The following is a 57,032-nucleotide window of genomic DNA, read 5'->3' as shown; positions in this document are numbered from 1 at the left end:
AACCCCCGCGCCGAGCGGCAGGCCCAGCTGGCTGCGCAGGCCGCCGCCGGCGAGACCGCGCAGGGCGAGGCCATCCAGACCGAGTAGGCAGCCGGGCAGGCAGCGCCCTCCTGAAGACACCACCCCTGGCAGGTCTGGCGGGTGGTGTCTTCACGTCTGGTGCCGGACGGCCCGGCGGGGGTGTACACTTCCTCACAACAGCATTCACCATCAGCGTCAGAAACTTAATGAACGTGGGTGTGGGCGGGGGAAGGTGACTTTCCTCAACCACAGCGGCGTGAATTTCCTTACACTGTACGGCGATGAAGTACTGGGTGGCAGGGATAACGGCAGTCGCACTCCTCGGAGGGGCGCTGGCCATGGGCGTGGCAACGCAGGCAGACGGCAAGATCGCGCCGGGCCTGCGGATCGCGGGCGTGGACGTGGGCGGCATGAACCGCGAGCAGGCTCTCGCCGCGCTGGGCAACCGGGTGGCCGACGCGCCGCAGGTGACGGTCAGCGCCGGTAAGAACACCTGGACGGTCAGCGCCGCGAAGCTCGGCTGGCACGCCGACGCCGAAACCAGCGTGCAGGCCGCGCAGAAGATCACCGCCGAGCGGGGCGTGCTGGAACGCCTGCAGGGCATGATCGGAGCGGCGCAGGTGCAGGACATCCCCCTGACGGCCGCCGTGGACGCCGCGCAGGCCAGGGCCACCCTGACCAGATTGACCGCCGGACTGAACACCGCGCCCCGGAACGCCAGCGTGTACTTCGACAAGGCCAGCAAGCGGTACGCCGTGAAACCCGGCGTGACCGGCGTGAAGGTCGACGTGACCGGCGCCGTGAACACCTACGTCGCCAGTCCCGCCCTGACCACCCTGACGGTCACGGTGGCTGAACAGCCACCCCAGTACACCACCGAGGCGCTGAACGCCTACGTGAAACAGGGCAACGCGCTGGCCCGCCCGTTCACGGTGACGCTCGGCACGACCGGCCGCACCGGCACCCTGACCGCCCTGCAGGTCGCGGACCTGTACTGGGTGCGTGAAACCGGGATCGTGCCCGACGAGACGACCCTGAAAGCTGCGTTCGGCCGCCTGACCGGTTTCGTCGATCAGCCCGCCAAGAACGCCCGTTACGCCCTGAAAGGCACGCAGCTCGTGAAGGTCAAGGAGAGCGCTGGGGTGGTCACGGACCGCGCCGCCGCGTACGCCATCTTCCGCAAGAGCGTGCTGGACGCCACGCAGAAGTCGGCGGTGTTCCCCAGCCGCGTGGATAAACCCACCCTGACCCTGGCGAGCCTCCCGGACGCCGGGAAACTGGAGTTGATCGCCACGGGCCGCAGCACCTACTACCACTCCAGCGCCGCGCGCCGCACGAACGTCGCCAACGCCGCCGCGAAGATCAACGGCGCGGTCGTGCCTGCCGGAGAGGTCTTCTCGTTCCTGAAGTCCCTGGGCGGCATCGACGCCTCGAACGGATTTGTGGGCGGCCTGATCATCAGCGGGGGCCGCACCGTGGACGGCCTGGGCGGCGGCGTGTGCCAGGTCAGCACCACCGCCTTCCGCGCGCTGTACCAGGCGGGCCTGCCGGTCGTGGAACGCAATCAGCACTCGTACCGCGTCGGGTACTACGAACCGCAGGTGGGGTTCGAGGCGGCCGTGTACGATCCTGGCCTGGACCTGAAGATGAAGAACGATACGGGCGCGCCCATCCTGATCAAGACCATCAACAACAACGAGACCAGCACGCTGGACGTGCAGGTATGGGGCGTGAAACCCAAACGGACCGTGACCATCAACCCGGCCGTCATCACGGCCCGCGTGCCGCACCCGGCGCCCAAGTACGTGGTGAACCCCAACCTGCGCCCCGGTCAGGTGAACCAGGTGGACTGGGCCGCCGACGGGTACAGCCTGTACATCAGCCGCACCATCAAGGACGCCAGTGGCGTGCGCACCGACCGGGTCAGCACCGTGTACAAACCCTGGCAGGCGGTGTACGAGACCGGACCCAGGGGTTGATGGATGAAGGTTGATGGTTGATGGAATCGAACTCCATCAACCATCAACTTTTGACCTTCAACCCCACGCACGAACGTCCGTTTGTTCCCGGCGCCGGAACGCCCGGCAGTCTAGACGCTGCTTGCACCGGGTTCAGGCAGCGGCCTATGGTGTAGGCATGAGTGCGCAGATCGTGGTGGTACTTCTTAGCATCGGGGGTTTCCGAGGCTAGGCGTCCGCGCCACTTCGCACACCCCCGCCCACCAGCGGGGGTTTTTCATTCTCAGCAGGGCACGGCAGTTCAGCAGGTTCAGCAGGCAGGTCCAGCAGGCAGTAAGGAGGAGTCATGAGTTCAGACAGCGCGCACGACCAGACGAAGCAGGAGCCCGGCCAACCCGGGCGGGGCGACATGAACGGCGCCAAGGCCCTGTGGGCCACGCTGGCCAGCCACGGCATCAGCACCGTGTTCGGCTACCCCGGCGGGGCGATCATGCCCGTGTACGACGCCCTGACCTACTACCCGGAAGTCCGGCACGTCCTGGCCCGCCACGAGCAGGGCGCCGCGCACGCCGCAGAAGGGTGGGCCAAGGCGACGGGCGAGATCGGCGTGTGCATGGCCACCAGCGGTCCCGGCGCCACGAACCTCGTGACCGGACTGGCCGACGCCATGCTCGACAGCGTGCCGCTGCTGGCCATCACCGGAAACGTCGCCTCGCACCTGATGGGCACCGACGCCTTCCAGGAGGCCGACATCACCGGCATCACGCTGCCCATCACCAAGCACAACTACGTGGTCCGCGACGTGCAGGACCTGCCGCGCATCGTGGCCGAGGCGATCCGCATCGCCCGTTCGGGCCGCCCGGGGCCCGTGCTGGTGGACATTCCCAAGGACATCCAGCTGGCCCCGTACCACGGCGAGATTCCCGCGCCGCACGCCCGCCCGGAAATCCCGGCCCCCAGCCAGGACGCCGTCGACCGCGCCCTGGAACTGATCCGCGCGGCGCAGCGGCCCGTGATCATGGTGGGCGGCGGCAGCCTGGACGCCGCCGCCGAGGTCACCGCCCTGGCCCGCGCGTGGGACATCCCGGTGATCACGACCCTGATGGGCCTGGGCGCCTTCCCCAGCAGCGATCCCCTGTGGCTGGGCATGCCCGGCATGCACGGCAGCGTCGCCGCGAACCGCGCGATCAGCGAGGCGGACGTGCTGATCGGCATCGGCCTGCGTTTCGATGACCGCGTGACGGGCCGCGTGAACGGCTTTGCGCCGAAAGCCAGCATCATTCACGTGGAACTCGACGCGGCCGAGATCGGCAAGATCATCCGCACGCACGTCCCGGTGCGCGGCGACGCGAAGGTGGCCGCGCAGATGCTGATGCAGGGCGCCCAGCCCCTGGACCGCCCCGAGTGGAAAGCGCAGCTTGAGGAGTGGAAGTCCCGCACCCAGATGCCCGAACACTGGGGCGCCGGGTACGCCGTGAAAGCCGTCGTGGACCGCCTGGGTCCGGACGACATCCTGAGTTCCGACGTGGGTCAGCACCAGATGCTCGCCGCGCAACTCGCCCGCTTCGAGAAACCGCGCCGCTGGATCAACTCCGGCGGGCTGGGCACCATGGGCTTCGGGTTCCCCGCCGCGATCGGCGCCGGCATGGCCGAACCCGGCGTGCGCAGCGTCGTCATCGCCGGGGACGGCGGGTTCCAGATGACCGCGCAGGAACTCGCGACCCTCAAGATGTACGACGTGCGGAACGTCAAGATCTGCATCATCAACAACTCGTTCCTGGGCATGGTCCGCCAGTGGCAGGAGATGTTCCACGGCAAACGCTACTCCGAGGTCTGGCTGGGCGACAGCAACCCGGACTTCATCAAACTCGCCGACGCGTACGGCGTGCCCGGCTACCGCGCCAGCAGCGCCGAGGAACTCCCGGCCGCCATCGACGCGTGGCTGGCCGACCCGAACAGCGCCCTGCTGGAAGTCGTCGTGCCGCACGAGCACGCCGTGTTCCCCATGGTCCCGGCCGGCGCGGCGCTGTACGAGATGCTGGAAACCGAACCCGCCCGCACCCCCGGCCCCGACATGGCCGAGGTGGCCGAGGAGGCCCGCAACGCATGACACAGGCAACCACCCCCCCCCAGCGCGAACCCAACCCCGAGCAACTGCTGTCCATCCTGGTCCGCGACGAACCCCGCGTCCTGACCCGCATCACGGCCCTGTTCGGCCGGCGCGGCTACAACATCAAGAGCCTGTCGGTCGGCAGCACCGAGCACCCCGGCGTGTCCCGCATGACCATCGTCGTCAGCGGTGACCGGGGCGTGGTCGAGCAGGCCATCCGGCAACTGGAGAAACTGCACGACGTGGTCCGCATCATCGACCACAGCCTCGAGAAGTACGTGGACCGCGAACTGGTGCTCGTGAAGGTCGCCATCACGCCCGAGAACCGCGTCGAGGTCCGCCAGATCGCCGAGGACTTCCGTAGCCGCATCGTGGACGTCGGCCGCCACGCCCTGACCTTCGAGGTCACGGGCGACGAGGGCAAACTGACCGCCTTCATTGAGCAGATGCGCCCCTTCGGCATCCTGGAAACCATGCGCACCGGCCGCATCGCCCTGACGCGCGGCAGCAACGCCGACATTCCCGGCCACGTGTACCACGGCGAGACGCAGGCCCTCAAGCCCGCCGTGCAGATCGAACAGCCCCGCGAGGAACGCGCCCGCGAAGTCCCCAATCTGTTCTAGGTCGATGGTTGAAGATTGATGGTCGAAAGAAAACCCATCAACCTTCAACTATCAACCATCAACTTTCGACCATCCACCCCCTGAACCCGCCTAGCCCACACTCTGCCCCCACTCACTTTCTGTAGGAGAATCCCCATCATGGCTGCAAAAATGTACTACGACCGCGACGTGAGCACCGCCCCCATCGAGAACAAGCTGATCGCCATCATCGGTTACGGCAGCCAGGCGCACGCGCACGCGCAGAACCTCCGCGACAGCGGCTTCAACGTCGTGGTGGGCCTGCGTGAAGGCAGCGCCAGCCGCGCCAAGGCCGAGCAGGCCGGACTGCGCGTCGCCAGCATCGAGGACGCCACGAAGGAAGCGGACGTGGTCATGCTCCTGATCCCCGACGAGCAGCAGCCCGCCGTGTACGAGCAGAGCATCGCCCCGAACCTCGCCGACGGCAAGGCCCTGGCGTTCGGTCACGGCTTCAACGTGCACTTCGGCCGCATCACGCCGTCCGCTGGCGTGGACGTGTTCCTCGTGGCGCCCAAGGGCCCCGGCCACATGCTGCGCCGCGTCTACGCCGACGGGGCGGGCATGCCCGGCATCTTCGCCGTGCAGCAGGACGCCACCGGCAAGGCCCGCGACATCGCCCTGGCGTACGCCAGTGGCATCGGCTGCACCCGCGCCGGCGTGCTGGAAACCACCTTCAAGGAAGAAACCGAGACCGACCTGTTCGGCGAGCAGGCCGTGCTGTGCGGCGGCGTGACCCACCTGATTCAGGCGGGCTTCGAGACGCTGGTCGAGGCCGGCTACCAGCCCGAGATCGCGTACTTCGAGACGCTGCACGAGGTGAAACTGATCGTGGACCTGATCTACGAGAAGGGCTTCGAGGGCATGCGCCACTCCATCAGCAACACCGCCGAGTTCGGTGACTACGTGACCGGGCCGCGCGTCGTGACCGCCGAGACGAAAGCCGAGATGGGCCGCGTCCTGAGCGACATCCAGACCGGCAAGTTCGCCGAGCGTTTCATCGCGGACGCCGAGGCTGGCTTCCCGTTCATGGAGGAGCAGCGCGGCAAGATGCGCGGCCACACCCTGGAAGTCGTCGGGAAGGAACTGCGCGACCAGATGCCCTTCATCACCAAGAAAGCACTCGAAGTTTAAGCACCCGGAGTTCAGGGGCCGGGCATTCCGTGAAGGGAGGCCCGGCCCCTTCTGCTGTACCTCAGCGCCCCCAGTGGGGGGACGGCAGATGTGCGGAAATCGACATGCCGGACCCGGTACTGTGAGAAGCATTATGCGCGCACCGCTCCATCTGCTGACTTCGCTGGGCCCGCTGCTCGCGGCGCTGGTCCTGCTGGCCCTGCTGGGGAGCGCGTCGGCGCAGCAGGCCTTCGGGACCCGCTACGCGAACACCGCCACGAACGGCGACATCGTCCTGATCGGGAACATGAACTTTCACTGCCTGACGGTCGCTCCCGCCACCGCCGCGCAGATCACGGCCTGCAACACCGCCCGGTCTGGTGGGACCGCCACCAACAACAACGTGTACATGCAGGCCGTGGATACCGACACGGACCCCCTGACCACCAATTCCAGTTCCGCCACCCTGACCCTGGGCAGCGGCAGCAGCGTCCTGTTCGCCGGACTGTACTGGTCGGGCATCAGTACCAGCGCCGCCAACCGCGCCGCCGTGCGTCTGGCCACGCCCGCCAGCGCCAGCGTCGCCCTGACCGCCACGCGCACCAGCGTCATCGGCAGCAACTACCAGTCGTTCGTGGACGTCACCACGCTCGTGCAGGCTGGCGGCAGCGGCACGTACACCGCCGGGAACGTCGCCAGCACGGCCGGCGGCGGCAGCTGGGCCGGCTGGACGCTGGTCGTCGCTTACCGCAACCCGGCCCAGCCGACCCGCAACCTCGCCGTGTTCGACGGATTCCTGCAGGCCAGTGACCCCGCCGTGCCAGTCGACATTTCCGTGAGCGGATTCATTACCCCCAGCGTCGGCACGGTCAGAAGTACCATCGGTGTCGTCGCGTACGACGGTGACCGCGGCTCTCAGGAAGGGGTGTCCGCGACCCCGCAGGGCAGCCTGCGGTTCGGGCCGAACACCGCGGCCCTGAACACCGTGTCGAACACGGTCAACCCGGTCAACGACGTGTTCAACTCCACCATCTCTACCACCACGGGCGCGGCAGGTGGCGGCACGGACGTCACGGGCGGCCGCACGCCGGCCTTCACGAACACCCTGGGCCTCGACATCGATACCTTCACGCCCAACACGCCCCTCCCGAACGGCAGCACCTCCGCCGTGGTCCGCGTGATCGGCACGAGCAACGACGTGATCTTCCCCGGCGTGATCACCCTCGCCACCGAGATCTTCGTTCCGAACATCAAGGACGCCCTGACCAAGACCGTCACCGACCTGAACGGCGGCGTGCTGCTGCCCGGCGACACCCTGGAGTACGAACTGGTCATCCGCAACCAGGGGAACGACGGCGCCCTGAACGTCATCCTGACCGACCCCATCCCGGCGCGCACCACCTACCTGCCGGGCTCCATGACCGTGACCGGCGCGAACGCCGGAGCGAAAACGGACCTGGTGGGCGACGACCAGGCCGAATTCGACGCAGCCGGGAACCGCGTGGTGTTCCGCCTGGGCAGCGGCGCGAATGCCGCCACGGGCGGCGCGGTCCTCCCGAACGAGGAAACCCGCGTGCGTTTCCGGGTCACCGTGAACGCCGGAACGCCCGGCGGCACCACCATCGACAACACCGGCACCGTCAACTACCGCCAGCAGACCCTCGGCACCAGCGTGTCGGACACCAGCGACAGCGACCCCGTCACCGCCGGAGATCAACCGGCCCGCGTCACCGTCGCCAGCCCCGACCTCAGCGTCACGAAAACCCACACCGGCACCTTCAGCACGGGCGTGCCCGGCACGTTCACGCTGCGCGTCTCGAACGCCGGACCCGCCCCCACCACGGGCACCATCACCCTGACCGACACCCTGCCCGCCGGGATGACCGCCCAGAGCATCGCCGGCAGCGGCTGGACCTGCACCGTGTCGCCGCTGCGCTGCACCCGCACCGACCCCCTGAACCCCGGCGGCAGCTACCCGGACGTGACCCTGACCGTCCTGGTCAGCCCGGACGGCACGTACACCAACACCGCCAGCGTGAGCGGAGGCGGCGAGGCCCCCGCGCAGACCGGCAACAACGCCGCCAGCGACACCGTCACCGTGACCGCCCAGCCGCCCGTCGTGGTCCTCACCAAGAGCGTGCGGAACGTCACGCGCAGCGGCGCGGCCAGCACCTCGTCCGGCGCGCTGCCCGGCGAGATCCTCGAGTACTGCATTGCGTACCGGGTCAGTGGCGGGGACGCCGCGAACTTCGTGCTGCGCGACACCTCCCCCCCGCAGACCCTCCCGCAGCCCGGCGCGTACGGCGCGGGCCTGGGCCTGCTCGTCACGCGCCCCGCCGGGACCGTGAGCCTCACCTCGGCCGCCGACGCCGACCCCGGCAGCATCAGCGGGCAGGACATCAGCGTGCGGCTGGGCACCGTTACCAGCGGCGAAACCGGCAGCGTCTGCTTCCGCGCCAGCGTCCGCTGAGCATGAACTGCGCGGCGTGATACGGACTGCCGTTTATTTCGTTGACAGATCGGAACACCACCGATCTGCCAACTCCACGTCCGGAATCCGTTTCTCTCCTACTCGCATCCGCTCGGACCCAACGGGCTTTGCAGCCCATTCAATCGGAGTCCGTATGACACCGGTGAGCCGCTCAGTCGCTACGCTGGGCAGGTGACCGGATTCACCTTTCAGAAGGCAGCGGCCCTCTCCTACGCCGGAGAGCGCGAGTGGCGTAAGGGCCAGCCGTACGTGTCGTCTCTCACGGGCCTGAGTGCCCAGCCGGACGGCACGGTGACCATGTTGCGCGGCTCCGCGTACGGGCAGGAGCGGTACAGCGTCAGCGCCACCCTCGAACGGGGTCAGGTGCAGGGCGCCGCGTGTTCCTGCCCGGTCGGGGAAGACGGCCGCTGCAAGCACGTGGCGGCGCTGCTGGCCCGCGCGGTTACCTCCCCGGCCGACTTCCGGGAACTTCCGCCGCTGGACGCCGCGCTGGACGCACTGGACGCACCGGCCCTGCGCGCCGTCATCCGCCACATGCTGTCACGCGAACCGGACCTGCTGAGCGTGCTCCTGACCCAGTCGAGTACCCAGTCCAGTGCCCAGCCGAACACCGGGCAGGTTCAACCGGACAGCGCGGACCCCGCCAGCGACCTGCCCGGACGAATCCGGGTGGCTTTCGACCTCATGGACCTCCCGGACGAGGATCACTGGCACTGGAAGAACGACTGGGACGGCCCGGACTTCAGCGAACTGACGCCGCTGCTGAAAGAACTCCAGAAACTGGTCGCGGCGGCCCTCGCCGGAGATCACGCCGCGCAACGCAGCGCCCTGGCGGCCATTCAGGCGACACTGGACGGCTGTCACGACCTGAACACCCAGCAGCCCGACCTGGACGACCTGTCCACCCTGATCGAACCTGCCCGCGAGGCCCTGCTGTCCCTGCTGGCCCGGCCCCTGCCTGCCGCGCTGCAGGGCGCGGCCCTGGACACCCTGCACGCATCCGTGGCGAACCTCGGCTGGCCGGACCATGAAATCGACGGGCAACTGGATCTGTTCACCGAGCTGCCCGCAGAGGACCGCGCGCAGACCGTGGCGTTCGTGCGCGGCCTGCACGACAGCGAGGCCGGAACGTATGACCGCCAGCGACGGGCGCGGACGCTGTACGCCCTGGCCTCGACCGGCGACCTGAGTGTTCACGAGAACCTCGCGCTGGCCCGCGCCACGGGCGATTCCTTCATGATCACGGCGGCCCTGCTGGACAGCGGCCAGCCCGAAGAGGCGACCGCGCTGCTCGCGGAACACCCGGAACTCAGCCTCAGTGTGGTGGCCGGACTGTTTCAGGACAGCGGAGCGCTCGCCCACCTGGAAGCGTTCGCGCGGACCCGTCCGGACCCCTGGGCGCGCCGCTGGCTGTTCACGCACCTGTACGAACAGTACCGACGCGCCGAGGCGCACGCCGTTGCCCGCGACGCCCTGATGCAACTCCCACCCGCCCACGCTGACACCCCGTTCTGGATCACGCAACTGAAGACCGTCAGCTCCGACTGGCCCGCCGACCGCGAAACCCTGATCACGCACTGGACCGCGCGGCCGGACGGTCCGCACCTGCCGCCCCTGGTCCGCCTGCTGCTGCGCGAACACCAGCCGGAACGCGCCGCGCAACTCCTGCATGGCGTGCCAGACCCCGTCGGCGTCCTCGGCCTGGACCTCACCCGGGAACTCGCGCTGCAACTCCCGGCAGAGCAGGCGCTGGCACTGATCATTCAGGTCGCGGCCGCCCACGTCGCAGGACGCAGCCGCACGCACTACCAGTCGGCCGCCCGGACCCTGCGGGACGCAGCGCCCATCATCGGCCGGGCCGAGGCTCAGTCCGCCGCGCGACTGCTGACCCAGGAATACCCGACCCTGCGCGCCCTGAAAGAAGAACTTCAGGCCTCAGGGCTGCTGTAAGCCGCACCCGGACGGCCTGCATTCCAGACAACTCTTGCACGCGGCCCTGATCTGCGCTTACACTCCGGGTCATGAACGCGTTCGGCCTGCTTCTTCTTACCCGTCCTCCGGTGGAGTGAACGGCAGCGAAGCGCATGCCTGGAACGCCCCCGGAGGAACGCCTCCGGGGTTTTTTCATGCCCGGCCGGAACGCCTCACCCGCCCCCTCAATCCACCTGCACAGGAGCCACGCCATGACCCAGATCACCGACCCGAACCGCATCCGTATCTTCGACACCACCCTGCGTGACGGCGAGCAGAGCCCCGGCGTGGCCCTGAACCACTCGCAGAAACTGGAGATCGCGCACCAGCTGGCCCGCCTGGGCGTGGACGTCATCGAGGCCGGGTTCCCCATCGCCAGCCCCGGCGACCTGGAAGGCGTGAGCCGCATCGCGCGCGAGGTGCGCGGCCCCGTTATCACCGGACTGGCCCGCGCCGCCCGCCCCGACATCGAGGCCGCCGCGAAGGCCGTCGAGGCCGCCGAGAAGCCCCGCATTCACACGTTCATCGCGACCAGTCCCATTCACATGCAGAAGAAACTGCAACTGGAACCCGACGCGGTCGTGGAGCGTGCCGTGCAGGCCGTGACCTACGCCCGGACCTTCGTGGACGACGTGGAATTCAGCGCCGAGGACGCCACCCGCAGCGACATTCCCTTCCTGATCCGCATCTTCAGGGCGGCCGTGGAGGCCGGGGCGACCACCCTGAACATCCCCGACACGGTCGGGTACACCACGCCCGAGGAGATCCGCGCGATGTTCAGCGAGATCCGCGCCGCCATTCCCGCGCACATCATCCTGAGCGCCCACTGCCACGACGACCTGGGCATGGCCGTCGCGAACTCCATCGCCGCGGCCGAGGGCGGCGCCCGGCAGATCGAGTGCACCATCAACGGCATCGGTGAACGCGCCGGGAACGCCAGCCTGGAAGAACTGGTCATGGCCTTCCACACCCGCCGCGACCATTACGGCCTGGAAACCGGCATCCGCACCCGCGAACTGTACCGCGCCAGCCGACTGGTCAGCCGCCTGAGCGGCATGCCCGTGCAGCCCAACAAGGCCATCGTCGGGGACAACGCGTTCGCGCACGAGAGCGGCATCCACCAGGACGGCGTGATCAAGGCCCGCGAGACGTACGAGATCATGAACGCCGAACTGGTCGGACGCGAGGCCGCCGTGCTGGTCATGGGCAAGCACTCGGGCCGCGCCGCGTTCCGCAAGGCCCTGAACGACCTGGGCTACGCGGACCTGCCGGACGACAAGGTCCAGCACCTGTTCACCCGCTTCAAGGACCTGGCCGACCGCAAGGGACAGATCTTCGCCGACGACCTGCGCGCCCTGGTCGATGCCCGCACCGACGTGCCGCAGACGTTCACGCTGGAAGCCTTCCAGATCACCAGCGGCATGAACATGACGCCCGTCGCCTTCGTCCGCCTGACCACCCCCGACGGGTCCGTGGAGGCCACCGCGCACGGCGACGGCCCGGTCGAGGCGGCCGTGCAGGCCATCAACCGCATCACGGGCATCGCGCCCACCATGGAAAGCTACCGGATCCAGGCGGTCACGGGCGGCGGTGACGCGCTGGGCGAGGTCAGCATCAGCGCCCGCCACGGCGAGACCCTGCTGCACGGCAGCGGCGTCGCCACCGACGTGGTCGAATCCAGCGCCCGCGCCTGGATCCGCATTCAGAACATGATCGTCGCCGGCATGGGCGCCGAACGCCGACAGGGCGAATTCGCGCCCGGCCGCATCTGATACGGACTCCGATTGAATGGACTGCAAAGACCGTTCAATCCGAGCGGATGCGAGTGGGAGAGAAACGGGTTCCGGACGTGGAGCTGGCAATCCGGTGAAGTTCCGGATTGTCAGCGAAACAAACGGAATCCGTATGAGGTGATGGTAAAAGGGTGATCGGTCCGCCGCTGCGCGGCTGATGGACGGGGAGGCTGGGCACACCGGCCTCCCCGTGGTATGCAGGAGGGCAGATGATTCTGGAAATCGCCACACTTCAGGTCCGGCCCGGCCAGACCACCGCGTTCGAGGTGGCGTTCGCGCAGGCGCAGCGCATCATTGCGGGCATGGGCGGGTACGTCCGGCACGAGCTTCAGCGTTGCGTGGAGGACAGTCACCGGTACGCGCTGCTGGTCTGGTGGGAAACGCTGGAGGACCACACGGTCGGCTTCCGGGGCAGCCCCGAGTACCAGGAGTGGCGGGCGCTGCTGCATCACTTCTACGACCCGTTCCCGACCGTTGAACATTTCGTGCGGGTCGCCCTGTGACCGGGGCACCGGGGCCGACCACAATCCGGCCGCTGCGCGTGCTGTTCGTCTGCGCGCAGAACAGGCTGCGCAGTCCCACGGCCGAGAGCATCTTCCGGGGTGTGGACGGCTGGGAGGTCGCGTCAGCCGGCACGAACCGAGACGCGGAGGTGCCGCTGAGCCGCGACCTGCTGGAGTGGGCGGATGTGGCCGTGTGCATGGAGAAACGCCACCGGGATGTCCTGCGCCAACGGTTCCGGGGTGCGCTGCCGGACAACCGGATTCTGATCCTGGGTATTCCGGACGAGTTCGAGTTCATGGACGCGGAGCTGATCCGGCAGTTGCGCCGACTGGTGCCGTGGCGACTGGAGGGGGTCCGGCCTCGCCCGGCGGGTGGCGGTGAGGGCACGGGCTGATTCAGGTGTCTTCATGCGGGCGGGTCGTTTGAATGGGGTGTTCGTGGCAGCATGGGGGCGTGACGAACCCGTTTCTGAGAACTGCCCTGATTACCGGCGCTGTGATTGCCGCCGTGAATATCGTGTTTGCCTCGCTGGAGTACGGACTGCAGAGCCTGCCGTGGTGGTTCTACGCCGCGCAGTTGCTGTTGCTGCCGGCCATGCTGCTGCCCATGCGGTACTTTCCGCAGGCGAGCGTCACCCCGGATTACCTGCGGCGCGCGGGTCTGTTCGCGCTTGGGTGGGCGGTGCCGTACGCCATCTACAAGTTCGCGCATGACGTGCTGAGCCCGGTGTTCAGTCCCGGTGCGTCCCTGGTGGGGTACGTGGTGACGGTGGCGCTGTTCTCACTGATTTTCGCGGCGGTGCGGCGTCCTGGCGCGGGTGGTCGTCGGTGAGGATCGCGGTCCTGTCGGACGTGCACGGGAACGCGTTCGCGTTGCGTGCGGTACTGGACGACATCCGCGCGGCCGCCCCGGACCTGATCCTGAACCTGGGGGATGCGGTGTGGGGGGCGGCCGATCCCGGCGCGGCCTGGGCGTTGCAGGCGGAGTTCGCGCCGCCCAGCGTTCGCGGGAACACCGACGAGCGCGTGGCGGGCCTGCGGGACGGCAGGGAGGAGATGCGCGCCTGGGTGCGTGCGCAGGTGCCGGACTCGCTGCCCGCGCAGCTGGCGTCCCTGCCTGTACGGCTGGACGTGGCGGACGGTGAGGTGCGCGCCGCGCACGGCAGTCCCCGCAGCGCCTGGGAGGACCTGATGCTGACCGAGTCGCCCGCAGGCCGCACCCGCCCGGCACGCTTCGCCGAGCTGCGGGAGCGACTGGACGGCTTCACGGCGGACAGGGGAGGGCAGGTGTGCGTGGTGGGTCACACGCACCGCGAGATGCTGGCCGTCGTGGATGGGGTGACGGTCATGAATGTCGGTCCGGTGTCCCGCCAGAAGGACGGGTTGCCGCTGGCCCGCTGGGGACTGCTGACCCGCCGGGCCGGGCACTGGACGCCCGAGTTCCGCCGCACGCCCTACGACGCGGGGGCTGCGGCCGACTGGGCGCGGGCGCACGCGCCGCAGCCGGTGGGCGCGTTCGAGGCGGCGTGGCTGACGGCGGGCCGGGAACCCTGAACCCTGCCTGACCGGCGTTCAGGGAGTCTGGATGGTCATGCGGCGGATGTTCAGCATGCCGCTTCCGGTGTCCAGGGTCAGGCTGTCGTTCAGGCGGGTGGCGGTCAGGGTCTTGCCGGACAGGGCGTTCAGGAACACCTGTTCCTGCGCGGTCACGGCGGGCGTGCAGGCCATGCGGGTGGTGGCGAGGGCACTGAAGGTGACGCTGTCGCCCCGGATGCTGACCGTGCCGTTGACGCGGTTGCAACCGGCGGTGCCGGTCACGCGGTTCCCCGTGAAGGTCAGGCGTGGCAGGTTGTTCTTGACGGGCACGCCGTCCGGGAGGGTCCAGCCGACGATCTTCCAGCTGCCTTCCAGATCTACGTTCAGGGCCACCTGGGCGTGAGTGGTGGGCAGACCGAGCAGCAGCAGTGCCCCGGCGAGTGTCGCAACTGTGAACTTCTTCATAATCCCATTTGGGGCGTTCCCGACCCCCAGGATTGTAATCAGGAATCCATTCTGGGGATGTGGTGAGGAACTGCCCTCCCGTGCGGCGGACGAAACAAACGGAACCCGTTTTGCTCCCACTCGCTCCGCACGGATTGAGCAGCTTTGCAAGCCATTCAATCCGAATCCGTATCGGCACAGAGAGGGGCGTTCCGACCATCTGATCGGAACGCCCCTCTCTGTGTTCTGTCTGCTCACCGGGAGCCGGAGCTCCGGTCAGTGCAGATCAGCGACCGGCAGGAACGAATTCACGGTCCGCGAAGTCCTCGCGGGGACGGCCGCCACGGTCGTCACGGCTCCAACGACCCTGGCCGCCTCCGCCACCCTGACCGCCACGGTTGCCGCCGCCCTGGTACCCGCCACGGCCGCCGCCCTGACCCTGGTACCCGCCGCGACCGCCGCCACGGTAGCCGCCCTCATCACGGCCACTGCGGCCGCCGCCCTGGTATCCGCCTTCGCGGCGTTCACGGGTGGGCTGCTCGAACAGTTCCGGCAGTTCCTGCGCGACCTCGACGGTCACTTCGCCTTCGAGCGGGCTGGCGCTCAGCAGTTTCTGCACCAGTTCGCTGGGAATGTCGGCCACGGCCCCACCGCGCCACTGGCGGATCTTGCCCAGGCGGCGGGTGTCGATGTCACCGTTGCGGGCCAGGACGGCCACGGCGCGCGCCACGCTCATGCGCTCGGCGTGCAGGATGATGGTCGTCTGACCTTCCTCACCGCTCAGCAGGCTGGCGGCCTTCACGGGCTCGGTCACGCCGCTGATCTTGGCCAGCGCGCGGGCCAGGGCTTCAAGGCCCATCTCGCTGAACAGACGCTCGGCTTCCGCCTGGAAGGTCTGCGCGACGCCGCTGTCGACCTTGCGGACCATCTCGGCGCTGCTGCGGGCGCTCGCACCCTGCACTTCCTTGGGGGTGGGCAGCGGACGCTCGATGAAGCGCACGCCGGTCACGCGTTCCAGACCCATCACTTCACGCTGCTCGCGGTCGCCGTACATGATGATGGCGGTGCCGGTGCGGCCTGCGCGGCCCGTCCGGCCGGAACGGTGCACGTAGCTCTCGGGGTCCTGCGGCAGGTGGTACTGGACTACCAGGTCGACTTCCGGGATGTCCAGGCCGCGGGCGGCCACGTCGGTGGCGACCAGCACGCCAGCGCGGCCGTTGCGGAAGGCACCCAGAGCGCGTTCACGCTGGCTCTGCGCGAGGTCGCCGTGCAGCGCCTCGGACTCGATACCGCGGTGAATCAGTTCGTTCGCCAGCTCGTCGGCCTCGCGCTTGGTGCGCGTGAACACGATGGCCTTCTCCGGGTTGTAGATGGTCAGCAGGTCGGCCAGCACGCGGGTGCGGGCGCGGCCCACGCGGATCTTCAGGTGCTCGACGGTCTGCGCGGCCTGACTCTTGCCCTCGCCGACCATGTCGATCACGATGGGGTTGTTCAGGTACTTCTTCGACAGGCGGTGAATGTCGTTGGTCAGCGTGGCGCTGAACAGCAGCGTCTGGCGGCCCTCGGGCGTGCGCTGGAGGATCGTCTCGATGGCGTCGGCGAAGCCCACGCTGAGCATCTCGTCGGCCTCGTCCAGCACCGCGAACTCCACGGCGGTCAGGTCGATGTTGCCGCGCTCGATGTGGTCGATCAGGCGGCCGGGCGTGCCGACGATCACGTCGACGCCGCGGCGCAGGGCGTTCTCCTGCGGGGCGTAGGCGGCGCCGCCGTACACGGTGACGGTCGTCAGGCCCTGGCCGCTCTTGCTGAACTCCTCGGCGACCTGCTTGGCCAGTTCGCGGGTCGGTGCGACCACGATGGCGCGGGGCAGACGGCCGCGTTCACGGCTGGGTTCCAGCTTGGTGATGATGGGCAGCGCGAACGCCAGCGTCTTGCCGGTCCCGGTGCGGGCGCGGCCGATCATGTCGCGGCCCTGCAGGGTATGAGGCAGGCTCTCGGCCTGGATGGGGCTGGCTTCGGTGATACCGCGCTCGGCGAGACGCGCCGCGAGTTCGGGCGCAATCAGTTGGTCAAAGTTCATTTGTGGTCCTTTCGGGAAAGCACAGCCCCAGTGACCAGCAAACGCCTTGAATCCCGGCATCACGCATGTCCTGAAAGTGGGGGCACTCTCCAGCCGCCCGGGTATCTCCCGCTGCGGCGCACGAATTGAAAGATTACACCAACTTCGCCCGGAATGCAAGTGCGCGGCAGCAGAAAACCTGGAAGCGGGCCAGGCACCCGTCCAGTCTGATTCGCGTCCATCCGACGCCCCCGGCTTTCACTGCCCGGCAGTCTAGCGCACGCCCGCCCGCCCGGAAAGCACCCGCACGACCGGGCAGGGGCAAACCCGCAGTCGGCCGTGACCCCACCCGCACGCCCCACCCGCACGCAGGGCGGGGCAGGCGGGGTCCAGCGGCGCGGCGGCTGGCCAGATCAGCGGCAGGTCCGATCAGCGGCCAGTCCGGTCAGCGGCTGGCGAGCGCCCGGCTGACGTTGATCACGCTGACCGACCCGGCCGGATCGACGCTGCCGTCGTCGTTCGGTTCGCCCTCGTTCGCGACCAGCAGCACCTTCCCGTCGGGCGTGAAGGTCAGCATGTCCGGCAAGGCACCCACCGTCACGGGCGCGGCCAGCGGCGCGCCGTCACGGTCGAGCAGCAGCACCCGGCCCGGATCGGTCTTCACGGCCGCCTCGACCGCCACGGCCAGCACGCCGCCGCTGACCGCCACGCTGTTCGCGCCGCGCCCGTAGGCACTCAGGGGAATGTCCCTGACGTACCTGGGCGCGGCCGGATCGCGGATGTCCAGGACGGTCACGCTGGACTGCGCGCCGTTCACCACGAACAGGCGCCCGCTGGCCGGATCGAAGGCCGGAATCTCGGCGGCCCCCTGATCGAACGCGAACGGCGTCACCTGATACCGCGCCGCCTGCGTCAGCGTGCCGTTCCCTGCCACGCGGTACAGGGTGGTGCTGCCGCTGACCTCGTTCGCCACGACCAGCAGCGCCTGCCCGCCGGGCGCGCTGGCCGCCGGAATGAACAGCAGGCCCTCGGGTCCCAGGTCGCCCGCCGCGCCGCTGGCCGGGTCGGCCGTCTCGTTCACGGGGTTCATGTACTGCACCAGCGCCGGTTTCGCGGGATCGCTGACGTTCAGGACCATCACGCCGCCCGTGCGTTCCAGGCCCACGAACGCGAACGTCTGCCCGCCCAGCACGCCGGTCGTGACGCCCTCGGGTTCCGGGCCCTTGTTGTCGCTGCGGGTGTCGAAGGAGTCGGCCGTGCCGTTCGAGTTGAAGTTCGCGCGGCCCGCCGTCTGCCGCTCGAACAGGTCGCCGGTATCGGCCAGCAGCGTCAGGTCGGACGTCCAGACGCTCAGGGACCGCGCGCCGAACGACACCAGCCGGTCGGCGTCCCCGTCGCCGTCCGTGTCGGCGTCCAGCGTGCTGACCGTCAGGCGGCCCAGCGCGCCTTTCGCCTGCAGGGCCGCCGCGTCCGGGAACTTCAGCGGATCGAGTTTCAGGTCGGCCACGCGGGCGTTGTCGCTGAAACTGGCGTAGTCGCGCGTGTCGCCCTCGTTCGCGCTCAGCAGGTACGTCTTCCCGCCCACACTGAACGACGCGACCGAGTCCGGCATGAATGCCCCCAGCACCGGCCACGAGCGGATGTTCACGCCGCCGTCCCGGTCGCTGGCGTCCAGTCCGTTGCCCGGCAGCGCGTGATCCTTGAAGCCCAGCGGGGTCAGGGCCGTGATCTTCCCGGAGGTCAGGTCCAGCGTGGCGACGGCGTTACTTTCCTGCACGCTGATCCACGCCGTGCGGCCGTCCGGGCTGACCGTGATGTACTCCGGTTCGGCGTCCAGCGACACCTGCGCGCTGGCCCCGTCCCGCAGTCCCGCCGCTTTCAGGGCGCTGCGCTGGGCGTCGAAGGCCGTGAAGTCGGCCGTGGTGACCAGGGGCCGTTCGGGCGTGTCCGTGCGGGGGCAGGCGGTCAGCAGCGCCGTCAGGCCCGCCATCAGCAACGTCAGTTTTCTCATCGCCGCCCAGCGTAGGAGGCACGGATCAAGCCAGTGTCAGCAAGCCAGTGTCAGGCAGAAGGACCGTCGGCGCGCCCGGCCGTCACCCGCCGCGCGCCGCGACTTCCAGATCGTCCGGCACGCCGCCGCCCACGCCCACCCAGGCGCTCAGCATGTCGTCCGGGACCGGCGCGTGCAGGTGCAGGTCCCGTCCCGTCGCCGGGTGCGGGATGGTCAGGAACTGCGCGTGCAGCGCGTGCCGGGGCATGATTGCACTCTCGCGGCCGTACACGCCGTCCCCCAGGATCGGGCTGCCCAGGTGCGCCAGATGCACCCGGATCTGATGCGTGCGGCCCGTGCGCGGCTGCGCCCGTACCAGCGCCAGCGTGCGCCCGTGCCCGTCCGGCACGCTGCCCAGCGGCGTGAACAGCGTCTGCGCGTCACGCGGCTGCGCACCCCCGACCGTCATGCGTTGCCGCTGCACCGGATGGCGACCCACCGGGGCGTCCACCTGCACGGCCTCCAGCGCCTTCCACTGCCCGGCCGCGATCGCCAGGTACGTCTTGCGGGTCCGGCGGTCCTTGAACGCCGCCGCCAGGGCCGCGTGCGCCGCGACCGTCTTGGCGACCACGATCACGCCACTGGTATCGCGGTCCAGTCGGTGCACGATGCCGGGCCGGTAGCCGTCCGGGCCGTCATGACCGTCCTGCTGCGGCAGGTTCATGCGGCCCAGCAGGGCGTTCACCAGCGTGCCGGTACTCACGCCCGGCGCGGGGTGCGTGATCATGCCCGCCGGTTTGTTCACGGCGATCAGGTGCTCGTCCTCGAACAGTACCTCCAGTGGCACGTCCTCGGCGGCCACCGTCGCGTCCGGCGGGGGCGGCACGCGGACCAGCAGGACCTCGCCGCCCCGCAACTTCAGCGCGGGCTTCAGGGCCACCTGCCCGGCCACCTGCACGAACCCGCCCGTGATCCAGGCGGCCACCTGCGAGCGGCTCGCGCCGGTCAGGGCCGACAGCACGGCGTCCAGCCGTCCGGGCGTGGCGCTCAGCGTGCGGGTATCGGGGTGGGGCGCGTCATTCACGGCGCGCAGTGTACCGCCCGCCACGGCGCCCGCCGGACTCTTCATGCGGCCTTCACCGTGCGGCAGGCCCGTGATCCGATCCGGCAGGCCCCGCATATGGCTGTTCGAGCGAGGAAGAGGGTCAGGCGCACACCGCCCCCCGACGCCAGATCAGGAACCCACCCAGGAGGGAAGGACCGGGCAAGTGCACACCGCTCAAGGGAGGCTTCAATGCCGGAGGACACCCAGATCACATCTGCCGCCAACAGCACCTCACGCCGTCAGTTCATGGGATACGCCGCACTGTTCGGCGGAGGCATGGCCCTCGTTTCCTGCTCTGTCACCCTGCCCCCCAAAACGGCAGCCGAGCAGCAGGACATCGACATCCTGAACTACGCCCTGACCCTGGAGTACCTGGAAGCCGAGTTCTACAGCGCCTTCACCGGCAGCGGGCCCTACGCCAGCAAGCTGACCGATCCCCGCGTCATCGAGTACGCTAAGGAAATCGCGGCGCACGAGATCTCGCACGTCGAGGCGCTCAAGAAGACCATCGACAGCCTGGGCGGCAAGTACGTCACCAAGCCCACCTTCGACTTCAGCCCCCTGATCGGCAACGCCACCGTGAACGATCAGCTGTTCCTGCAGCTGGCCGCCACCTTTGAACCGGTCGGTGTGCGCGCCTACCTGGGTCAGGTGGCCCGCCTGAGCAACCCCGAACTGATCGCCGCCGCCGCCGCGATTCACGCCGTGGAAGCCAACCACGTTTCCGCCGTGCAGGAACTGCGCGTCAAGCTGGGCTACAACGCTGCGCCCACCCGCCAGACGGACATCGCCCCCCAGAGCGCCGCGAAGCCCACCAGCACCGCCGCCGCCGACTTCGACGCGAACTACTCCCCGACGCCCACCGCGTTCTGGAAGGCCCTGACGATGGCAGAAGTCCTGGCCATCGTTAAACCCGTCATCAAGTAAGCGGCACCGCACGGAAAGGAGATCACACCATGACCACACCCAACCGCCGTTCCTTCCTGAAATTCGCCGGTGTCAGCGCCGGAGCCATGACCCTGGGCGGCCTGAACCTCTCGGCCCTGGCAGCCACCAGCGTCAGCACCAAGAGCGCCGCGCAGGACCTCGTGATCCTGAACTACGCCCTGACCCTCGAGTACCTGGAAGCCGAGTTCTACAACGCCTTCACCGGCAGCGGCGCCTATGCCAGCAACCTCTCGAACCCCCGTGTCCGTGAGTATGCCCGCGAACTGGCCCTGCACGAGAACGCCCACGTGACGGCCCTTCAGGACACCATCCGGAAACTGGGCGGCACGCCCGTCGCCAAGCCCAACATCGACTTCAGCCCCCTGCTGAAGAACAGTGACGGCAGCGCCAAGACCGTGAACGACGAACTGTTCCTGGCGCTGGCGAACACCTTCGAACCCATCGGCGTGCGCGCCTACCTGGGTCAGGCCGACAAGGTCATGAACGGCGACGTGCTGACGGCCGCCGCCAGCATCCTGGCCGTCGAGGCGAACCACGCCAGCGGCATTCAGGAACTGCGCACCCAGCTGGGCTTCAACAAGAAACCCACCCGCCAGACCAGCCGCGCTCCCCAGAGCGACGCCAAACCCACCAGCACCAACGTCGCGGACTTCGACGGTGATTTCTCGCCCACGCCCACCGACTTCTGGTCGCCGCTGAGCATGGACGATGTGCTGGCCATCGTGAAACCGCTCATCAAGAGCTGAGATCCGGAACGCCAGTCCTGCATCATCCGGGGGGATGAGGAGGTCGCCGCCGGCGGCCCCCGTCCCCCCACCCATTCCCCCCTGAACCTCCACACTCAGTCAGATCAAGGAGATCCCCATGCCCAACATCGGCGCCCCAGAACTGCTCGTGATCCTGCTCGTCGCCCTGGTCGTGTTCGGCCCCCGCAAACTGCCGGAACTGGGCAAGAGCCTCGGCAACGGCCTGCGCGAATTCCGCAAGAGCACCCAGGGTCTCAAGGACAGCATCAGCCTCGAAGAACCCGCCGCCCAGACGGCGCCCGCTCAGGCCGTGCCTGCCCAGGCCGCTGCCGTCAGCCCGGCCGCCGTCATGCCCACGGCTGTCACGCCCGCCGCCGTGACCCCCGCGGCCGTGACCCCCGTCGCGCTGAACAAGGTCCAGGCCTGAGGCCCGCACCCCGCGCCAGACACATCACCCCGAACGGACGGCTGAACATTCAGATCACTGAGCATGCAGATCACTGAGCATTAAGGCAACGGCGGGTCAGGCCCCCACAACAGCCCTGACACACTGATAGGCTGCTCCGTGAACCCATGAGTCTTCCTTCCCTTCACCCCGACCTGCCCGACGAGGCCCTGCTCCAGGCCATGGCGACCGGCCAGCAGGACGCCCTGCAGGAACTGCACCGCCGGTACGCGCGGCTCCTGTACTCCCTCGGGCACCGCATGCTCCGGCAGACCGACGACGTGGAAAGCTGCGTGCAGGACGCCTTCATGAACGCCTGGAAGCACTGCGCCCGCTTCGACCCGGCCCGCGCCAGCGCCAAGACCTGGCTGGTCAGCATTGCCCACCACCGCTTCCTGCAGGAACTGCGCGACCGTCCCGACACCCCACTGGAAATCGAGGACTGGGACGCCCCCACCGCCGCCGCCGACCCCGCCGACCGCATCATGGCCGAACAGGCCGTCCAGGGACTCGAACCGCAGCAGCGTGAACTGGTGGAACTCGCGTACTACCGTGGGTACTCGCACAGTGAACTGGCGATCATCACCGGCCTGCCCGTCGGTACAGTAAAATCCCGGCTGCGGACTGCCATCGACCGCATGCGGACCCACCTGGGCAGCGGCAATGCCCACTGAGCCGACCCCCACCCGAACTCCGCCCGAACCCACTCCGCCCCTCTCTCAGCTCCGTACCCGCACAAGAGGCAGGTGAAGACACGTGACGATCAACCGAGATGACCTCCTGGCCCTGGCACTTGGCCTGCTGAACCCAGAAGAGGAAGCGCGTGTCCAGGCTGCCCTGGACGCCGACCCGGCCCTGATGGCCGAGTACCGCGCGGACCTGGACGCCCTGCACCGCCTGCCCGACGACCTGCCCCCCGCAGAGGTACCCGCCGGAGCCGAGGAGCGCCTGATGGCCCGCCTGAACAGCGCAGTACTGAACAGCGCAGTGGCCTCCACGAGCGCCGCAGCTGCCGGACCTGCACCAGCTTCCGTGCCGCTGTTCCCGGATGCCCCAGGTCTGGACGCTGGGCGGGCGGATCGCAGCGAGCGCCGCTCCCCGTGGCTGAACTGGCGCGGAGGGCTGCTGGCCCTCGTGGCCGCCGTGGCTGTGGGCGTCCTGCTGATCCGCCCCCCGCAATCCACCGATCCGCTCAGCGAGTTCGCCCGCGCGCCCGGCTCGGTCACGCAGGAACTCGCCACGGCCGGGCAGCCGCTGGGTCAACTGATCCGCCTGCCGGACGGCCGCGCGTACCTGCACCTGACCGCCGCCGCACCCGAAAAGAGCGTGTACCAGCTGTGGCGCATCGAGAACGAAACGCCCGTCTCCGCCGGCGTGTTCGACGGGCAGGGCATCGTGATCCCAGCACTGAAGGACGGGCAGACCATCGCCGTCAGCGTGGAACCGCCGGGCGGCAGCCGGCAGCCGACCACGCAGCCCATCCTGGTGCAGTCGCTGTAACGCGCGGGGCGTAGAGCGCAGGGTGCGGGAAGGCGGGCCGGGAGCATGATCTCCCCGCCCGCCTTCCCCTGTGTCGTTCAGTGCAGCCAGTCCTCGCCGATCTCCTCGACCTTCCGGCCCTGCAGGTCGTCCACCTCGTCCAGGCGGGTGGCCCAGGCGGGGAAGGGGTAGTTGACCAGCACCGGGTTGGGCACGTCCGGCTGGCTGACCAGCATGGTGCCGGGTTGCAGGATCCCGGCGCGCGCGCGGAAGCTCTGCGGCAGGAAACGGTACTCGGGCCGCTCGGCCTCCGCGAGGTCCAGGCGGCCGACCACGCGGATCGCGGCGTTCGACACGATGCGCCGCTCGACCTCGCTGGCCGTCTGCTGCGCCCCGATCAGGATGATGCCCAGGCTGCGGCCACGCTCGGCGATGTCCAGCAGCACGTCCTTGATGGGACTGTCCCCGTCGCGGGGGGCGTACTTGTTCAGCTCGTCGAGGACCACGAACACCGTGTCCTGCCGTCCCACGCGTTCCTTGTGCTCGAACAGGTCGCGCAGCAGCACGCCCACGATGAACATCTGCGCCGTGGCGGACAGCGTGTGGATGTCAACCACGGTCGTCTGCACGCCGGGCTTCAGGGGGTCCGGGCGGAAGCGGGCGGCCTGGTCGGCGCTCACGTCGCCGCGCACCAGCGGCGTCAGGTGCTTCTGCACGCCGCGCAGGCGGCGGATGAAGGCCTGGAGGGTAGCCGGGGACTGCTTGCCGACCCATTTGCGGTCGCCCTCGCCGTCGTTCGCGTCCAGCAGTTTGTACTCCAGGTACGCGACCAGCTGCGCGAAGGTGCCGATGCGCACGCTGCCCATCTCGTCGAAGCGCACGTCCTCGTCCAGCACCTGCTCGGTGTCCGGCTGCCAGTCGTCCACGGTCAGGTACGGCGTTTCAGCGCCCTGCGCCATGCGGTACAGGCGCTCCTCGATACTGCCGATCACGAAGCCCAGGTTCACGCTGGCGTCCCGGTCCACGAACACGTACGGCAGCATGCGGCGCGCGCAGAACTCCCGCAGCGAGTACAGGAACGGCGTCACGCCCTCTGCGCGCTGCTCGACGTGCGGCACGATGGCGGCGCCCGCACTGCCCGGCCGGGGCGGCGCGAGGAACTGCACGTCCCGGAACGCCTCGACCGGCAGCCCCATCAGCGCGTAGCGGTGGTCCGGCAGGCCCTTCTGCGCCTGCGCCTGCGCCTCGCGGGACTCGACCTCGCGGTTGCGCTTGTCGAGGAACAGCAGGTCCTCGCCCTTCACGTTGAAGATCAGCGCCCGCCCGGCCGACGCGCCCGTGCCCATCACGCCGCTGCGGAAGATGGAATGCAGCAGGAACAGCGCGTAACTGGTCTTGGTCGCCACGCCCGAGATGCCGCTGATGTTGATGTGCCCGCCGTTCTCGCCGTTCACGAAGCGGTAGTTGATGGGCAGCACCTGCCCGTCGGCCAGCAGCCCGCCTGGGAAGGCCTTCTCGCCCATCTTGTCGGCACTCAGGGCCATGCGCAGGTCGTCGCCCCGCGCGTGCCGCACCCCGTCGCCCGGCTGCGGCGGAATGAAATTCTCGGGGTTCACGCGCGTCACCAGTACTCGCGCCGCGTAACTCACGCTGGCCGGCAACAGGCCCGCCGCGACGTCCTGCACGTCACTGTCGAAGGTCACGCCCTCATGACGGGTGCGCACATGATCCACGATCCCGTAAAAATTGACGAACGACCCGTCCGGTTTGCGCGTCTGCACCGCCACCAGATCATCGAGTTGCACGCTCGCGCCGGGCAGCACCGCGAACCAGAAACTCACGGGCGTCACGTCCTGCGTGCCCAGCACCATGCCCACCTGCGCGCCCGTCACGTCCGGGCCGCCAAACTTCAGATTCGTCACGCGACCCCCTGCAGGCCCGCGATGTGAGCCCGGATGCGCCGCGTCACGAGGTCCGCGCTGCCCATGCTGCGGCCCATCGCCTGCTCCAGCGCCGCCGTGGGAATCAGGTTCTGCGGCGCACGCGGGTCCTTGTGCGCGTGACTGCCCAGCCGCCGCAGCAGCGTGCCGCTGAGGTTCGCGACCTGCCGGACGATGGGCGGCAGGAAGCTGGGATCGTCCGGCGCGAACATCTCCAGGCGCATGACGCCCGCCATGGGATGCTGGTAGAACGCGGCCTCGCACAGCCGCACGTACCAGATCAGGCGCGTGAACTGCCCGTTGCTGTACGTCATGCGCATGACCGGGGTGCGCTCGCCGGGTTTCAGTTCGCTCAGCAGCGAGGCCCGGTCGGCCGGGAGGTACATGGTCTCCATGGTCTTCACGCAGCCGACGACCGCGCCGTTCAGATTCCGTCCGCGCAGCGTGCCGTCCTGCACGGTCAGCGCGCTCAGCCACTCGCGGTCATCCTGATCGTCCGCCGGGACCCTGGACGCCAGGTCGTGCGAGAGGTTCTGCTCGGCGGCCAGCATGTGCTGTTGCAGTACGTTCAGGGCGGCCAGGGCGTCCGTGCCGGTCATGGGGACGGGCGTGTACTCCAGCTGCCCGGTGTGGGGGTGGCGCGGCGAGAGGGTCATGGGGTCGATCCGCAGGTCCGGGGCGTGCGCCAGGATGCGGGCGGCCTTCACGGCCCGCAGTTCCGCCTGCCGGGTGCCGTGCGGGCACAGTTCGACGGCGCCCACCACGTACGCGCCGAAGCCGCCCAGCCCGCTCTGGCCGTGGTCGTCCTCGATGAACAGGCGGGATTCCATGCGGCGTTTGCCGTCCACGACGAACACCTGCCGCAGCCGTTCCGGGATGGGGCGTGCGGGAATGGCCGCCCAGCGCGGCGTTTCGACGTCTTGAATCTCACCGTTGAAGTCCTTGAGGGTCAGTTGCCCGCCCTCGATGTCCACGGGCCAGGGGTCCAGGCGAATACGCATGCCCGCAATTCTACGCGCTGGACAGAATGTTTGGCCGTTGCTCTGGTGCGCCGTGGCTCTGGTGACACGAAAACGCCGCCGGTCCTCACTCGGACGGGCGGCGCTGGTGGGGTGGTGCGGTCTTCAGCCGTGGTAGCCGCTCAGGAGGCGCAGGCCGTCCTCGTCGGTCAGGGTCAGGCAGCGGTAGGCGGGGCTCAGCAGGCCGTCGTCGCGCATCTCGCCGATCAGTTTGCTGACGCTCTCGCGGGTGGCGCCGGTGCCCTCGGCGATCAGTTCGTGCGTGGCCCGCACGAAGCGGGTGCCGTCGCTGTGCGCGCCGCCCAGGGTGCTGTCGGCGAGGTTCAGCAGGTAGCGGGCGATGCGTTCGCGCAGGTCGCCGTCCTGAATGTGCACGCCGTCGGTCATCATGCGCTGCAGCTGGGCGCTGAGGCTGCGGGTCAGGTCCCACAGCTCGGCGGCACTCAGGTGCTGCGGGTGGATGGGCACCAGGACCGTGTCGGTCAGGGCGACGACCTGATGGCCGCGCGTCTGGCCGTGCAGGCATTCCTCGCCGAAGATGTCGCCGGGGCGGATGTGCCGGACGGTCAGGTTGCGGCCCTGGGGGGTGAGGCGCACGGCGCGCATCAGGCCGCTTTCGAGGCGGTAGAGGCTGGGTGCGCTGTCTCCGGCGTAGTACAGGGTCTGGCCGCGGCGCACCGTGCGGTTCAGGTCGTGCGTCTGGGGCAGGGTGGTGGGGGCGAGGTACGTCATGGTGACTCCTGTCTTGTGCGCCGGTGCGCTGGAGGGATGCGGTGCGTCGGGTTGCGGCCTTCTCTTGTGGAATGAAGTGTACAACCCTTGTACAACCTTGAAACGTTCACGGCTCACAGTGTGAAAAGTAAATCAATGGGTTCCGGATGGTGCCGCCCAACGACGTGCCAGCGCCCGGAAAACGACTCAGGGAGCCCTCACCCGGTCCCGGGTACGCGGGCCAGGACCCCCACACCCACCCGACCTGTCGGGGGTCATCCCCCCCCAATCGCCCATTCCGCTGAAGCCCCTGAGAAGGGTTCTTCAGACGTTTACAGGAGCCGTGTACAGGGTTGTACAACCCTCCTCCCCACGCTCCTGTGCCCGTCACGCTGGCATGGCAGGGGCGCGGCCCCGGCCTCTACCCCAGCACGTCCAGGCCGTCCAGTACCACACTCGCGTGCGCCTCGACCGTCAGCGCATGATCGTGGTTGTACCCGCCCGCCATCATGGTCACCACCGGCACGCCCGCCGCCCGCGCCCAGCCCAGCACCGCGCGGTTACGTTCGCGCACGCCGTCCAGCGTCAGCGCGAAGCGCCCGAAGCGGTCCCCGGCCAGCACATCCGCCCCCGCGAGGTACAGCAGCAGGTCCGGCCGGAACGCCTCCAGCGGCGGCAGTACCCGATCCCGCACCACCGACAGGTACTCGGCGTCCGTCACGCCGTCCCCCAGCCCGATGTCCAGCGAACTGACCTCCTTGCGGAACGGGTAATTGCGCTCGCCATGCACGCTCAGCGTGAAGGCCCGCGCCTCGGTGCCCAGCAGCGCCGCCGTGCCGTTCCCCTGATGCACGTCCAGATCCACGACCGCCACGCGCCGCGCCAGCCCGTCATCCAGCGCGATGCGGGTCAGGATCGCTGCGTCGTTCACCAGACAGAAGCCCTCGGCGCGGTCCCGGAAGGCGTGGTGCGTGCCACCCGCCAGATTCGCGCCCCACCCGACCCGTAGCGCGTCGTGCAGCGCCGCCAGCGATCCCCCGGCCGCGCGGCGGGCCCGCTCGACCACGCCCGGCGACCACGGCAGCCCGAAGGCGCGTTCCTCGTGCCGGTCCACCTCGCCGCGCCGCCAGCGCCTCAGCCAGTGCGGATCATGCACGCGCGCCGCGTCCGCCCAGCGCAGCGCCGGGGTGTCCAGCACCGGCAGCAGCGGGAGCAGGCGCCGCCGCACCCCCTCGTACTTGTAGTACGGAAAGCGGTGCCCGTCCGGCAACGGAAACCCGTAATCCGCCGGAGAGTACGCCCGGAACGCGTGCCGGAATGCTGGCCCTGCCGGGAGAAGTTCTGCGGCCTCAGTCACGCTCCGCAGTCTGCCGCAGCCCGCCGCGCCGTACGGCAAGCAAAGCCACAGCCCAGGCCCCGGAGCGGAATGCCGGTGCCCGTCAGTGCTGCCCGCGCAGGCCGCGCAGCACCCGGAACCCCAGGACGTCCACCACGATCAGCGTCACCAGCGATCCCAGCCCGGCCAGCCACTCGCCGCGCCCGACTTGCAGGATCACGCTCGTCAGGCCGCCCAGATTGATGCTGACCAGCATCAGCACGACCAGCCCGATCAGCACGCCCGGCCCTCATGTCCGTCCCGGACCCCTTCTGTCCCTCTCATACCTGCGCGGTTCACCCCGGCAGTCTAGGGCGCCCGCGCAGACTGGACACTGCCCGGCCCGCGCCCGCGTGGGCGTGTTAGCGTCGGGGGCGTGATTGACCGTTACCTGACCCCGGAAATGAAGGCCCTGTGGAGCGAGGCCAGCAAGTACCGCGCGTGGCTGCGCGTGGAACTGGCCGCCATGCACGCCCAGGCGAACCACGGCGAGGTGCCTGCCGAGGCGCACGCCGCCCTGACCGCCCGCAGCGAGGCCGACCCGCTGGACGACGCGTTTGCGCAGAAGGTCGCGGAGATCGAGGCCGTCACCCGCCACGACATCGTCGCCTTCACGCGCGCCCTGACCGAACGGTACGGCGAGGAAGCCCGCTTCGTGCACCACGGCCTGACGAGTACCGACGTGGTCGACACCGCCCAGAACCTGCTGCTGGACGAGGCGCTGGGCATCATCATCACGGACGCCGAGGCGCTGCGCGAGGTGTGCCGCACGCAGGCCGTGGCGTTCAAGCACACGCCCACCGTGGGCCGCACGCACGGCATTCACGCCGAACCCATGACCTTCGGCCTGAAATTCCTGAACTGGATGGCCACCCTGGACCGCGACCTCGAACGCCTGCACGCCGCCCGGAAGCGCGTGCAGGTCGTCATGCTGTCCGGCAGCGTGGGCACGTACGCGCACGTCTCCCCGAAAGTCGAGGAGGAAGTCGCCGCCGCGTGGGGCTGGCAGGCCGCGCCCGTCACCAACCAGACCCTCGCCCGCGACCGTCACGCCGAGGTGCTCTCGGCCCTGGCGATCTTCGGCACGACCCTGGAACGCATCAGCGTGGAGATCCGGCACCTGCAACGCAGCGAGGTCCGCGAGGCGATGGAACCCTTCGGGAAGGGCCAGACCGGCAGTTCCTCCATGCCGCACAAGAAAAACCCCATCCTGACCGAGAACGTCACGGGCTTCGCGCGGCTGCTGCGCGGCTTCCTGACCACCGGCCTGGAGAACGTGGCGCTGTGGCACGAACGTGACATCAGCCACTCCAGCGCCGAACGCGTCATCCTGCCCGACGCCACGAGCGCCGCCAGTTACGCCGCGCGCCGCCTGACCGGCGTGCTGCGCGACCTCGTGGTGTTCCCGGACCGCATGCTGAAAAACCTGAACGACCTGGGCGGACTGGTGTTCAGTCAGCGCGTCCTGCACGCCCTGATCGACGAGAAAGGCATGATGCGCGAGGCCGCGTACACCCTGGTGCAGCGCAGCGCCCTGAAATCCTGGGAGACCGGCGAGGGCCTGCGCGACCTGCTCAGGGCCGACCCGGAAAACCCCCTGAACGACGCGGAACTGGACGCCGCCTTCGATCTGGCGTGGTACCTGCGGCACGTGGACGACATCTACGCCCGCTTCGGGCTGTAACCCCGGCCCCACTCCGTCCGGCGCGCAGGGAAACGGGGGAGAGGCCCCCTTCCTGCGCGCGTTCCCATTCCGGCGCGGCGCATCCCGTATCCTGCGGGCATGGGTTTCATTCTTCGGTTGCTGGTGAATGCACTGGCCCTGTACCTGCTGGCCCGCGTGTACGGCGGCGTGAGTTTCGAGCCGGGCGCGGACCTCGTGTACGGCGGCGTGAGTTTCGAGCCGGGCGCGGACCTCGTGAGCGTCCTGATCGCGGCGGTGGTCATGGGCATCGTGAACGCCCTGATCCGCCCGGTGCTGCTGCTGCTGTCGCTGCCCGTGAACATCCTGACGCTGGGCCTGTTCACGCTGGTCGTGAACGGCGTGGTGCTGTACCTCGTGGCGGCCGCCACCGCCCTGAACGTCGCGGGCTTCGGCGCGGCGATCATCGGGGCGATCATCCTGGCCGTGATCTCGTGGGTGCTGGACGCCGCAGCGGGCGCCCTGAAACTGGACGGTGGACGGAATTAACGCCGTGACCCTCCCGCCCGAACCGGAGGTCGGTCAGCCTCTGCCTGCGCTGGTCACGGACCCCACCGACCTGCGCGCCGCACTGCGCGGGCAGACGGTGGCGTTCGTGCCGACCATGGGCGCCCTGCACGAGGGGCACGCGGCCCTGATCCGCGCGGCGCGCGCCGCCGTGCCCGGTGGGCGCGTGGTCGTCAGCGTGTTCGTGAACCCCCTGCAATTCGGCCCGAACGAGGACCTCAGCCGCTACCCCCGCGACCTGGAAGGCGACCGGCGCGTGGCGGGCGGGGCGGGCGCGGACCTGCTGTTCCACCCGGACGTGCCCACCATGTACCCGGACGGCTTCAGCACCAGCGTCAGCGTGTCCGGCGTCAGCGAACCGCTGGACGGCGCGGCGCGGCCCGGCCACTTCACGGGCGTGGCGACGGTCGTGCTGAAACTCCTGAACCTCGTGCGGCCGGACGTGGCGCTGTTCGGTGAGAAGGACTGGCAGCAACTGGCTGTCGTGCGCCGCATGGTCCGCGACCTGAACCTGAACGTGGACGTGCGCGGCGTGCCCACCGTCCGGGGGGACAGCGGGCTGGCCCTCAGCAGCCGCAACGCCTACCTGTCGGCCGAGCAGCGCGCCCAGGCGGCCGTGCTGTCGCGGGCACTGCGGGCCGTGCAGACCGCGTACGCGGGCGGGGAACGCCGCGGCGACGCGCTACGGCAGGCGGGGCTGGACGTCCTGAACACTGACCCGGACCTGACCCTGGATTACCTGAGTGTCGTGGGGAGTGACATGCATGAAAGGGAAATCATGGACAATGACCCCATGAACCGCGTCCTCGTGGCCGCCCGCCTGTTCGGGGTGCGGCTGATCGACAACATGCCCCTCGCCTCCCACGTTGCGGCAGGCCAGTCCACGGTGAGCCTGTCCACGGTGAGCCCCGAGTGACCCTCGACGAACTGCTGCGCGAGATGGTCACCCGCCGCGCCTCGGACGTGCACCTCCAGGCCGGCAGTCCCCCCATGGGCCGCATCGACGGGCAACTCGTGCCGTTCGGCACGCAGCCGCTCATGCCGCCCGACACGCAGATGCTCGCGCAGGCCCTGATGACCGCCGACCAGTGGGACGACTTCACGTACCGCAACGAACTGGACCTCGCGTACAGCGTCTCCGGGCTGGGCCGTTTCCGCTGCAACGTGTTCCGGCAGCGCGGCGCGGTCGGCATGGTCATGCGCATCGTCTCGGACGCCATTCCCGGCTTCGACGCGCTGGGCCTCCCGGCCGACGTGCTGCGGCAACTGGCCGACGCCCCGCGCGGCCTGATCCTCGTGACCGGCCCCACCGGCAGCGGCAAGACCACCACCCTGGCCAGCCTGATCGACCACATCAACCGCTCGTTCGCGTACAACATCATCACGGTCGAGGACCCCATCGAGATCCTGCACAAGAACAAGAAGAGCATCGTCGTGCAGCGCGAGATCGGCAGCGACACCCGCGACTTCCGCACCGCCCTGAAGTACGCCATGCGCCAGGACCCGGACGTGATCATGATCGGCGAGATGCGTGACAAGGAAACCGTCGAGGCCGCCCTGAGCGCCGCGCAGACCGGCCACCTCGTCCTGAGCACGCTGCACACCCAGGACGCCGTGCGCAGCGTGAACCGTATCATCGACTTCTTCCCGCCGTACGAGCGCGATCAGGTGCGCCTGCAACTGGCCGAGTCGCTGGTCGGCATCATCAGCCAGCGCCTGCTGCGCCGCGCGGACGGCGTGGGCCGCGTGCTGGGCCTGGAAATCATGATGAACACGCCCTTGATCCAGGAGTACGTGAAAGACGAGGACAAGACCCACCTGATCAAGGACGCCCTGATCGAGGACAACATCCGCGGCATGCACACCTTCGACCAGCACCTGTCGCAGCTGTACCGCAACACCCTGATCACCATGGACGAGGCGCTGGCCGCCGCGACCAGCCCGCACGAACTGAAACTGATGCTCACCCGCAGCGGCGTGTCGTACTGATACGGACTCCGATTGAATGGGCTGCAAAGACCATTCAATCCGAGCGGATGCGAGAAGGAGAGAAAGCGGGCTGCCGGACGTGGAGTTGGCAACCCGGCGCCCTTCCGGGTTGTCAACGGAACAGACGGAGTCCGTATGACCTGACCGGTGTTCCGGAACCGTCGTCCCTGACCCGCTCCCAACCGTCCGTCCGGCCACGCCGCTCGGGCCTGGGGGCGGGTCACTGTCTGTACTTCCCCCGGACCGGGAGTGGCAACGCCAGGACGGCGTGGTAAACTGCAAGCTGTCAGCAAGGCGTCAGCGTAAACCCCGGGCATTCTCGTTCATGCACCCCGGTTACCCGATCTCCAACCCCGAGTTCACGGGCGTTGGGCCACTCGCGGGTAAGAGTAGGGGCAAAGGTAGGCACACCATGGCAGAAGTCATCCTCGAGCACATCAACAAGCGTTACGGCAGCAAGCACCACGCGGTGAAGGACTTCAACCTGCACATCCAGGACCGTGAATTCATGGTCTTCGTCGGGCCGTCCGGCTGCGGGAAGTCCACCACGCTGCGCATGATCGCCGGCCTCGAAGACATCAGTGACGGCATCCTGAAGATCGGCGACCGCGTCGTGAACGACGTGCCGCCCAAGGACCGCGACATCGCCATGGTGTTCCAGAACTACGCCCTGTACCCGCACATGAACGTGTACGACAACATGGCGTTCGGCCTGAAGCTCCGTAAGACGCCCAAGGACGAGATCGACAAGCGCGTGCGTGAAGCCGCCAAGATCCTCCAGATGGAGCACCTGCTGGGCCGCAAACCCAAGGAACTGTCCGGCGGTCAGCGTCAGCGCGTCGCGATGGGCCGCGCCATCGTCCGTGAGCCGAAAGTCTTCCTGATGGACGAGCCGCTCTCCAACCTGGACGCCAAACTGCGCGTCGAGATGCGCTCGCAGATCAGCCAGCTGCACCGCCGCCTGGGCGCCACCATCGTCTACGTGACGCACGATCAGGTCGAGGCCATGACGCTCGGCAACCGCATCGTCGTCATGCGCGACGGCGTGATCATGCAGGTGGACACGCCCATGAACCTGTACGACTTCCCGCAGAACAAGTTCGTGGCCGGCTTCATCGGCAGCCCCAGCATGAACTTCGTGACCGCCAAGATCCAGAACGGCGAGTTCGTGATCGGCCAGAACCGCGTGGCCCCGATGGGCCGCCTCGCGCAGAGCGTCAAGGCGCACGAGGGCAAGGACGTGTTCATGGGCATCCGCCCCGAGCACGTCGGTGTGGTCGGCATGACCGACCTGCCGCACGGCACCAACGTCCTGAAAGGGCAGGTCGTGGTCGTCGAGCCGCTGGGCGCGCAGACCGACCTGATCGTCGACGTGAACGGCCAGCACCTGACCGTGAAGGTCGAGGGACAGGCCACCGTGCTGCCCGGCGATCCCATCGAACTGCTGATCGACCAGACCCGCATGCACGCCTTCGACACCACCAGCGAGGCCGCCATCGACCGTGGCACGCCCGCCGGTACGCGCGGTCAGGCCGACACCCCCGGCCTCGGCTACGAGTACGCCCACGCCGTCAGCGCCGACTGACCCCACCCCGCTCTGCTGAGCACGCGCCGTCCGGTCATGTACCGGCGGCGCGTTCTTCCGTCTGCCGCTGCTGCCCTGCGCGGCACCTGCACCCGGCCTGCCGCGTTGGTCCTGCCCGCAACACCTTCATGATCTGAACCTGACGGGCAGGCATCCCCACGGCAGGTGTTTACCTGACCTTCATGCGGCGCTAGACTCAGGCACCCACCACTGGACGCACTCGACTGCCCTGCCTGCCCCAGGCCGACAGTCCCAGTACCGGACAAGGAGTTCCCATGAAAAAAGCACTGCTGACCCTGACCGCCCTGGCCCTGCTCGCCACGACCGCACAGGCCCGCTCCTGGGAAGACATCAAGAAATCCGGCACCATCAAGATCGCCACCGAGGGCGCCTTCCCGCCCTTCAACCTCCTGAAAGGCAAGGAACTGACCGGCTTCGAGGTTGACCTCGCCAACCAGCTCGCCAAGCAGCTGGGCCTGAAAGTCCAGTGGGTCACGCAGCCCTTCGACAGCCTGCTGATCGGGTTGCAGCAGGACCGCTACGACTTCGTGATCGCCAGCCACGGCATCACGCCCGAACGGGCCAAGGCCGTGGACTTCAGCAACCCGCACTACTGCACGGGCGGCGCGATCGTCAGCCGCGTCGGTGGCCCCAAGACGGCCGCCGACCTGAAAGGCAAGACCGTGGCCGTGCAGGTCGGCACCACCTACCTGGACAACGTGCGCAAGGTCCCCGGCGTGAAGGACGTCAAGACCTTCCCCAAGGACACTGACGCGCAGGCCGCGCTGATGGCGGGCCGCGTGGACGCCTGGGTCGGCGACAAGTTCACGGGCCTGGACCTCGTGAAAGCCCAGAAGGGCAAACTGGTCGCCGGGAGCCTGCTGTTCAACGAGAGCATCGGCATGGCCGTCAAGAAAGGCAACGCGGGCCTGCTGAAAGAACTGAACGCCGCGCTCGCCAAGAGCCAGAGCGACGGCACGTACGCCAAACTGAGCGGCCAGTACTTCGGCACGGACGTCCGCTGCCGCAACTGATACGGACTCCGAATTGAATGGCTTTGCACGCCATTCAATCCGAGCGGAGCGAGTGGGACGCAGTCCGTATGAGCCATCTATCCTGAGCCACTGTCTGCGGCGGCACGCAGGCCCCTTCCTGAACGGGGGGGCCTGCGCTGTCCTGACGCGCAGGTTCAACTGCCCTGGCGGGTGTGCCATTATCTTTCAAATGCACATCAGCTCGCTTTTTTCACCTGACCTGCCCGCCCGGAGGCTCCCTTGACCGCTCCTGCCACGCCCCGGAACCAGCCGCTCGGGCCGGGCGCGATCCTGCTGTGGCTGGTCGGCGCGGCCGCCGCGTTCCTGCTGCTGTTCTACCTGATCACGGTGATCCTGCGGCAGATGCCCGATCCGATCGGGCCGCGCGCCGACCTGTTCGTGGAGGGCGCGCAGATCACGCTGAAACTCACGGTCGTCAGTGGATTGATCGGCCTGATCATCGGTGTGGTGGCGGGCATTCAGAAGACCAGCACGTCATGGTTGGTTCGTGCGCCCGCCAACCTGTTCGTGTGGTTGATTCGCGGGACGCCCCTACTGATTCAGATTCTGTTCGTGTACAACGCCCTGCCGCCCATCCTGAAAAGTATCGGCCTGAACGTGCAACTGAACGAATTCTGGTCGGCCGTGATCGCGCTGGCCCTGAACGTCGGCGCGTACAACGCCGAGGTGATCCGCGCCGGGATTCTGGCCATTCCGCGCGGGCAGACCGAAGCGGCCCGCAGTCTGGGCCTGAGTGGCGCGCAGACCATGCAGACAGTCGTGCTGCCGCAGGCGCTGCGGCTGGTCGTGCCGCCCCTGGTGAACAACCTCGTGGCGCTGCTCAAGGACTCCTCGCTGGCGTCCAGCATCGCGCTGCTGGAACTCACGCTGGCCGGGCAGCGGGTCAGCAGCGAGAGCTTCCTGCCGGTGCCGGTCCTGACGACCGTCGGGGCCGTGTACCTGTCCCTGACGACCGTGATGACCTTCTTCACCGATCAGCTGGAACGCCGCGTGAAGATCGCCACCCGCTGAACGAACCTCGCAGGACAGCAAGGCACCGGACGTAACGCGCGTCCGGTGCCTGTTTTCTGTGGTGCTGCTCGTACGGACTCCGATTGAATGGGCTGCAAAGACCGCTGGGTTCGAGCGGGAGCAAGGCGGGTTCCGGGCGTGGAGTCGGCAACCTGATGCTTTTCCGAGCTGTCAACGAAATAAACGGAATCCGTATGAAGCCCCGGTTACTGCCCCGAGTCGATGCTGCCGCCGCCCCGGTAGGCGGGCGTGGTCATCCAGTAGCGTTTCAGCCAGCGTTTGAACAGCGTGGTCAGTGGCACGGCCAGGATCGCGCCGGGCACCCCGGCGACGGCCAGTCCGACCAGCAGCGCGATCAGGATGGCGGCCGGGCTCAGGCGCATGGTGCGGCCCATGATCAGTGGCCCCAGCACGTTCCCCTGCACCTGATTGATGATGAAGTACAGCGCCGCGACCAGCCCGACCGTCAGCGCACCCTGCGAGATGGCCAGCAGCATGGGGATGGCCGCCGCCACGACGATGCCCACGTACGGCACGATGCTCAGCAGGCCGCTCAGCAGGCCCAGCGCCACTGCGTTCGGGACGTTCAGTGCCATCAGGCCTGCCGTGGCCAGGACGGCGGTGCTGAGCATCAGCAGCAGTTGCCCGCGCAGGAACCCGCCGAAGCTGCTGCTCACGTCGTCCGACAGGCGCAGTAGCGTGGGTTGCCAGCGGCGCGGGAAGACCGACAGGACGCTGCGGCCCGCCCGGTCGTAATCCAGCATGAAGTACATGGCGAGCGTCACGATGAACCCCAGTTGCCCCAGCCAGCCCAGCAGGCTGCTCAGGGTGCCCAGCACGTCCGGCCCGGCGTTCACCAGTCGCTCCAGCAGCGGGCCGGTGTTGGTGGTCAGGTTGGTGGTCTGCTCGTCGATGTACTTCGAGAGGCTGTCCTTGATGCCCTCGGCGCCCTTGACGCTGTCCAGGCGGTCCAGGCCTGAACTGGTGATGTCTTTGAGGTTCCGCGCGAGATCCGGGATGCCGTTGATCAGTCCGGTCACCTGCGAACTGACCGTCATGACCAGCAGTGTCGTGAGGGCGATCGTCACGACCAGCAGCAGCAGCACGCCCACCATGCGGCTCACGCGGCGGCTTTCCAGCCACGCCAGCAGCGGGTTCGCCAGGAACGCCAGTCCGTACGCGGCGATGACGGTCACGGTCACGCTGGCCAGCAGTTGTGAGCCCCACATCAGTGCCCGCAGCGCGGCCAGCAGCAGCAGCAGGTACGCGATCAGGCGCACGGGCGGCTGCGCCCACAGGATCCGCAGCAGGTGCGGCACGTCGCGCGCGGCGCGCCAGTCAGGACGGTCCGGTGGTGGTGGGGGAATGGAGCGGGGTGCGTTCACGCCATCATCCTGACACCGCGCCGCGCCGCGCGAAATGCCCCGGATGCGTGGTCCGGGGCGTTAAAGCTTGGGTGTTCCTTCAGGGAATCCTGATCTCATACGGACGCCGATTGAATGGGCTGCAAAGCCCGTTGGGTCCGAGCGGATGCGAGCAGGAGAGAAAGCGGGCTGCCGGACGTGAAGCCGGCAGGGCCGCTCAGGCGGGACTGAGGGTGGCGGGCGGCTCGGAGCGGCTGCCCGCTTTCTGCCAGAAGTACACCAGCGCGATCAGTCCCAGGGCACCCAGGTTGATCAGCAGGTGCGTGGGAATGATCAGAATGAACGACGCGATCAGCAGCAGCAGCATCTGCACGGGGTTGGTCTTGCGGTGCAGGAAGCGCATGGTGGCCGCGCTGAACGCCACCAGCCCGATGAACGCGAAGATCACCATGAAGACCGCCTCCCCGAACGGCACCCCGTTCAGGCGGCCGTTCGCGATCAGCAGCAGCTGCGGGTTGAAGAACATCATGTACGCCAGCAGCGCGGTGCGCAGCTCGTACTTGAAGGCCTGCACGCCGGTCGCGACCGGGTTCCCGCCGCTGATGGCGGCCGCCGCGAACGCCGCCAGCGCCACCGGGGGCGTGCTGTCGGCCATGATCCCGAAGTAGAACACGAACATGTGCACGGGCAGCATCTGCGCCGGGTTGCTGGTATCCAGGCCCGCGACCTTCGCGATGATCGGGACGATCAGGGCGCTCATCAGGATGTAGTTCGCGGTGGTGGGCAGACCCATGCCCAGAATCAGGGCGATCAGCTGCGCCATGAACAGCACCACCAGCACGGACGCGAACGTCGCCACCTGCGGCCCCGCGAAGGCCATCAGGGAGCGCACGCCGTCGCTGGCCAGCTGCACGATGTCTGCCAGTCCGAAGCCCAGGCCCGTGATGGTCACGATGCCCACGATGATCCCGGCGGCGGCCGTGGCAATGGCAATGCCGATCATGGACCGCGCGCCGCTCTCGAAAGCCTCGATCAGTTTGCGGCCGCCGTCCAGCAGGCCCCGGCCCGGGCCGCGACCGTCACGCGCGGCGAAGAAGGCTTCCTGCACGAACATCATGACCATCATCACGAAGATGGTGTTCAGCGCCACGCGTTCCGGCGTGGCGTCCGGGTTGATGGTCAGCGTGCCGATCAGGTACCCCAGCGGCAGCAGGTAGTACCAGCCGGACAGCAGTGTCTGTCGCACGCGCGGCAACTCGCTTTTCGGCAGGCCCCGCAGGTTCAGTTTCAGCGCCTCGATGTGCGTGACGACCAGCAGCGCCCCGTAACACAGGAACGCCGGGATGGCCGCCGCCAGGATCAGACTGCGGTACTCGATGTTCAGGTTCTGCGCCATGATGAACGCCGCCGCGCCCATCACGGGCGGCATCAGCTGGCCGTTGCTGGAGCTGGCGACCTCGATCGCACCGGCCTTCTCGGCGCTGTACCCCACGCGTTTCATGGTGCCGATGGTGATGTTCCCGCCGGTCACGACGTTACTGACCGCCGAACCCGAGATGATGCCGTTCAGGGCGCTGCTCAGCACGCTGGCCTTGGCCGGACCACCCCGGAACCCGCCCAGCAGGCCCTGCGCGACGTTCATGAACCACTCGCCGGCCCCCAGCTTGTCGAAAATCGCGCCGAACAGCACGAACAGGAACACGATCTGCGCGCTGACGCCGATGGCCGTCCCGAAGATCCCCTCGGTGTTCGCGAACAGTTGCCCCACCACCTGCGGCCACGTCTGCCCGGCGTGCAGTTGCAGTTGCGGTCCCAGGTCGCCCCGGATCAGGCCGCGCGGGCCGGTCAGGGCGTACAGCATGAACACGCCCGCCACGATCGGCATGGCAATCCCGATGGTGCGCCACGCGGCCAGCATCAGCAGGAGCACCATGCCGCTGCCCACCCACACGTCCGTGCTGGTCAGGACGCCGCCCTGCACGGTCGCGATCTGCGGGTACTGCGCGATCAGGTAGATGGCCGTGGCGGTCGCGCCGACGCCCAGAATCCAGTCGTACCAGGGCACGCGCGTCTGCGGGCGGCCCGGCGTCTTGCGGAACGGGAACACCAGGTACGCCAGCGCGAACGCGAACGACAGGTGCGTGGCGCGCAGCGTCAGCGTGTCGATGTTCCCGACCTGCGCGGCGTACATCTGGTACAGGCACCACGCGACGGCCAGCAGCGTCACCAGCCACTTCTGCGCGCCCTGAAGTTTCCGGCCGCCCGTCTCGGCCGCCTCGACCATCTCGATGGCGCGGCGCTCGCCGTCGGTCATCTCGGTGCCGGGCGGTGTCAGGGTCGGGTCTGAACTGATGGGTCTGGTGGGATCACTCATGGGTGGGGGGGTCTCCTTGGGCGGCAGCGGCCCTGAACAGGAACGGCGTGCGTCCGGACATCAACGGGTGGGGCCAGCCCGATCATTCCACGGCTGGCCCCGACTGTACCGGTTCAGGACGTTTCGCCCCGGACCGGCGTGCCTGCACTTACTTGACGTTCAGGCCTTTTTCCTTGAAGAACTTCACGGCGCCCGGGTGCAGCGGCGCGGGAATGCCCTTGACGGCCTTGGCGTAACTGAAGTTGGTGGCGAGGCTGGGGTGAATGCCCTTCAGGTCGGCCTCGTTGTCGAAGATGCCCTTCATGGCCTTGTAGATGGCGTCCTCGCTCATGGCGGTGCTGGTGACCAGGGTGGCCTGCACGGCGACGCTGGGCACGGTCGCGCCCACGCCCTTGTAGCTCTTGGCGGGAATGTTGTACCGCACGTAGAAGGGGTACTTCTTGAGCAGGCTGCTGGCCTGGTTGCCGCTGACCGGGACCATGTTCACGTCCACCGTCTGCGCGATCTGCGCGATGGCGCTGGCGCCCACGCCCACGGTGTAGAACAGCGCGTCGGCGCGCTTGTCCTGCATCAGGCTGATGCCCTGGCTGGGCGACACGCGCAGCGCCTGCCCCAGGTCGTCGAAGCCCAGGCCGTACGCTTCCATGACCTGCTTGGCGGTCAGTTCGGTGCCGGAGCCCAGGTCACCGATGACCACGCGCTTGCCTTTCAGGTCCGCGATGGTCTTGATGCCGCTGTCCTTGCGGGCCACGACGTGCAGCACTTCGGGGTACAGGACGGCCATGGTGCGCAGTTTGCTGTTCGCCTTGCCCTGGAACGCCTGGAGGCCCGTGCCCTTGTACGCGTAGTACACGACGTCGTTCTGCGCGACGGCCGCGTCGAGTTCGCCGCTGGCGATGGCGTTCACGTTGAACACGCTGCCGCCGGTGGAGCGGGCGTTGGCGCGCACGCCGCTGCCCGCATCGTTGAGCATCTTGGCCATGCCGGTCGCGACCGGGAAGTACACGCCGGTGGTGCTGCCCGACCCGATGGTCAGGAAGGTGGTGCCCTGGGCGAGGGCGGCGGCGGCGGTACCGAGAACGAGAACAGCGGTCAGCTGACGGGTGCTTTTCTTCATGGGAACTCCTGTCTGAAAGGTCCGGCACCCTGCGGGCAGCCTGAACCGTAAGTGAGAATAGAGGCTATCGTAGCATGTGCTCATGATGAGCAGCTGACCCGGCGGCCTCCCAGCGCTTCCCCGGCGGGTTTCGCGGCGCGGTCAGCAACCTTACGAACGAAACCCCCGCAGCCTGAATTCGTAACCCCGGCGCCGAGGAGGAATGCCCCCGGCCCGCCCCTGCCACGCGCGGCAGGTGAACGGTAGACTGCCGGGATGACGCACCCCTCCTCCCCGTCCCTCAGTAAAGAAGCTGCCGGCCCGGCCCCCCTGCCCGGTCAGACCCGCGCGCGTGCCGGGCAGAAGGACGGACCGCCCATCATCGACGCGCAGAACGTGCACAAGCACTTCGGGAGCTTCCACGCGCTGCGCGGCGTGAACCTGACCGTGCAGCCCGGCGAGGTCGTGGTCATCATCGGGCCGTCAGGCAGCGGCAAGAGCACCTTCATCCGCACCATCAACGCCCTTGACGCGCACGACGGCGGCAGCATCACCGTGGACGGCATCCCCCTGAACGGCAGGGGCAACCTGGACGCCATCCGCCGCGAGGTCGGCATGGTCTTCCAGTCGTTCAACCTGTTCCCGCACCTGACCGTCCTGGAGAACATCACCCTGGCTCCCACCCGCGTCCGCAAGGCCACCAGGGCAGACGCCGACAGGCGCGGCCTGGACCTGCTGCGCCGCGTGGGCATCGAGGAGCAGGCGCACAAGTACCCGGCGCAACTGAGCGGCGGGCAGCAGCAGCGCGTGGCAATCGCCCGCGCCCTGGCCATGGACCCCAAGGTGATGCTGTTCGACGAACCCACCAGCGCCCTGGACCCCGAGATGATCAAGGAAGTGCTGGACGTCATGAAGGAACTGGCCCTGAGCGGCATGACCATGCTGGTCGTCACGCACGAGATGGGCTTCGCGCGCGAGGTCGCCGACCGCATCCTGTTCTTCGACCAGGGCAACATCGTCGAGGACACCACCCCCGAGAACTTCTACCAGAACCCGCAGCACGACCGCGCCAAGCAGTTCCTCAGCAAGATCCTGGGCCACTGACACGGACTCCGATTGAATGGGCTGCAAAGCCGGTTCAATCCGAGCGGACGCGAGTAGGAGCCGAGCGGGTTCCGGGCGTGGAGCTGGCAATCCGGCGCCCTTCCGGGTGGAGGGCGAAACAAACGGAATCCGTATGACACACGCAGCACCACTGACACGCAGCGCCACTTGCATACAGCGCCGTCACGCGTCGCGGCGCAGTTTCCCGCACTGCCACCACGCGGCGGCGCACAGCACGCCGCTGACTGCGAACACGGGCGCGTACCCGACCCGGTCGGCCAGCAGTCCCCCGATCACCGGGGTGAACAGGGCCGCGCCGACCAGGGTGTTCAGCGTGCCGATGTAGCGGCTGCGGGCATCCTCGGGCGCGATGTTCAGCAGGTGGTTGGTGTGCCCCAGGTTGAAGCCCTGCGTGGCGACGCTGGACAGCACGAACACCCCCAGGTACGCCCAGGCGCCCAGGCCCAGCACGCCGACCGCGATGGCGTACAGCGGCGCTAGGCCGTAGAACACGCTGGCGTAGCGGATGATGCGCCGCGAACCTTTGCGTTCGGCCACGCGCTGCCACACCACGTTCGACAGGGGGGCCGCGCCGGTCAGGGCCATCACGAACACGCCCAGCGTCGCGGCCGGATAGTTCAGTTCCCGCAGGGCGTTCACGGCGAAGAACGGTTCGCTCATGCTGGCGGCGGCCAGCAGCAGGCGCACCGTCAGGAACGCCCGGAAGTGCGGGTCGCGCAGCGTGTCCGGAATGGCGCGGAACTCCGCGCGGGTGCCCTGCCGCGCCAGGGGCGGATCGGCAGGCTCGGTGACCAGTCCGAACACCCAGTACCCGAACGTGAACGCCGCCGTGCCCAGCGCGAAGATCAGCGCGTAATTCAGTGGGAACGGCAGGTCCGACGCCAGAATCCAGCGGACCAGCAGGCCCGCCCCGAACGCCAGCAGGCCGCCGTACAGGTTGCGCGTTCCGAAAAAACGCGGGCGGCGCGCGGACGGTACCGTCTTGCTGACCACCTCCAGGAACGGCAGGCCCGACACGCCGGACGCCAGGGCATTGACCAGCATGGCCAGCACGAACAGCGCCAGGCACAGCGCCGGGTTGCCTGTCAGCAGGGCCGCGATCAGGACCATCGCCACGTACGTGCTGGTCCGCACGAGCGCCGCCGAGCGGTACACCGGCAACTTGAACGGCAGGCTGCGCACCCGCGCGGCCACCAGCAGTTGCGGCAGCATCCACCCGCCGGCCGCGATGGCCGGCAGCAGCCCGATCACCCAGTTCGGCGCGCCCAGCCGTGACGCGAAGCCCACCACGACCACCGACACGTTCAGGAACCCGTCCCCGGTGAACACCGCCCAGCCGTTCAGGATGCCCAGCCGCTCGTTACGGTCCCAGGGGCGGGCAGGGGAGGGCGTCATGAGCGGCATTATCCGCGCCGCGCGCCGCCCGGCTACCGGCGTGGCCGCCAGCAGTTCCGCATGACCGGACAGCTCCCGTGCCCGTCAGCTCCCGTGCCCGTCAGCGCGTCAGCTGCCGGGCAGACGCAGGATGCCTTCCAGGGCGCTGTACGCCTCCGGGCGGGCCAGGAACACCAGTTCGTCCTGCGCGGTCAGGCGCAGTTCCGGGCGCGGCAGGCGCACCGAGCCGTCCCGGATGATCCCGACGACCTCCACGCCCGGCGGGAGGCTCAGGATGTTCAGGCGAGCGCCACGCCAGCCCGGCGGGACGGCCCGGCGGTACAGTTCACGCTCGGCGGTCGGGGCGGGCAGCAGGTCGCCGTCCAGTGGCAGGTCGCCCTGCTCCTGCCCCGGCTGCGCCTGCCCTGCCTGCGCCTGGGTGGTGTCCTGCGGGGCGTCGAAGGGCACGCCCGGCAGACCCGGCGTGGGGCGGCGCGGAATGAAGCGCACGGTGTCCGGCAGCCACGCGGGACCGGCGTGCACGGCGCTGTCCCGGCGCGCCTGGAGTTGCGACGGCAGGATGCCGCTGGTACCGCTCAGGACGTGCGCCACGCCACTGGCGACCAGCGCCATGGGCAGCAGCGTCTCGCCCCCCCACGCGACGGCCAGCAGCGCGGCGGCCAGCGGGACGTTCAGCGTGACGGTCAGGAACGCCACGGCCCCCACCATGCTGCCGGTCGCGGTATCCACGCCCAGCAGGCTGCTCAGGCCCGCGCCCAGCAGGCCGCCCACCCCCACGGACGGCAGCACCCCGCCGCCCAGCGCGATCTGCGTGCCGAGCGCCAGCAGCAACCAGCGCCACGCACTCTGCCCCAGACCCTCGGCGCCCATGAACCCGGCGGCGCCCAGCTGCACCCAGCCGCTCCCGTCACCCAGCACCGCCGGGGTGCTGAACACGGCGGCGGCGGCCGTCACGCCCCCGAAGATCAGGCCCAGCAGCGGCCGGAACCGCCCCTCGGACCACGCCTCCGGCACCACCCGGCAGGCCAGCAGCGACAGCCAGCCCAGCAGCGTGGCTGCCAGCGCCACCAGCAGGAACGCCGGGAACTGCGCGCTGGCCGGAACCTGCACGTCCGGGAAGGCCAGCAGCGGCGCGAACCCGAACGCCAGTCCGTACACGGCCGTTCCGGCCACGGCCGCCAGCACGCACGGCATGACCACCTCGAACTCGAACTCGAAGCGGCGGTACAGCACCTCGGCAATCAGGACCGCCGCGGCCAGTGGCGCGTGCAGCACCGCGCCCAGCGCCGCCGCCGCGCCCGCCAGGGTCAGGGTGCGGGCCTCGACGGCGTCCAGGCGGGTGACGCGCTGCATCAGGCGTGCACCCAGCTGCCCGGTCATGGTGAACGCCGAGTCCCGCCCGACCAGCAGGCCCGACCCGTACGCCAGCAGGGTCGCCGCGAGCGTCCGCACCTGCACCAGCGGCCCCGGCCACTGCCCGCGCGCGTGGTAGCCGCGCACCAGTTGCGTCAGCGGGTCGCCCGTGCGGGCCGGGACCAGCCACGCGTACAGCGCGCCCAGCAGCGGCAACGCCAGCAGCCCCCACGGGGCGGCCGTGCCGAACGCCATCATCAGGCCGCCCTCGCCGGTCGTGCCGGGCGGCGCGTAATCCGTGATCAGCGTGCCCAGCCGCACGGCGGCGTCCAGGGTCAGGCGCAGGATGATGCTCAGACCCCCGACCAGCGCGCCCAGCAGCACGCTGAGCACCACCAGCCGCCCGGTTTCCAGGCGGTTGAGGACGGCGCGGGGCAGAGGAGAACGCATTGCCCCGCATGCTAGAGCATTTGCCTGATCCCGGCACGCGCCTGGACGCAGGTGGGCCGCGCCGGACCGCCCGCCCCGGGCAACATGAACTCCGCCTTAACCCGCCAGGCCTCCACGCGGCGGCGCGGCGGCGCGTAAGATACACAGCGGTCGCCGGGAACGGCCCGCACCGTGCGGGACCGCCCACCCGGCCTGTAAAGGAGCTCATCATGGCCTACGAACTTCCCCAGCTGCCCTACGCCTACGACGCCCTCGAACCCCACATCGACGCGCGCACCATGGAAATCCACCACACCAAGCACCACCAGGCGTACGTGGACAACGCGAACAAGGCCCTCGAAGGCACCGAGTTCGCCAGCCTGAGTGTCGAGGAACTGATCACCAAACTCGATCAGGTGCCCGCCGACAAGAAAGGCGCGCTGCGCAACAACGCCGGCGGCCACGCCAACCACAGCCTGTTCTGGACCGTCATGGGCCCCCAGGGCAGCGGGCAACCGGCCGGTGAACTGGCAGACGCCATCAACGCCGCCTTCGGTTCCTTCGACGCCTTCAAGGAGAAGTTCGAGGACGCCGCCAAGACCCGCTTCGGCAGCGGCTGGGCGTGGCTGGTCGTCAAGGACGGCGCGCTGGCCGTCGTGAGCACCGCCAACCAGGACAGCCCCCTGATGGGCGAGGCCGTCGCCGGCGTCAGCGGCACCCCCATCCTGGGCGTGGACGTGTGGGAACACGCCTACTACCTGAACTACCAGAACAAGCGCCCGGACTACCTGAAGGCCTTCTGGAACGTCGTGAACTGGGACGAAGTCGCGCGCCGCTACACCGCCGCGAAGTAACCCCCACAAAGCAGCAGAAAGCGCCCCCGGCCATCACGGTCGGGGGCGCTTTCTGACTTGATCAGACCCGGCGGGCCGCGCGGGCCTTCAGGACAGCCGGGACGATCAGGGCAGCCAGGACGGTCAGCAGGATGAACACCGTCAGCGGGCTCTGCAGGAAGATGGCGGGGTTGCCGTTACTCTGCTGCAACGCCGTGCGGAACTGACTCTCGGCGACCGGCCCCAGGATCACGCCGATGATGGCGGGCGTGACCGGGAAGTCGAAGCGGCGCATGCCGTACCCGATCACGCCGAAGATGGCGAGCAGGATCAGGTCGAACACCGAGTTGTTCAGGGAGTACACGCCGACCGTGGAAAAGACCAGAATCCCGGCGTACAGGAACGGGCGGGGAATCAGCAGCAGCCGTGCCCAGACGGGGGCCAGCGGCAGGTTCAGGGCGAGCAGCATGACGTTCCCGATGTACAGGCTGGCGATCAATCCCCACACGAGGTCGCCGTTCGTGACGAACAGCAGCGGCCCCGGTTGCAGGCCGTACTGCTGGAACGCGGCCAGCAGGATGGCGGCGGTGGCGCTGGTGGGCAGGCCCAGCGTCAGCAGCGGCACGAGCACGCCCGCCGCACTGGCGTTGTTCGCGGCTTCCGGCCCGGCGACGCCCTCGATGGCGCCCTTGCCGAACTCTTCCGGGTGTTTGCTCAGGCGGCGTTCCAGGGTGTACGACAGGAACGTGGGAATCTCGGCGCCGCCGGCGGGAATCGCGCCGAACGGGAAGCCCAGCGCCGTGCCGCGCAGCCAGGGTTTCCAGGAGCGCCGCCAGTCTTCACGGGTCATGCTGGCGTTGCCGTCCAGCTTGATCACACTGGCCTTGTCCTTGCGCAGGCGGCTGGCGACGAACAGCGTTTCACCCACGGCGAACAGGCCGATCACGACCGTGACGAACTCGATGCCGTCGAGCAGTTCCGGGCGGCCCAGCGTGAAGCGCGCCTGCCCGCTCTGCAGGTCCGTGCCGACCAGCCCGATGGTCAGGCCGAAGAACAGGCTGATCAGGCCGCGCAGCGGGGACGCGCCGAAGGTGGCGCTGATGGTCACGAACGCCAGCATGATCAGCGCGAACTTGGCGCTGGGCGGAATCATGACAGCCACGTTGGCAATGGCGGGCGCGGCGAAGGTCAGCAGGATCGTGCCGATGGTGCCGGCCACGAACGACCCGATGGCGGCCGTGGCCAGAGCGGCGGCCGCACGCCCCTTGCGGGCCATCTTGTTGCCTTCGAGCGCCGTGATGATCGAACTGCTCTCGCCGGGCGTGTTCAGCAGGATGCTGGTGGTGCTGCCGCCGAACATGCCGCCGTAGTAGATCCCGGCGAACATGATGAACGCACTCACGGGCGGCAGTTGCGCCGTGACGGGCAGCAGCAGCGCGACCGTCAGGGCCGGGCCGATGCCGGGCAGCACGCCCACCAGGGTGCCCAGCGTCACGCCGATCAGCGCCCACAGCAGGTTCAGGGGCGTCAGGGCCGTCTCGAAGCCCGCCAGCAGGGAGGTGACGGCGTCCATCACAGCACCCCGTTCAGAACGCCGGGCGGCAGGGTCAGGCCCAGGCCGCGCGTGAACACCACGTACGTGACGAGCGCCACGGCCAGCGCCACGCCGCCCAGCAGGGGCAGGCGCCGCTCACCGAACGCGAAGCCCACACTGAAGTACATGATGGCCGTGCCGAGCACGAACCCCAGCGGTTGCAGCAGCGCCGCGCCCAGCAGGAACCCACCCAGGATGATGCCCGGCTGGCGCAGGTCCGGCTGGGCGTCCGGGTCGGTGTCCTCCTCGGCGGCCGGTTCGGCCCGGCCGCCACGCAGGACGTTCACGGTCAGCAGGACGCCCAGCACGAGCGTTCCGACCGACACGATCAGCGGGAACACGCGCGGGCCGACCACCGCGTTGATCCCGAACGGAATCCGCAGCGTGCCGGCCAGCAGCAGCGCGCCCAGCAGGACGACGCCCAGCGCGACCAGCAGGTCCGGGACGCTCAGGCCGGGCCGCGCGGAAGGGGCCGCAGGAGCAGGTGGGATGGGGGGGACGGTGGAATCAGACATGAATCGAACCTCGTGTGGAGACCATGGATAAAGGAAGCAGGCACAGCAAGCCGGGCGGGGCGAAGGAAACTCGCCGCCGCCCGGACCGCTGAAAAAGTCGGTGTTACTTGGCGTTATTTGACAAGGCCGATGTCTTTCAGGATCTCGCGGGTGCGGACCGCTTCGAGTTTCAGGAACACGTCGAATCGGCTGCCGCTCATGTACAGGTCCGTCCAGTTACGGGTCTTGAGGGTGTCCTTCCAGGCCTTGCTGGTGTGCAGTTTGTCCATGGCGCTGACCAGAGTGGCCTTCTGGCTGCCGCTGATGCCGGGAGGGGCGACGATGCCGCGCCAGTTGGCGAGGTCCACGTTGAAGCCCTGCGATTTCATGGTGGGCACCGGAATCCCGGCCTGCGCCTTGGGCGCGCTGATGCCCAGGGCGCGCAGTTTCCCGGCCTTGATCTGCGCCTCGAACTCGCCGTAACCGGCGACGCCCGCCGCGACCTGGTTGCCCAGCACGGCCGCCAGGGTCTCGCCGCCGCCGCTGAACGGCACGTAGTTCATCTTCTTCGTGTCCACGCCCGCCGCCTTGGCGAACAGGCCGACCAGCATGTGATCGGTGCCCCCGGCGCTGCCCCCGGCGAAGGCCAGGGCGTTGTTCGCCTTCCAGGCGGCTGCAAGGTCGCCCAGCGTCTTGTAGGGGCTGCTGGCGGGCACCACGATGACCTCGTACTCGCCGGTCAGGCGGGCGATGGGCGTCACGCGGCTCAGGTCCACCTTCGAGGAGTTCGTCTGGATGGCGCCGACCATCACGAGGCCCATGGTCATCAGCAGGTTGCCGTCGCCCTTGCTGTTGTACAGCTGCGCCAGCCCGATGGTGCCGCCCGCGCCGGGCACGTTGAACACCTGCACGGGCTTGGCGATGCCCTCGTCCTGCATGACGGTCTGAATGGCGCGGCTGGTCTGGTCCCAGCCGCCGCCGGGGCTGGCGGGCGCCATGACGCGCAGGTTCAGGTTCTGCGCGGCGGCGGGAGTGGCGGCGCCCAGCAGGGCGGACAGGGCAAGGGCAGCAGTTTTCACGTTCATGGTGAACCTCCGGGGGGTGGGCTGCCGCTCGGTCGGGCAGCCGGTCTGGGTTGTGAGTACCCGGTCACCCTACCCTCATGCGCCCTTCACTGCAAGGCGTTTGTTGCGTGCAGCACGGTATTCTTCGCGAACGGAACGCACGCGCGTGAACAGAATGAACACAACCGGCCCCGCCCCGGCCCGCCCCCTAGAATCAGGGCCGGTACCCATGCCCGTGTTCTCCCGACGCCCTGACCTGCAGGGCCGCCTCGTGCGGCTGCACCTGCTGGTGCTGTGCGCCATGACGCTGCTGCTGGTCGCCGTGCAGACCGCGCAACTGTACGGCGAGGCCCGCGAACGCCTGGGCGAACGCGCCCTGACCGCCAGCCGCATCGTGTCGCGCCTGCCGGACGTGATCGCCGGAGCGACCCGCGCCGTCCCGGACGCCACCCTGAACGCCCGCGTGAACGCCCTGCGCGCCGAGGCCGAAGCCGACTTCATCGTGGTCGGGGACCGGCGTGGCGTGCGGCTGGCGCACCCGCTGCCCGAACGGCTGGGCCGCCCCATGGAAGGCGGCGACAACGCCCTGCCGCTGGCCGGGCAGGAGGTCGTGAGCGTGGCGCGCGGCAGCCTGGGCCTGAGCGTGCGCGGCAAGGTGCCCATCTGGGCGGGCGGCGTGCGCGGCGGGCAGGTCGTGGGCGTGGTCAGCACCGGGTACCTGATGCCGCAGGTGTGGCACCTGGTGCTGGGCGCGCTCGTCAGCCTGCTGCCGTGGTTCGTGCTGGCGCTGGCGCTGGGCACCCTGGGGGCCGTGTGGGCCGCGCGGCGCCTGCGGGCCGAGATCCTGAACCTGGAACCCGAACAGATCGCCGCGCTGGTCAGCGAGCAGCGGGCCGTGCTGGCCGCGCTGCGCGAGGGCGTGCTGGCCGTGAACGCCGCCGGGCAGGTCACGCTCAGCAGCGACCGCGCCGCGAGCATGCTGGGCCGCGCCGACCACGCCCCGCTGGCGCAACTGTGGCCGGAACTGGCCCGCCTGACCGACCCCGGCGCGCCGGGCCGCCACCAGAACCTCGAACTGACCCTGCGCGGCCAGCCGGTCCTGGTGAACCTCGAACCGCTGGACAGCGGCGGGTTCGTGGCGGGCTTCCGGGACCGGGCCGAGGCGCTGGCGCTGGCCGAGGAACTCACGCACGCACGCGGGTTCGTGGACGTCCTGCGCGCCCAGACGCACGAGTACCAGAACCGCCTGCACGTCCTGTCGGGCCTGCTGCAACTCGGGCGGGGCGAGGAAGCCCTGCGCGTCCTGAACGCCGAAATTCACGCCGACTCCCAGTTCCGGCAACTGCTGCGCGACGTGCAGGTGCCCCGACTGGTCGCGCTGCTGGCCGGGAAACGCGAGCGGGCGCAGGAACTCGGCATCGACTTCCAGGTGGCCGAGGGCAGCAGCCTGGGACCGCAGTGGGAACGGCACGCGGACACGCTGGTCAGCGCCGTCGGAAACCTCACCCAGAACGCCTTCGAGGCGCTGGGCGGCCAGCCCGGACAGGTCACGGTCCTGATCGGCGAGGACCCGGAAGGCATGCAGATCGAGGTCGAGGACAGCGGCCCCGGCGTGCCCCCCCACCTGGACGCGCGGCTGTACGGGCGCGGCGTGAGCAGCAAGGGCGAGGGCCGCGGCTACGGCCTGCACGGCGTGACCGTGCGCCTGCACGCCCTGGGCGGCGAACTGCGCCACACCCGCCGGGACGGACGGACCGTGTTCCTGCTGAGCCTGCCGCTGCCCGCACCCCTGCGCCCAGCGCCGCGCGCCCCCACCCCACACCCCGCCGGAGAGACCCCATGAACCCAGCCGCCGCGCCCGCCCCCACCCGAGTCCTGCTGGTCGAGGACGACCTGCGCGTCGCCCGCGTGAACCGCGAACTGCTGGAACGCGACCCGGACGTGCACGTGGTCGGCAGCGCCGCCACCTGCGCCCAGGCCGACGCCCTGGCCCGCGCCCTGAGCCCCGACCTGATCCTGCTGGACGTGCACCTGCCCGACGGCAGCGGCCTGGGCCTGCTGCGCCACTGGCGCACCCAGGGCCTGACCACCGACGTGGCCCTGATCACCGCCGCCGACGACGAGGCCAGCGTGCGACTGGCCCTCGCGCACGGCGCGTTCGACTACCTGATCAAACCGTTCACCGGCGCGCGCCTGAACGACCTGCTCGCCCGCCACCGCGCCCGCCATCACGCCCCGCACCCTGCCGACGCCGGTCGCCTGGACCAGGGCCGCCTGGACCGCCTGCTGGGCCTCGGCCCGACCCTGCCCAGCCTGCCGCGCGGCATCGACCCGAACACCCTGGAGCGCGTGGCGCAGGCCCTGCACGGCGCCCCGCACCCCGTCAGTGCCGAGGACATCGGCGAGCAGGTCAGCCTCAGCCGCGTGACTGCGTGGCGGTACCTGGAGTACCTCGTGCGCAGCGGCGCCGCCCGCCTGGACCACCAGTACGGGCAGGCGGGCCGCCCCGCCAAGCTGTACCGCCCCAGCGGCCCGCCGGACGAGCAGCCCTGACAATCGGTGCTGACAACCGGTGCTGACGACCCGTGCTGACGACCAGCCCTGACGACCGGCGACATGCCCTGACCAGCCGCCTCCCGCCAGGGCCTTCAGGCCGCGCTGACCGTGCGCTTACCTGCCCGGCCCGCCCGGCTCCTACACTGAGAGGCGAATGCGCGCCCTGCCCCTGCTTCTGCTGCTGATTCTCACGGCGTGCGCCCCACGGTTCACGCCGCAGGCCGCGCGCACGCCGCTCCTGAACCCGGCAGGTCCGCCGCCCGACGTGGTCATCCTGGCCGTGTCCGGCCGGTGCAGCCCCCCCTGCCTCGCCCCGCGCGACAACGTGGACTACCTGTCCGCGCGCGGCACGCTGGACGCCCTGGCCGACGTGTTCGCCGCGCGCGGCCTGAACGTGCAGGTCAGCGGGTACGCCAGCCACCCGGCCGCGCAGTTCCGGTCACCGTTCATCAGCGCCGACCAGCGCGGGTACGCCGCGGTACAGGCCGACCTGAACGCCATCAAACCCTGGCTGCGCGGCCCCCGACCGCCCCGGCTGGTGCTGCTGGGGCACTCGCAGGGCGCCGTGTGGCTGCACCACCTGACCCGCGTGAACCCGGACGTGACCTTCGACGTGCAGGTCGACCTGGACGCCATCTGCGTCGGCTGGCGCAGCGATTTCTGGACGCTGCTGCGCGGCCGGGACCAGACGCCCAGCCTGCTCGAAGCCTGCGACCAGATTCAGGTGAACGGCGCGCGCCGCAACATCAAGGACGTCGTGTGGCCCAACGTGACCGTGAACCTCGAAGTGCAGAGCAAACGCTACCCGGCCCGCAGCGGCACCGGCGGTCTGCCCGTGAACTACCTGTTCGACCTGAGCGGCAACACCCGCCTGGACGGCACCCGCCAGGGCCTGCAACTGTTCGTGTCGTCCCGCGAGGACCACAGCGCCGTCACGACGCCCCACAGCGACGCGCTGGCCTGGGTGAACGCCCGCCTGACCCGGGTCGTGCAGGCCTGGGAACCCGCCCTGCCGTCCGCGCAGCCTGCCCAGCCGCTCGCGCAGCCCTGACCTCGCCCCGGCTCAGCGCGGGTCGGAGCCTTCTCCAGTTGCCCCTTCTTCAGGGAGTGTGCGGCGGTCGGCCAGCCACGCGGCGGCCTCGCTGGCGGGCAGCAGCCGGGCGCCCCGGTCCGGCGGGAACCAGTCCAGCAGCGCCTGCACCGCCGCCGGGTCCAGCGGCGTGCCGGGCGCGGCCGGGCGCGCGTCGAAGATCACCTTGTGATCCCCGTCGAGCAGGTGCAGCAGACCCGCCGGGGCCAGCCTGAGGCGCGTCCCGACCGGCAGCGGGCCGCCCAGCCACACGGCGTCCACCTCGGCGTCGTCGGCGGGATTCAGGGTGCCGGGCACGCAGCCGTAATTGACGGGTGCCTTCCACGCCTCGGTCCTGAGCGGTTCGAGCTGCCCGCCGCGCCAGATGAAGCGCTCGCGGGTACCGGCGGTCCACTCGATCACGCCGTCCCAGGTGCCCGTGCTGGCGGCACTCACGGCGCGACCTCGTACAGTTCGACCTGCCTCAGCACCGTCCCACCGAACGACAGGACCGCGCGGTACGTGCCGGGCTGCGCGGCCGCCCACCTGAAGGTCGCGGCGCGCTGCGCGCCGTCCAGGTACACGCTGTCGCTGCCCAGCAGTCGCCCACCGTCGAACCAGCGGACAGTCAGGAAGCCCGGCTCGAAACGGCCGTCCACCTGCGCCGAGAGGTTCAGGGTCTCGCCACGCCGTTCCAGCGTGGCGTTCGTGAGGCGTACCGGCAGGTCCACGTTCACCTGAGCGGGAATCAGTGGCACGAACGTGTAACGGCAGCCGCCCAGCAGCGGCGCGCACGCCAGGGCAACGAGGAGCAGGGCAGGGCGGACCATGCGCCCAATCTACCGTCCCGCCCGTCCCGCCGGACTGCTGGCGGATCACTTCAGGCGGTGGTCCTCGATGAAGCGGATGACCTGCGCGCGCGTGTCGCCCAGGAACGTCAGCGGCCGGGCCATGGCCGCGATGATCGTGATGTGCCCCACGCGCGGCAGCACCTTCAGTTCCACCGGCACGCCCGCCGCGCGCAGGGCGCGTTCCATGTTCACGCCGTTGTACGCCTCGACCGTGTCGTCGTTCTGCGCGACCAGCAGCAGGTGCGGGGGCGCGTCGGCGCGCACGTGGCGGTCCGGCATGACCTCGGCGGGCGTGGCATCCTTCGGGAACGCGACCGCCGACTGGAACGACCGGAAGTCGAAGGAGTACGGCCCGGCCACGCCGATCACGCCCCGGATGCTGCCGACCGGCACGTTCACCTCGGTCAGCCAGCGGGCGTTGTCGACCATCTCGACGGCGTTGAATCCCCCGGCCGAGTGGCCCATCACGAACAGGTTGTCGGGGTTGCCGCCGAAGGTCCTGGCGTCGGCGCGCAGCACTTTCAGGGCCTGCGCGGCGTCCTGCACGTACGACGGGTACACGTTCTGCGGCGCGAGGCGGTAACTCATGACGCCCGTCACGTACCCGGCGCGCGCCAGGGATTCCCCGACGAACTTGTGGCCGTCCTTGTCGCCGCCCTGCCAGGAGCCGCCGTGGATGAACAGCACGACCGGCGCGCCTGCCGCGTTCTGCGGCGCGTAGATGTCCATGACGTTGCGGGCGTCCGGGCCGTACGACACGTCGCGTTTAACGCTCAGGCCACCCGTGCTGATCACGTTGTTCAGGAAGCCCTGCGCGCCGTCACGTGAGCAGGCGGCCAGGGACAGGCCCAGGGCCAGCGCGCCCGCCCCGAGGATCAGGCGGCGGACAGCGGGGCGGCGGGAGGCGCGGGGAGGGTGGGGGGAAGCGTTCATCCGCGCAGGCTAGAGTCCCGCCCGCGCGGACTGCTGCGTGCCGGGGCACACTCGGCCCTTAGGAGGCCTTGATGGACGCCCGCCGCCAGGGCGGGTGCGGGCGCACACTCGGGCCGGGCCGGGCCGCGCTAGCCTGCGGCCCAGATGACCGCCGACGCCCCCCTCCTGTCCGGGCCGCCCACGGACGCCCTGATCGTCGGCGCTGGCCCCGCCGGACTGGCCCTGGCCGCCGAACTGACCGCGCGCGGCCTGAGCGTCCGCGTGACCGACCCCCACCCGCACGCCCCGTTCCCCGCCACGTACGGCGCGTGGCATGGCGACCTGCCCGGCTGGGCGCAGGCCTGCGCGGCGCACACCTGGGCGGACGTGCGCGTGCACACCGGGCCGCAGCCCACGCCGCTGCTGCGCCCGTACACCCTGCTGGACAACACGGCCCTGCGCGCCGCGCTGCTGGGCCGGGCCGGGCCGGGGCTGACCCTCACGGCCGCGCGGGTGGACGGCGCTGAGAGGGTGAATGGGGCCGCCCGCACGGACGGCGGCTGGACCGTGCAGGGCACCCGGGACGGCCAGCCCGCCCGCTGGGAGGCCCGCGTGGTCATCGACGCCAGCGGGCACCGGCCCGCGCTGCTGCGGCAACCGGACCGCCACCCGGACGGCGCGGCCCTCCAGACCGCGTTCGGGATCGTGGCGACCTTCGACCGGCCGCCCAGCGCGCCCGGCGCGGCCGTCTGGATGGACTACCGCGCCCCGCACGGACCGGGGGATACCCCCACCTTCCTGTACGCCATGCACCTGGGCGGCGACCGTTACTTCGTGGAGGAAACCAGCCTGATCGCCCGGCCCGCCCCCACCCGCCAGACCCTGGAGGCCCGTCTGCACGCCCGCCTGCACGCCCAGGGCACCCCTGCGCGCGAGGTCCTCAGCGAGGAGTGGGTGTCGTTCCCGATGAACACCGCGCCCCCCGCCCCGGACGGCGTGCTGGCCTTCGGGGCGGCAGCCGGGATGGTTCACCCGATCAGCGGCTTTCAGGTGGCGGGCGCGCTGCGGGACGCCCCCACCCTCGCCGACGCCATTGCCGGGGCGCTGCGGGACGGGCGTGACCCCACGCGGGCCGGCTGGGACGCCCTGTGGCCCCCGGAGCGCCGCGCCGCCCGCGCCGTGCATCTGCTGGGCGTGCAGGCCCTGCTGAACCTGCCGCCGCGCGCGCTGCCCGCGTTCTTCGCGGCGTTCTTCGCGCTGCCGCCCGCGCGCTGGCACGCCTTCCTGGACCCGCGCACGCCGCCCGGCCCGCTGGCGCGCACCATGCTGCGGCTGTTCGCGCACGCGCCCGTCCACGTGCGCCTTCCGCTGGCCCGCGCCGCCCTGCGGCACGCCGGGACCAGCCTGCACGCCCTGAACGCCGCCGCGCGTACACTGACCGCATGAGCCTCCTGGACATGATCGGCCCCGTCATGATCGGCCCCAGCAGCAGCCACACGGCGGGCGCGTGCCGCCTGGGACTGGTCGCGCACCACCTGCTGGGCGAGGCGCCGCGCGGCGCGGTCATCGACCTGCACGCCTCGTTCGCCAAGACTGGGCGCGGGCACGGCACGCACCTCGCGCTGATCGCCGGACTGCTGGGCATGGCCCCCGACGACCAGCGCCTCCCGCACGCCTTCGCGCAGGCGCAGGAGGCCGGACTGACCTTCGAATTCCGCGATACGGACCTGGGCGACGTGCACCCCAACACCGCCCGGATCGCCGTGAAGGGCGACAGGCAGGCCGTGACCGTGCAGGGCAGCAGCACGGGCGGCGGCGTGATCCAGGTCGCGCAGGTGCAGGGCCTCGGCGTGAACTTCAGCGCCGCCAGTCCCACCGCACTGCTGCGCTACCACGACGCGGTCGGCATGATCGCCCGTATCGCCAGCACCATCGCCGCCGACGGCGTGAACATCGCCACCCTGACCTGCACCCGCGACACGCGCGGCGGGCAGGCGCTGCTGGCCATTGAACTCGATCAGGCCCTGAGCCCCGAGGCGCTGGCGTTCCTGAACCGTTGGCCCGACGTGAACTGGGTGCGGATGCTGCCCAAACTGATGGACGGCTAAGTACGTTGAAGCTACCATTGCGAGATTCCGGGAAAGCGCCGGAATCTCTCCATTCCCGCTTCAACGTACTTCTTCTGCTACGCGCTCCGCGCGGTTTATCTAAGTACAACGCACCAAAGAAGTAGACTTGGGCATGGCCCGTTCCCATCGGCGCATTGAGATTTCGGAAGA

The 57,032-nt window shown here is 69.3% G+C and carries 51 protein-coding genes (1 of these 51 running past the window's edge); 31 read left to right on the top strand and 20 right to left on the bottom strand.

Annotation, left to right across the window (positions count from 1 at the left end):
• From IEY70_RS13700 to IEY70_RS13645, 12 genes are all read left to right on the top strand, one after another.
• Positions 1-87, top strand: partial view of an acetylornithine/succinylornithine family transaminase gene (locus IEY70_RS13700; RefSeq protein WP_189065592.1) — the 3' end only. The gene continues 1,197 nt to the left of window position 1, outside the view; only the last 87 of its 1,284 coding nucleotides appear in the window; its start codon lies off the left edge, out of view; the stop codon is at positions 85-87.
• Positions 88-359: 272 nt separating this feature from the next.
• Positions 360-2,000 (top strand): VanW family protein, encoded by a 1,641-nt coding sequence (locus IEY70_RS13695; RefSeq protein WP_229777919.1) that lies wholly within the window; start codon positions 360-362, stop codon positions 1,998-2,000.
• Positions 2,001-2,388: 388 nt separating this feature from the next.
• Positions 2,389-4,089, top strand: coding sequence for a biosynthetic-type acetolactate synthase large subunit (ilvB, locus tag IEY70_RS13690; protein ID WP_229777926.1), 1,701 nt, complete (start codon positions 2,389-2,391; stop codon positions 4,087-4,089).
• Positions 4,086-4,712 (top strand): acetolactate synthase small subunit, encoded by a 627-nt coding sequence (gene ilvN / locus IEY70_RS13685; RefSeq protein WP_189065589.1) that lies wholly within the window; start codon positions 4,086-4,088, stop codon positions 4,710-4,712. The genes ilvB and ilvN overlap by 4 nt, the downstream gene beginning before the upstream one ends.
• A gap of 138 nt (positions 4,713-4,850) precedes the next feature.
• Entirely contained in the window at positions 4,851-5,861 is a 1,011-nt protein-coding gene (ilvC, locus tag IEY70_RS13680) for a ketol-acid reductoisomerase (protein WP_189065588.1), read from the top strand.
• Positions 5,862-5,994: 133 nt separating this feature from the next.
• Positions 5,995-8,310, top strand: a complete 2,316-nt coding sequence (locus IEY70_RS13675) for a DUF11 domain-containing protein (RefSeq protein WP_189065587.1) — start codon at positions 5,995-5,997, stop codon at positions 8,308-8,310.
• A gap of 192 nt (positions 8,311-8,502) precedes the next feature.
• Entirely contained in the window at positions 8,503-10,281 is a 1,779-nt protein-coding gene (locus tag IEY70_RS13670; RefSeq protein ID WP_189065586.1) for an SWIM zinc finger family protein, read from the top strand.
• A gap of 233 nt (positions 10,282-10,514) precedes the next feature.
• Positions 10,515-12,074, top strand: coding sequence for a 2-isopropylmalate synthase (locus tag IEY70_RS13665; RefSeq protein ID WP_189065585.1), 1,560 nt, complete (start codon positions 10,515-10,517; stop codon positions 12,072-12,074).
• A gap of 230 nt (positions 12,075-12,304) precedes the next feature.
• On the top strand, positions 12,305-12,598 hold the full coding sequence (locus IEY70_RS13660; protein ID WP_189065584.1) for an antibiotic biosynthesis monooxygenase family protein: 294 nt from the start codon (positions 12,305-12,307) through the stop codon (positions 12,596-12,598).
• Positions 12,599-12,636: 38 nt separating this feature from the next.
• A complete protein-coding gene (locus IEY70_RS13655) occupies positions 12,637-12,993 on the top strand; it encodes a low molecular weight protein tyrosine phosphatase family protein (RefSeq protein ID WP_229777917.1) in 357 nt (118 codons plus the stop codon).
• Between the two features lie 113 nt (positions 12,994-13,106).
• Positions 13,107-13,430, top strand: a complete 324-nt coding sequence (locus IEY70_RS13650) for a hypothetical protein (RefSeq protein WP_308425259.1) — start codon at positions 13,107-13,109, stop codon at positions 13,428-13,430.
• The gene (locus tag IEY70_RS13645) at positions 13,427-14,152 is read left to right on the top strand and encodes a metallophosphoesterase family protein (protein WP_189065582.1); all 726 of its coding nucleotides are present in this window, start codon (positions 13,427-13,429) and stop codon (positions 14,150-14,152) included. The genes IEY70_RS13650 and IEY70_RS13645 overlap by 4 nt, the downstream gene beginning before the upstream one ends.
• An 18-nt stretch (positions 14,153-14,170) precedes the next feature.
• On the opposite strand, the gene IEY70_RS13640 is transcribed toward IEY70_RS13645, so the two are convergent.
• The 4 genes from IEY70_RS13640 to IEY70_RS13625 all read right to left on the bottom strand — a co-directional run bounded on the left by IEY70_RS13640 (position 14,171) and on the right by IEY70_RS13625 (position 19,756).
• On the bottom strand, positions 14,171-14,599 hold the full coding sequence (locus tag IEY70_RS13640; RefSeq protein ID WP_189065581.1) for an META domain-containing protein: 429 nt from the start codon (positions 14,597-14,599) through the stop codon (positions 14,171-14,173).
• Between the two features lie 265 nt (positions 14,600-14,864).
• Positions 14,865-16,658 (bottom strand): DEAD/DEAH box RNA helicase, encoded by a 1,794-nt coding sequence (locus tag IEY70_RS13635; RefSeq protein WP_189065580.1) that lies wholly within the window; start codon positions 16,656-16,658, stop codon positions 14,865-14,867.
• Between the two features lie 424 nt (positions 16,659-17,082).
• The gene (locus tag IEY70_RS13630; RefSeq protein ID WP_189065579.1) at positions 17,083-18,648 is read right to left on the bottom strand and encodes a choice-of-anchor I family protein; all 1,566 of its coding nucleotides are present in this window, start codon (positions 18,646-18,648) and stop codon (positions 17,083-17,085) included.
• A gap of 82 nt (positions 18,649-18,730) precedes the next feature.
• The gene (locus IEY70_RS13625; protein WP_189065578.1) at positions 18,731-19,756 is read right to left on the bottom strand and encodes an RluA family pseudouridine synthase; all 1,026 of its coding nucleotides are present in this window, start codon (positions 19,754-19,756) and stop codon (positions 18,731-18,733) included.
• Between the two features lie 252 nt (positions 19,757-20,008).
• Between IEY70_RS13625 and IEY70_RS13620 the strand changes: the two genes are divergently transcribed.
• From IEY70_RS13620 to IEY70_RS13600, 5 genes are all read left to right on the top strand, one after another.
• Positions 20,009-20,659 carry a ferritin-like domain-containing protein gene (locus IEY70_RS13620; RefSeq protein WP_229777914.1) on the top strand — a complete coding sequence of 217 codons (651 nt, stop codon included), beginning with the start codon at positions 20,009-20,011 and terminating at the stop codon, positions 20,657-20,659.
• A gap of 29 nt (positions 20,660-20,688) precedes the next feature.
• Positions 20,689-21,426 (top strand): ferritin-like domain-containing protein, encoded by a 738-nt coding sequence (locus IEY70_RS13615; RefSeq protein WP_189065576.1) that lies wholly within the window; start codon positions 20,689-20,691, stop codon positions 21,424-21,426.
• A 118-nt stretch (positions 21,427-21,544) separates the two neighbouring features.
• Complete coding sequence (gene tatA, locus IEY70_RS13610) at positions 21,545-21,853, top strand: twin-arginine translocase TatA/TatE family subunit (RefSeq protein ID WP_189065575.1); 309 nt, start codon at positions 21,545-21,547, stop codon at positions 21,851-21,853.
• Between the two features lie 146 nt (positions 21,854-21,999).
• Complete coding sequence (locus IEY70_RS13605) at positions 22,000-22,545, top strand: RNA polymerase sigma factor (RefSeq protein ID WP_189065574.1); 546 nt, start codon at positions 22,000-22,002, stop codon at positions 22,543-22,545.
• An 82-nt stretch (positions 22,546-22,627) separates the two neighbouring features.
• The gene (locus IEY70_RS13600; protein WP_189065573.1) at positions 22,628-23,371 is read left to right on the top strand and encodes an anti-sigma factor; all 744 of its coding nucleotides are present in this window, start codon (positions 22,628-22,630) and stop codon (positions 23,369-23,371) included.
• Between the two features lie 77 nt (positions 23,372-23,448).
• Here IEY70_RS13600 and IEY70_RS13595 read toward each other — a convergent pair whose 3' ends face one another.
• The 5 genes from IEY70_RS13595 to IEY70_RS13575 form a co-directional block, all read right to left on the bottom strand.
• Positions 23,449-25,221, bottom strand: coding sequence for an ATP-binding protein (locus tag IEY70_RS13595; RefSeq protein WP_189065613.1), 1,773 nt, complete (start codon positions 25,219-25,221; stop codon positions 23,449-23,451).
• 47 nt (positions 25,222-25,268) lie between these two features.
• Entirely contained in the window at positions 25,269-26,291 is a 1,023-nt protein-coding gene (locus IEY70_RS13590; RefSeq protein ID WP_189065572.1) for a nuclease, read from the bottom strand.
• Between the two features lie 123 nt (positions 26,292-26,414).
• A complete protein-coding gene (locus IEY70_RS13585) occupies positions 26,415-27,041 on the bottom strand; it encodes a Crp/Fnr family transcriptional regulator (protein ID WP_189065571.1) in 627 nt (208 codons plus the stop codon).
• A gap of 400 nt (positions 27,042-27,441) precedes the next feature.
• A complete protein-coding gene (locus tag IEY70_RS13580; protein ID WP_189065570.1) occupies positions 27,442-28,377 on the bottom strand; it encodes a histone deacetylase family protein in 936 nt (311 codons plus the stop codon).
• An 82-nt stretch (positions 28,378-28,459) separates the two neighbouring features.
• Positions 28,460-28,636: a hypothetical protein gene (locus tag IEY70_RS13575; RefSeq protein WP_189065569.1), complete on the bottom strand. Its 177-nt coding sequence runs from the start codon at positions 28,634-28,636 to the stop codon at positions 28,460-28,462.
• Positions 28,637-28,771: 135 nt separating this feature from the next.
• Between IEY70_RS13575 and purB the strand changes: the two genes are divergently transcribed.
• The 7 genes from purB to IEY70_RS13540 all read left to right on the top strand — a co-directional run bounded on the left by purB (position 28,772) and on the right by IEY70_RS13540 (position 36,244).
• Positions 28,772-30,079, top strand: a complete 1,308-nt coding sequence (gene purB, locus IEY70_RS13570) for an adenylosuccinate lyase (protein WP_189065568.1) — start codon at positions 28,772-28,774, stop codon at positions 30,077-30,079.
• Positions 30,080-30,178: 99 nt separating this feature from the next.
• The gene (locus IEY70_RS13565) at positions 30,179-30,586 is read left to right on the top strand and encodes a phage holin family protein (RefSeq protein WP_189065567.1); all 408 of its coding nucleotides are present in this window, start codon (positions 30,179-30,181) and stop codon (positions 30,584-30,586) included.
• Between the two features lie 115 nt (positions 30,587-30,701).
• The gene (panC, locus tag IEY70_RS13560) at positions 30,702-31,520 is read left to right on the top strand and encodes a pantoate--beta-alanine ligase (protein ID WP_229777925.1); all 819 of its coding nucleotides are present in this window, start codon (positions 30,702-30,704) and stop codon (positions 31,518-31,520) included.
• A complete protein-coding gene (locus tag IEY70_RS13555; protein ID WP_189065566.1) occupies positions 31,517-32,593 on the top strand; it encodes a type IV pilus twitching motility protein PilT in 1,077 nt (358 codons plus the stop codon). Before panC ends, IEY70_RS13555 begins: the two co-directional genes overlap by 4 nt.
• 412 nt (positions 32,594-33,005) lie before the next feature.
• Positions 33,006-34,178: an ABC transporter ATP-binding protein gene (locus IEY70_RS13550; RefSeq protein WP_189065565.1), complete on the top strand. Its 1,173-nt coding sequence runs from the start codon at positions 33,006-33,008 to the stop codon at positions 34,176-34,178.
• 275 nt (positions 34,179-34,453) lie between these two features.
• Entirely contained in the window at positions 34,454-35,212 is a 759-nt protein-coding gene (locus IEY70_RS13545; protein ID WP_189065564.1) for an ABC transporter substrate-binding protein, read from the top strand.
• Positions 35,213-35,452: 240 nt separating this feature from the next.
• The gene (locus IEY70_RS13540; RefSeq protein WP_189065563.1) at positions 35,453-36,244 is read left to right on the top strand and encodes an amino acid ABC transporter permease; all 792 of its coding nucleotides are present in this window, start codon (positions 35,453-35,455) and stop codon (positions 36,242-36,244) included.
• Between the two features lie 206 nt (positions 36,245-36,450).
• On the opposite strand, the gene IEY70_RS13535 is transcribed toward IEY70_RS13540, so the two are convergent.
• The 3 genes from IEY70_RS13535 to IEY70_RS13525 all read right to left on the bottom strand — a co-directional run bounded on the left by IEY70_RS13535 (position 36,451) and on the right by IEY70_RS13525 (position 41,099).
• On the bottom strand, positions 36,451-37,629 hold the full coding sequence (locus tag IEY70_RS13535) for an AI-2E family transporter (RefSeq protein ID WP_189065562.1): 1,179 nt from the start codon (positions 37,627-37,629) through the stop codon (positions 36,451-36,453).
• Positions 37,630-37,825: 196 nt separating this feature from the next.
• On the bottom strand, positions 37,826-39,982 hold the full coding sequence (locus IEY70_RS13530; protein ID WP_189065561.1) for a TRAP transporter permease: 2,157 nt from the start codon (positions 39,980-39,982) through the stop codon (positions 37,826-37,828).
• A 148-nt stretch (positions 39,983-40,130) separates the two neighbouring features.
• Positions 40,131-41,099: a TAXI family TRAP transporter solute-binding subunit gene (locus IEY70_RS13525; RefSeq protein WP_189065560.1), complete on the bottom strand. Its 969-nt coding sequence runs from the start codon at positions 41,097-41,099 to the stop codon at positions 40,131-40,133.
• A gap of 255 nt (positions 41,100-41,354) precedes the next feature.
• On the opposite strand from IEY70_RS13525, the gene IEY70_RS13520 reads away from it, so the two are divergent.
• Entirely contained in the window at positions 41,355-42,182 is an 828-nt protein-coding gene (locus tag IEY70_RS13520) for an amino acid ABC transporter ATP-binding protein (RefSeq protein ID WP_308425258.1), read from the top strand.
• A 183-nt stretch (positions 42,183-42,365) separates the two neighbouring features.
• On the opposite strand, the gene IEY70_RS13515 is transcribed toward IEY70_RS13520, so the two are convergent.
• Together IEY70_RS13515 and IEY70_RS13510 are read right to left on the bottom strand one after the other, a co-directional pair.
• A complete protein-coding gene (locus tag IEY70_RS13515) occupies positions 42,366-43,598 on the bottom strand; it encodes an MFS transporter (protein WP_373290788.1) in 1,233 nt (410 codons plus the stop codon).
• 108 nt (positions 43,599-43,706) lie between these two features.
• On the bottom strand, positions 43,707-45,401 hold the full coding sequence (locus tag IEY70_RS13510; RefSeq protein WP_189065558.1) for a chloride channel protein: 1,695 nt from the start codon (positions 45,399-45,401) through the stop codon (positions 43,707-43,709).
• A gap of 209 nt (positions 45,402-45,610) precedes the next feature.
• Between IEY70_RS13510 and sodA the strand changes: the two genes are divergently transcribed.
• Positions 45,611-46,234 (top strand): superoxide dismutase [Mn], encoded by a 624-nt coding sequence (gene sodA / locus IEY70_RS13505; protein WP_189065557.1) that lies wholly within the window; start codon positions 45,611-45,613, stop codon positions 46,232-46,234.
• Between the two features lie 61 nt (positions 46,235-46,295).
• Here sodA and IEY70_RS13500 read toward each other — a convergent pair whose 3' ends face one another.
• The 3 genes from IEY70_RS13500 to IEY70_RS13490 form a co-directional block, all read right to left on the bottom strand.
• Entirely contained in the window at positions 46,296-47,786 is a 1,491-nt protein-coding gene (locus tag IEY70_RS13500; RefSeq protein ID WP_189065556.1) for a tripartite tricarboxylate transporter permease, read from the bottom strand.
• Positions 47,786-48,322, bottom strand: coding sequence for a tripartite tricarboxylate transporter TctB family protein (locus IEY70_RS13495; protein WP_189065555.1), 537 nt, complete (start codon positions 48,320-48,322; stop codon positions 47,786-47,788). The genes IEY70_RS13500 and IEY70_RS13495 overlap by 1 nt, the downstream gene beginning before the upstream one ends.
• 113 nt (positions 48,323-48,435) lie before the next feature.
• A complete protein-coding gene (locus IEY70_RS13490; RefSeq protein ID WP_189065554.1) occupies positions 48,436-49,386 on the bottom strand; it encodes a Bug family tripartite tricarboxylate transporter substrate binding protein in 951 nt (316 codons plus the stop codon).
• Positions 49,387-49,594: 208 nt separating this feature from the next.
• Here IEY70_RS13490 and IEY70_RS13485 point away from each other — a divergent pair, with 208 nt between their 5' ends.
• The 3 genes from IEY70_RS13485 (at position 49,595) to IEY70_RS13475 (ending at position 52,972) form a co-directional block, all read left to right on the top strand.
• Entirely contained in the window at positions 49,595-51,208 is a 1,614-nt protein-coding gene (locus IEY70_RS13485) for an ATP-binding protein (RefSeq protein WP_189099140.1), read from the top strand.
• Positions 51,205-51,918: a response regulator gene (locus IEY70_RS13480; protein ID WP_189065552.1), complete on the top strand. Its 714-nt coding sequence runs from the start codon at positions 51,205-51,207 to the stop codon at positions 51,916-51,918. Before IEY70_RS13485 ends, IEY70_RS13480 begins: the two co-directional genes overlap by 4 nt.
• A gap of 157 nt (positions 51,919-52,075) precedes the next feature.
• Positions 52,076-52,972: an alpha/beta fold hydrolase gene (locus IEY70_RS13475; protein ID WP_189065551.1), complete on the top strand. Its 897-nt coding sequence runs from the start codon at positions 52,076-52,078 to the stop codon at positions 52,970-52,972.
• 12 nt (positions 52,973-52,984) lie between these two features.
• On the opposite strand, the gene IEY70_RS13470 is transcribed toward IEY70_RS13475, so the two are convergent.
• Genes IEY70_RS13470 through IEY70_RS13460 form a run of 3 tightly spaced genes read right to left on the bottom strand, consistent with a single transcriptional unit; the run spans position 52,985 to position 54,774 of the window.
• Entirely contained in the window at positions 52,985-53,446 is a 462-nt protein-coding gene (locus tag IEY70_RS13470) for an inorganic pyrophosphatase (RefSeq protein WP_189065550.1), read from the bottom strand.
• Positions 53,443-53,820, bottom strand: coding sequence for a hypothetical protein (locus IEY70_RS13465; protein WP_189065549.1), 378 nt, complete (start codon positions 53,818-53,820; stop codon positions 53,443-53,445). The genes IEY70_RS13470 and IEY70_RS13465 overlap by 4 nt, the downstream gene beginning before the upstream one ends.
• Before the next feature lie 45 nt (positions 53,821-53,865).
• Positions 53,866-54,774: an alpha/beta hydrolase gene (locus IEY70_RS13460; protein WP_189065548.1), complete on the bottom strand. Its 909-nt coding sequence runs from the start codon at positions 54,772-54,774 to the stop codon at positions 53,866-53,868.
• A 144-nt stretch (positions 54,775-54,918) separates the two neighbouring features.
• On the opposite strand from IEY70_RS13460, the gene IEY70_RS13455 reads away from it, so the two are divergent.
• Both IEY70_RS13455 and sdaAB read left to right on the top strand, forming a co-directional pair.
• Complete coding sequence (locus IEY70_RS13455; protein WP_189065547.1) at positions 54,919-56,199, top strand: lycopene cyclase family protein; 1,281 nt, start codon at positions 54,919-54,921, stop codon at positions 56,197-56,199.
• Entirely contained in the window at positions 56,196-56,861 is a 666-nt protein-coding gene (gene sdaAB / locus IEY70_RS13450) for an L-serine ammonia-lyase, iron-sulfur-dependent subunit beta (RefSeq protein ID WP_189065546.1), read from the top strand. The genes IEY70_RS13455 and sdaAB overlap by 4 nt, the downstream gene beginning before the upstream one ends.
• Positions 56,862-57,032: the final 171 nt, after the last annotated feature.

This window comes from Deinococcus seoulensis, from assembly GCF_014648115.1.
Taxonomy (GTDB): Bacteria; Deinococcota; Deinococci; order Deinococcales; family Deinococcaceae; genus Deinococcus; species Deinococcus seoulensis.
Note: the sequence above shows the minus strand (reverse complement) of the source record. Positions and strands in the feature narration are given on the sequence as shown.

Bases quoted from the DNA above. Each gene is read 5' to 3' on its own strand.
- IEY70_RS13695 (WP_229777919.1), top strand. From the start codon at position 360: ATGGGCGTGGCAACGCAGGCAGACGGCAAGATCGCGCCGGGCCTGCGG.
- IEY70_RS13550 (WP_189065565.1), top strand. From the start codon at position 33,006: ATGGCAGAAGTCATCCTCGAGCACATCAACAAGCGTTACGGCAGCAAG.
- IEY70_RS13665 (WP_189065585.1), top strand. From the start codon at position 10,515: ATGACCCAGATCACCGACCCGAACCGCATCCGTATCTTCGACACCACC.
- IEY70_RS13635 (WP_189065580.1), bottom strand. From the start codon at position 16,658: ATGAACTTTGACCAACTGATTGCGCCCGAACTCGCGGCGCGTCTCGCC.
- IEY70_RS13520 (WP_308425258.1), top strand. From the start codon at position 41,355: ATGACGCACCCCTCCTCCCCGTCCCTCAGTAAAGAAGCTGCCGGCCCG.
- IEY70_RS13620 (WP_229777914.1), top strand. From the start codon at position 20,009: ATGGCCCTCGTTTCCTGCTCTGTCACCCTGCCCCCCAAAACGGCAGCC.
- ilvN (WP_189065589.1), top strand. From the start codon at position 4,086: ATGACACAGGCAACCACCCCCCCCCAGCGCGAACCCAACCCCGAGCAA.
- IEY70_RS13625 (WP_189065578.1), bottom strand. From the start codon at position 19,756: ATGAAGAGTCCGGCGGGCGCCGTGGCGGGCGGTACACTGCGCGCCGTG.
- IEY70_RS13595 (WP_189065613.1), bottom strand. From the start codon at position 25,221: ATGGTGCTGGGCACGCAGGACGTGACGCCCGTGAGTTTCTGGTTCGCG.
- ilvB (WP_229777926.1), top strand. From the start codon at position 2,389: ATGAACGGCGCCAAGGCCCTGTGGGCCACGCTGGCCAGCCACGGCATC.
- IEY70_RS13525 (WP_189065560.1), bottom strand. From the start codon at position 41,099: ATGAAGAAAAGCACCCGTCAGCTGACCGCTGTTCTCGTTCTCGGTACC.
- IEY70_RS13585 (WP_189065571.1), bottom strand. From the start codon at position 27,041: ATGACGTACCTCGCCCCCACCACCCTGCCCCAGACGCACGACCTGAAC.
- IEY70_RS13660 (WP_189065584.1), top strand. From the start codon at position 12,305: ATGATTCTGGAAATCGCCACACTTCAGGTCCGGCCCGGCCAGACCACC.
- IEY70_RS13545 (WP_189065564.1), top strand. From the start codon at position 34,454: ATGAAAAAAGCACTGCTGACCCTGACCGCCCTGGCCCTGCTCGCCACG.
- ilvC (WP_189065588.1), top strand. From the start codon at position 4,851: ATGGCTGCAAAAATGTACTACGACCGCGACGTGAGCACCGCCCCCATC.
- IEY70_RS13500 (WP_189065556.1), bottom strand. From the start codon at position 47,786: ATGGACGCCGTCACCTCCCTGCTGGCGGGCTTCGAGACGGCCCTGACG.
- IEY70_RS13455 (WP_189065547.1), top strand. From the start codon at position 54,919: ATGACCGCCGACGCCCCCCTCCTGTCCGGGCCGCCCACGGACGCCCTG.
- IEY70_RS13640 (WP_189065581.1), bottom strand. From the start codon at position 14,599: ATGAAGAAGTTCACAGTTGCGACACTCGCCGGGGCACTGCTGCTGCTC.
- IEY70_RS13590 (WP_189065572.1), bottom strand. From the start codon at position 26,291: ATGCGTATTCGCCTGGACCCCTGGCCCGTGGACATCGAGGGCGGGCAA.
- tatA (WP_189065575.1), top strand. From the start codon at position 21,545: ATGCCCAACATCGGCGCCCCAGAACTGCTCGTGATCCTGCTCGTCGCC.
- IEY70_RS13515 (WP_373290788.1), bottom strand. From the start codon at position 43,598: ATGACGCCCTCCCCTGCCCGCCCCTGGGACCGTAACGAGCGGCTGGGC.
- IEY70_RS13605 (WP_189065574.1), top strand. From the start codon at position 22,000: ATGAGTCTTCCTTCCCTTCACCCCGACCTGCCCGACGAGGCCCTGCTC.
- IEY70_RS13630 (WP_189065579.1), bottom strand. From the start codon at position 18,648: ATGAGAAAACTGACGTTGCTGATGGCGGGCCTGACGGCGCTGCTGACC.
- IEY70_RS13485 (WP_189099140.1), top strand. From the start codon at position 49,595: ATGCCCGTGTTCTCCCGACGCCCTGACCTGCAGGGCCGCCTCGTGCGG.
- IEY70_RS13465 (WP_189065549.1), bottom strand. From the start codon at position 53,820: ATGGTCCGCCCTGCCCTGCTCCTCGTTGCCCTGGCGTGCGCGCCGCTG.
- IEY70_RS13675 (WP_189065587.1), top strand. From the start codon at position 5,995: ATGCGCGCACCGCTCCATCTGCTGACTTCGCTGGGCCCGCTGCTCGCG.
- IEY70_RS13490 (WP_189065554.1), bottom strand. From the start codon at position 49,386: ATGAACGTGAAAACTGCTGCCCTTGCCCTGTCCGCCCTGCTGGGCGCC.
- IEY70_RS13565 (WP_189065567.1), top strand. From the start codon at position 30,179: ATGGGTTTCATTCTTCGGTTGCTGGTGAATGCACTGGCCCTGTACCTG.
- panC (WP_229777925.1), top strand. From the start codon at position 30,702: ATGGGCGCCCTGCACGAGGGGCACGCGGCCCTGATCCGCGCGGCGCGC.
- IEY70_RS13480 (WP_189065552.1), top strand. From the start codon at position 51,205: ATGAACCCAGCCGCCGCGCCCGCCCCCACCCGAGTCCTGCTGGTCGAG.
- sdaAB (WP_189065546.1), top strand. From the start codon at position 56,196: ATGAGCCTCCTGGACATGATCGGCCCCGTCATGATCGGCCCCAGCAGC.
- sodA (WP_189065557.1), top strand. From the start codon at position 45,611: ATGGCCTACGAACTTCCCCAGCTGCCCTACGCCTACGACGCCCTCGAA.
- IEY70_RS13615 (WP_189065576.1), top strand. From the start codon at position 20,689: ATGACCACACCCAACCGCCGTTCCTTCCTGAAATTCGCCGGTGTCAGC.
- IEY70_RS13510 (WP_189065558.1), bottom strand. From the start codon at position 45,401: ATGCGTTCTCCTCTGCCCCGCGCCGTCCTCAACCGCCTGGAAACCGGG.
- IEY70_RS13475 (WP_189065551.1), top strand. From the start codon at position 52,076: ATGCGCGCCCTGCCCCTGCTTCTGCTGCTGATTCTCACGGCGTGCGCC.
- IEY70_RS13495 (WP_189065555.1), bottom strand. From the start codon at position 48,322: ATGTCTGATTCCACCGTCCCCCCCATCCCACCTGCTCCTGCGGCCCCT.
- IEY70_RS13530 (WP_189065561.1), bottom strand. From the start codon at position 39,982: ATGAGTGATCCCACCAGACCCATCAGTTCAGACCCGACCCTGACACCG.
- IEY70_RS13460 (WP_189065548.1), bottom strand. From the start codon at position 54,774: ATGAACGCTTCCCCCCACCCTCCCCGCGCCTCCCGCCGCCCCGCTGTC.